The following is a 57671-nucleotide window of genomic DNA, read 5'->3' on the forward strand; positions in this document are numbered from 1 at the left end:
TTGGAAGTGTATACTTTCTGATATCTAAACAAAAACGTCGATCGACGTACACTCTCGGAAGAGAGACCGCCTTTAGGGGAAGTTTTTCTTGCGATATCGACCCTGTTTAGTTGATGTATTTCGCGCGGGCCAGGCTCGCCGCTTCCGTATGAATTTATGGTATGCTATCCAAAGATAATAACGATCGGGCTCCCCCTCGGAAGACAAAATTTCTTCCATGGTCTTGTGCACGATCCGCATGTTAGAGGAGGCGCAAGAAAGCGTGAATATTCCGCTGTCACTACCTGAAGATCAACCCGTTCTGCTGCTCGACCGGACCCACGATTTAACGCACCAGGACGTGCTATACCATTTTGCGCTGGACGAGCTCCTATGCAAGCTGACCGGAGATGGCGGGCCCGCCATCTGTCATCTGTGGCGGCATCCACGTGCTTTTGTGATGGGCGTGCGCGACAGTCGCCTCCCTTATGCGCCGCAAGGGGAAGCCATGCTTCGCTCTCTCGGCTATGACACCGCCGTCCGCCATTCGGGCGGTGCTGCCGTACCCTTGGACGCTGGGGTGGTGAACCTGTCCCTCATCCTCCCCTTTTCCTCTGCGGGACCGGCGCCTGACTTTCATCAGGACTTTGAAGTCATGGTAGAGCTGATCCGGGAAGCCCTCCGCGGCACCGGGCAGAACGTAGATACCGGCGAAATTGCCGGTGCCTTCTGTCCGGGAACATTCGATTTAAGCATAGACGGCCTTAAATTCTGCGGTATTGCCCAGCGTCGGCAACGGAAAGCGTTCATTATCCAGGCTTTTATCATCGCCGAAGGGTCGGGCAGCGAGCGCGCCCGGCTGGTTCGTTCCTTCTATGATATTGCCGCTGCGGGAGCAGACCCCAAGCAGTATCCTCTGGTAGAGGCTAACAGCACCGCCAGTCTTGAAGAACTTACGAGCATCGGCACCGATCAGAACACCGCGCACACATTTATAACCACGGTAAAAGAGGTCATCCGCAGCTGGCAGTCAGGCAAAGAGCTGACAGAAGCCGCTTCCAGGTTTACGATGCCAGGCTCTGAGGAGATTCGTAATATGGCTGAGCAAATGCGGCAGCGGTATAACCTTAATTAAACATCATAAAGAACCATATAGGCTGGTAACCAGTCTATATGGTTCTTTATAGCTTTCATTTTGCAGTACTGACGGGAGCATGCAACAGTTCTTGCAGTTCTTGCTGTTCTTGCAGATATCTAAGAGATGTATAAATTAACTAATGGACAATGGATCCGTTATTTCAAAAAAACAGCAACTTTCCCAGTACTTCCGGACTCAGAATCCGCTATCTACTATAAATACCACGAATAACAGCCATATTCTATGTAATAGCGGATCTGGTGTCCTCATTTAACCCTCAACCCACCAATTCTGGCGTAATAGCGGAATCTCTGCCCTCATATCATTGCAACTGTTGACACACTCATGCAGGGTCTGGTATTCCGCGGACCAATAAACCGCGCACTATCGATACCATCCGTTCATCAATCCATTCGCGTCCTTCGATTCATTCTATCCGTTCGACACAGCAGGTTGATCGTAACGAATCGATCGGCCGTTCGCCGATCCCCCCACAACCCATCCATCATTTTAATCCAATCTATTCACCATAGGACCCAAATAACGGAATCTGTACATTTGGCACCGTCACCTGGCAGTAAGGCCATGTTATTAAAATTAGAACCGTGTATCATACCTAGATCACTTTATTTTTACAATTCCACCATTCACCGATGATATTCCCTTAACACTTCCCCTATAAACTTGTCCTGATGGCAATTTATACATTAGGGGTGGATAAGCTTGAATAAAACGATGGACCGCAAAACGTTTCTGTCTTATCTGGGTACGGGCGCAACCGCATTGGCAGCCGCTTCCGCAGGCTTAGGTGTACTGGAAGGGAAGGCTTCAGCCATGTCCGGAACCGCAAATCATCTGTTCGGATTCAAAACGAATCGGGTCAGCGGCTACTTCGAGCCAATCGAACCAACCAAAGCAGACCAGCTCGTCCTGCCTAAAAACTTTAAATATGATGTCATTGCGGCTTTCGATGACGTGATCAATCCGGCTGGCGAAAAATTCGGCTCCGGCTGCGATTACAACGCATTTTTCCCGATTAAGGGCTCCAATGTCCGCGGCCTCCTGGTCAACAATCACGAGTACTCCACCATCTTCTCGATCGGCCCTGTGAAGGACGGTAAGATGACGGCAGATCAAATCCATAAAAACCTGTATTACCAAGGCATGTCGGTCATTGAAGTATACCGTGACGAGAAGGGTGTATGGAAGATGGACACCACCTCCACCCATGCCCGCCGCATCAACGGCTTCAGTAAATTCGATATCACCGGCCCGGCCAGAGGCATCCCTGCCCTGAAAGGCGCAACGACGGCTACCGGCACGTTTGCCAATTGCTCCGGCGGCGTGACGCTGTGGAACACGGTCTTATCCTGCGAAGAGAACTTCGAGGACACCGCGGCGGTTTCGAACCTGCCGGATACGCATTACGGCTGGGTCGTCGAAGTCGATCCATTCGATAAATCCTTCTTGAAGAAGCATACCGCCCTCGGCAGATTCAATCATGAGAATACCGCGATGGGGCTTGCCGCAGACGGCCGGGTCGTTGTCTATATGGGAGACGACAAGAAGGATGCCTGCGTCTATAAATTCATCAGCAAGAACAAATATGACAAGAGCAAAGGCCGTGCCAATTCCGCGCTTCTGGAAGACGGAACCCTGTACGTTGCCAACCTGAAGTCGGGCAAATGGATGCCGGTCACTTTGGAAGCTGTAAACAAGGCCGCCGCAGAAGATAAAGAGGCCCAAGCCAAATTCAAATCCCAAGGCGATGTGGTCACTTACTGTCAGGAAGCTGCGCGTCTTGTCGGCGGAACACCGACGGACCGTCCGGAGGACATCGAAATCTCGCCGTTTGATAACACGGTATTTGTCTGCCATACGAACAACGACAATCATGGCAACATTCACGGCCATATTACGCGCATTTTTGAAGCGGGCAACGATCTGGCCGCCATGGAGTTCGACTTTGAAATCTTTGCGGCCGGCGGACGCCAATCCGGCTTCAGCTCGCCGGACAACCTGGCGTTCGACTCGAACGGCGATCTGTGGGTCGTAACGGACATCTCCAGCAGCAGCCAGAACAAAGGTGTTCACAAATCCTTTATGAACAACGGACTGTTTGTGATTCCAACAAGCGGGCCGGATCAAGGAGTCGCGCTTCAATTCGCTTCCGGTCCGGTGGAATCCGAGCTTACCGGTCCCTTCTTCACACCCGACGAGCAGACGCTCTTCCTGTCCGTTCAGCACCCGGGGGAGAATACAGAGGACCTCAGCAAACCAACCAGCACATGGCCACACCGCTCCGGCGAAAACATGGCGCGCTGCGCTGTCGTTGCAATTAGCGGCTTCAAACTGGAATAATACCAATCGAAAGGAGCGAGGATCATGCCGTTTGGCAATATCGGAATTGGCGGTTTAATTCTTATCTTGATTATCGCACTCATCATATTCGGTCCATCCAAGCTTCCTGAGCTCGGTCGCGCATTCGGGCGGACCTTAAGCGAATTCAAGGGCGCAACCCGTGGCTTGATGAACGGAGACGACGAGAATGGAAAAAAAGACGATGCTCCGCAACCTGCTGCAGCGGTCAATAAGCAGAACAGCTAATCCGAACGACCAGAGCGCGATCGAGCATCTGGAAGAAATGCGGAAGCGCCTGATCCGCACCCTGATTGCGTTTCTCGTCGCGATGGTGGCTGCCTTCATCTACGTCGAGAAGATCTATCACTGGCTGGTTCGAGGCATGGACAAGCAGCTCGTTCTGCTCGGTCCCTCCGAAGTCATGTGGGTGTATATGATTATTGCGGGCGTTGTGGCCGTCACCGTCACACTTCCCATTGCCGCTTATCAAATATGGCGGTTCGTGCAGCCGGCGCTGCCGGATGGGACTCACCGCTCGGCCGTACTGCTCATTCCCGTAATCAGCGTATTATTCATTGCCGGCATCTGCTTTGGATACTTCGTGCTGTTCCCGATGGTGCTGCAGTTCATGCAGCGTATGGCCGAAGGGGCATTCCAAACGATGTACACCGCGCAAAAATACTTCACGTTCATGATTCATATGACCGTTCCATTCGGATTCCTGTTCGAAATGCCCGCCATCGTCGTTTTTCTGACGAAGCTCGGCATCGTGAATCCGCATCGGCTGGCCAAGATGCGCAAATCAGCCTACTTCCTGCTCTGCATCGTGGCCGTCACGATCACGCCGCCGGATATCATGTCCGATTTGATCGTGATCGTCCCGCTGTTCCTGCTGTATGAAATCAGCGTCTCGATCTCCAGATTCATCTATCGCAAGCAGTTGCAGCTCTCTCAAGCAGAGGGCAGCGCAACCTAATACACGTCCGTTTCCCCCGAAGTAGGACGGAACCTTGTAGAACCCGTGACAGACAACCTAAGCAAGCAGGTTGTTCTGGCTGCGGGTTCTCTTTTATTTTCGCCACGTTAGATAATATGACACCTCTAAAGAGGTATCTGGTAAAAATGGATTGACACCTTGGATACATTGCTTTAGTTTTACTTTATAGTAAAGAATTCATCTTAATTTATAACGATGATTATGTATTATATCTTAGGATATCTTCCATATTGAGTATATTTTGTCATATATACGTTATGAATAATTACATTCGAATCATCTGCCGAACTCCCTAGGCTCCATCCTTTGCCTCTCCTGTTCATCTGCGTCCATGGGCTCGTTACATCAAACCCTAGGCTGAGACTTTTGGCATGATTCCACTTATTTTTAGAAATGATCCATTGATTTATTAGTCGAGTTCTCCTAGTATTTTTAATAGAAACATCTAACGGTTTGGCATTTGGTCCATCACTTCGCCGTCATTTATGATAGCGCTACCAGTTTCTACAAGAAAAAAAGACTATCGACTTTCATCCTAGAGAAGACAGACCGCGTTTAGATGTTGTTATTCTTGCGATATCAGGTAGGCTATATCTCAGAGTTATGCTTCTGGTATCTTACAGAAACACGTCTACTAACGGACTTTACAAAATACAGACTGCGATTAGAGGAAGTTTTTCTTGCGATTATAGAATTTGTTCAGCTTCAAACCTTGTCATTCTATAATCTAAAAAACGGGAGGTTGCAGATATGAAATGGAATCACTTCAAGTCCAAGCTTCTGCTTAAATACACACTGTCCTACATCTCCATTTTTCTGATACCTCTTGTTATATTAACTATCATTATTTATCACAATGCCGTGAATACACTCCGTTCCGAGATCGAGCAGACCAACGTCAATCAATTGACCCAGGCTAAAACGGTTATCGATGAGCGTATGAAAGAACTGCAGGACATTGCCTTTCGAATCGCCTACGATGAGCAGTTGACCCGTTATTGGACTCACCATCCTTATTACAGCCGTGAATCTATCGGGGCCTTGGTCAAATACAAAGCCACCAGTTCCATCATTGATGAGCTGTTCCTGTTCTTCCGCGGAGATAACAGCATTTATTCGTCACAGGGCTTTGAGAATCTGAACGTCTTCACCGACCGCTACAAATTCAACAGCTGGAACGAAACGGAGATGGTCCGTGATTTAAACTCCGTCCCGATTCCGACCATGCGTCCGGCGGAGCAGGTGGTTCAGGGAACCAAAATCCAAAATTCCATGCTGGCATACCTTGTGCCGATCGCACCTAACAATACGCCCGCCCATGGAACCGTGATGTACCTGATTCATGAGTCCAATCTGACCGGATTGATCGACTCCATCCTCAGCGACTACCATGGGATGACTTATATATTCGATAATTACGGGCAAGTGCTGGCCGCCAACTACCAAGGCGAAACCATTACCGAGCAGGAAGTCAGCGCACTGTTCGCGCTTGAGCCCGGAACGCACAGCTTTTCCTTGAACCAGGAGCCGCATTCGGTTGTATCCGTCAAATCCGATGCAGGCTGGACTTATGTCACCGCGATGCCAAGCAACCAATTTTTCAGCCGCATCGTTCATATTCGTACCTTTGTAATTCTGGTATTCTCCTTCGTGGTGGTAATGGGCACCATTCTTGCTATTATGCTGGCCCGCAGACAATACCATCCGATTTCAGACTTAATGGAGTTCATCCGGTTGAAGAATGACCCGGAACCGTCCACATCCAGCAACGAACTGGAATGGATCAAGAAAACGCTGCACGACTACAGCCAGCGCGTCGATCTGCAAGAGCCCTATGCGCGGAATCATATTCTGCTCATGCTGCTGAAGCATGGCCATACCGGTGAATTCCCCTTCGAATTCACCGAGAAGCTGGGCATTCGCTTCAGTCGGTCCCATTATTTTGTGGTGACGATGGGGTGGGAGTCGCACGCCCTTCCCATTGGCGACAATCCGGAGCGGCGGCCCGTCATGCAGCTAATGAACGATGTGGACCTGCCCGCCTTCTCCGCCTATGCCTTTGGAGTGGAGCTTCCACAGCCCGATCAGCTGGCCCTCATTGTCGGATTCGATGCGGAAACCGGGCATGAAGCGAGCCTTAACGCCCGTATGGAGCCGATCGCCCTGGCCCTGCAATCGATGGCGGCAGAGCACACAGGCGTCTCTCCTGCGATCGGGGTAGGCAACCGCTACAGTTATCCGGAGCAGCTGAATCAATCCTTCATTGAAGCATCAACCGCTTTGGAGGCATCCATGCTGCACGGACAGGGCAGCAGCACCTTCTTTAACGCGCTTTCCGGTTCCGGCGCACAGGATTCATCCTTCTGGGTCCCTAAGGATGTGCTGCTGAAGCTGGTTCAGAGCTTGAAACAGGGCAGTTACGATGTGGCGGTTCAGATGGTATCTACCGCATTGAATAACCTGAAGACGGAGATGCCGTCCGTACCGCTGCTGCGCTGCATCTGCTTCGATATTCTGAACACGATGCTGAAGACGGCCTCGGAGCTTGGCATCCATCATGTGGTCAATCAGCTGCCGCGTGTCACTTCCTATGACTCGCTGGAGGATTTGGAGAAGAAGCTGGCAGGCCTTGCCGCTGAAATCTGCGCCCATGTCGAGGCGAAGAGCGAGACGGAAGAGAGTTCCCTGATGGACGAAATCGTCGCTTATATCGACGCCAATTTCACGGATTATGACCTCAGTCTGGGTACGATCTCGTCTAAATTCTCCATCTCTTCATCGTATTTCAGCCGTTCCTTCAAGGAGAAGATCGGCATGAACTTCACCCAGTACATCTGGCAGAAACGGATGGACGAGGTGATCCGGCTGCTGCTGAACACTACCGATCCGTTAAAAGATATCATCACCCGGGTCGGTTATCTGGACACGCCGAACTTCATCCGCAAATTCAAGAAAGAGACGGGATACACGCCCGGTCAATACCGCAAAATGCACAGCCCCGACAGCGCCGCCGTTTCCACGGATGACGACGACGAGGAGTACATCGGGTAACCGATTTGGATGATTGACCTGAAGGAGCACATCGGATAACGGTTTCGGATAATGGCTAAGAAGTGTACGTCCGGTAGCGGTTTCGCCGCATAAATAGAAACCTCCCCTGAGCGGTACCGTTCAGGGGAGGTTTTCATTATGTTTTTGTAAGTCCACTATCGAGCGATCCGATCCATCGCGCACCGCCAGCTTATTTCCCGGCCGGATTGTCTTGAAGTCCTTGATGCATAGCACCCAGCAGGCGATGGGTCGAATCACACCCGTATTCCCAGAACATGATCCCAGCCAAGCCTTGTTCCTTCACATAATCGCATTTGCACTGAATCGATTCCTCATCGTCATATGAAATCAGGCTGGAGCCATTAAAAAGGTACGGTGCACAGGCTTCCTCATCCCAATAACGAATGTAGCCGTTCTTGTTGATGTAATCCGCAGCCAGTTCGGCAAAGGCCGGACCATAGCCGCCTGTGCTGCCGGCCATTTGGTGAAGGCCGTGGTTCCGGTCCGGAACCTCGTTCCAGACACGGGAATAAAATGCGGCACCGATGACGATCTTCTCCTTCGGAACACCGGCGCGAACGAACAGGTTCACGGAAGCATCCGTGCTGATTCGGAACAGATCACCGGTTGGCGTGTACAGATTCGTATGATGTCCGGTCAGAACCTGAAACCCGCCGCGCATATCATAAGTCATCAGCTGGACGAAATCGAGGTACTGCTGCACCTCAGCCATCTCCGTGCCGTCTACATAGTACTGGTCAGCCCCTGCCGCTATCGTGAGCAGATAATGACGGCCATCCCGGGAGCCCTTGGCATCCAGCGCTTCCCGGATCGTCTTCAGCAGCAGGGTGAAATTCCGTTTATCATCAGGACTCGAGCCTATGCCAGCCTCACCGTAACAAGGATACTCCCAGTCCAGATCGATCCCGTCAAAAGGGTATTCCTCCAGCACCCGTACGGCGGATGCGGCCATGCGCGACCTTCCGCCTTCGGTTGAGGCGGCTTCAGAGAAACCACCGGCGCTCCAGCCGCCAACAGACAGAAGCACCGTAAGATTCGGGTGATCCCGTTTGATGTTCCGGACAACTTCGCCATTCTTCAAATGCTCGGTGGTGATCTCATCATTCTTGACATGACCGAAGGCTACGTTCAGATGCGTTAACTTCAGCAGATCCTCATGCGTCATGTCGGGAAGAACCGAATCGACGGCGTAACCCGCCACAATATACTTCGTCATTACTCTTCACTCCGATTCCTTCTAGGGTTGTAATATCGCGTTCGCAATCTGCAGCGCTTCCTTCCCGGTGCCGATCTTATATCCGGAAGCCGAATAACGGATTTGATCCTGACTGTCCAGGACGAACAGATGAGGATAACCGGCTTCATGGGCGGCTGGATTCGGGATGAAGCCCGACAAGGAAGCATAACTGGAATCCCGTGCAAAAACGGTGCGTGCCGGCAGCTTCGGATAGCTTGCCGGATCAAAGGAAGCCGTCCATTCCGCATCCCCGATCATCAGCACAATCGGCAAGCCCAGCTTATCCAGCGGCTCGGCCAGCTCGCTGAGCTCGCGGAGCAGATGCTTGGTCGGTTCCCGCTCCGGTTCGATCCAGGCAGCAAGAGCACCCTCGGATCCCAGAAGATCCTTAAGATTGGCTTCCCTTCCGTCCAATCGGGTAAGCGTACTGCCCGGAGACAGCGTGCCCAGCACCGGAATGTCGACCGCCGTCTCCCGATAGGTCAGCGCAACGTGCACGGTGTCTCCGGCACGCACGGTAAAGTACGTGAAGCGCACTCTTACCGTTCCGTCCTTCAGCCGGATGCCCGACGTTAGGCGGTACGAACCCGGTTCAACCTCATATGGCTCATCGTAAACATCGGTGCTGCCATAAGGATACACCAGCGTTTTGTACACGCCGTCTTCCAGGCGGGCGAAGGTAAAGTTCTCGGCATAGGATGCAGCCGGCGTGTCCTGCGAGCCTTTCGGGTCCCTGAGGAGCTGCAGCATCCCCCAGCTTGAGCTCTCCTGATTCCGCGGCGAGTTCAGACGGAAGATTGCGTCTTTCCAGCCTTCAGCACATAAGTACTGCGGCTTCTGCTCGCTCGGGTGCAGTCGGGCAGGAATCCCCAGACTGCGGCATACCGCCACAAACAGGATGTCCAGCGACTGCTCGTCCCCCTTCATGAGACTGTATGTGCCTGCCGGATTTCCCTTACCCTTCAGGTTAGGAAGATCGTCTGCATATGCATACCCCTTCTCCAAACGCCCGGCAAGCGCAGAAGGATCCTTCCTGTATGCCGCTGCCTCCGCAGCCGTAAAGGCATCGCCGAATACGCGTCGATACGGGACCAGCATTTCATAAGAAACCCGCGGACACAGAATGTACTTCACGAAAGTATCCTCTGCCCACTCTCCACGCTGAGCGAGCGCACCCATCAGATGATCATCCAGCGTCTGCCGGAAGGTATCAATCAAATCCTTTTCGTTCAGCGACTCCAGCAGCCGCAGCGGCCACTCGCCATAATCGCCGGTACGCTCCTCCAGGAACGCGGCGATTTCCCTGCTGTTGCCCCTAGCTTTTTGAAGAACGTTCCATACCCGCTCTGGAGGCAGTCCTGATGACTGGGCCAGTGTGAATGCCTCTTCTTCGCTCAGGAATGTACCCTCATATTCGGTCCGGACCTTCGTCCCTTCCTCCAGACGGCGGTTATGAGCCTTGATCTTCTCTTCGGGCAGCGTCGACGCGGCATCTCCTTCTCCCCCCGGCGGAGGAACCATATCGAAATCCATGATCCCTAACGGCTGTTCGGATGAATCAAGCACAAATTCGATATGTTCGCCGTCCTGGGTCTTGAACAGGACTTCACTCCATTTGCCGCCGCTGACCGCGCGAACCAAAAGGTCGCCATAACCGGTTTTAAAGGATGCCTTCCCTTCCTCATCGGTCTTGATTTCGGCAATCGGGTAAAATTCAGCCATATTATACAGCTCAAATCGAACGCTTGCCCCCGATACGGGCTCTCCCTGCTTATCCTTCACGCTGACGTAAAGGGTGCGGGCCGGCGCATAGTTCTCCAGTAAATTAATCTCTGTAAATCCCTTTTCATTGAGGGTAATATCCTCCGGTCCGGGATAATCGGCAAAAATCCGCGTATTGATCAGCATCGCCCTGCGCGCAGGCGGACTGAACCAGCCTTGATTTAAGCGGGCTTCCGGTTCGCATGCCCCGATGTAATACCACTGGCCGTCCGCCCAGGCTTCCACCCAGGCATGGTTGCTGTCGCAATGTGCCCAGCGCGGCGTATAAACCTGACGCGCGGGGATCCCAATGCTTCGAAGAGCGGCCACCGCCAGCGTGGACTCCTCGCCGCAGCGTCCACGTGCGTTCCGGATCATCGTCAGCGGCGAAATCGTCCGCAGATCGCTGCCGATATAGGTCGCCTTCTCATGACACCAATAATTAGTTTCCAATATGGCATCCGCCATCGATAACTTCGCCGTCCGTTCAGCCAGTTCGTTGTAGAGAATACCGCGGAAGTCCTCAATATTCTCCGTATTGACCCGGTAAGGAAGCACAAAATGCAGGAACAGATGATCCGGCACACGCTCGCCCCAAGGCACGCGCTTACGGATGTCCAATGCTTGACGCACATGACTCAAAAACAATTCCCCATCATAGTCGGCCATGTCGTTCACCGGCATGTAGGCAAACAAATATTTCAGGGCCCAAGTTTCTTCTTCGGTCAGCTCCTGCTCAAAAACATGAAACAGCTGATCTTTGCGGGCTTCAGCAAAGACTACCTTCTCCTGGAACTTTTGCTCGATCCGCTCTTGCGTCTGCGAATCCAGCGAGAACACCGCGGTTTGGCTGGTCATCCTTAAGCTCACTCCTTCCATAGCTTTCCGTCTTCCCGAATGCAGATTAGAGCCGTGCCGTCCGACGAGGGGGCGCTAATCTGGAACAGGCTGCGGGTCGTTTCAATCACAGGCTGGATGCTCCATGAATCCTCGCCCTTGAGCTGCTGTGCATCCTTCGTAAATTCACCATGGGCTTCATAATAATTTCGCTGACGGTAATAGAGCCTCCGCAGCTCCCACTTGATCCGTTCGTCTTCGGGGAGCGTGAACGGCTGGCGTTCCTCGCCATCGGCGAATACGACGTAACCCCACAGCTCCGGGTAATGCATATTGATGATGCCCATAGGCGACCATACCCAATTGTCCTCCGGATAAGGCTTGCCTGTCTCCGGATTCAGCACCTTGCGATATTCGCCGTTTTGTACCTCGGTCTGCCATTCCACGCGCGAGAAGTTGACGCGCCAGAACTCACCCGGCGCAGGACGGCGGCCGCCTTCGGCACATTCCTTGAGACTAGCCCAAGGAATTGCCACCTCCACGCTCCATTTCCGATTATCGGCGCCGGGTCGGTTCAGCTCCCCTTCGATAAACACCGCCGTCTTAAGACCGCTGATGTCCCAGCCGTTGACCGGAGGTCCACCATCCCGGTACGGTTTCACGAGCAGTAAGTCCCATACCGTGTTCAACGCATTGATCTCGAATTCATAATATTGATGGCTGTCTCCGTCCGGATCAATGAATATTTCAAAGTCATTATCATAGAAAATAACCGAATCGCGTTCCGTCAGCGTCGCCCATATCTGATCCTCGATCAGCTCCGCGGCAAAATAAAAATACTCGTCGTCCCACAGCATTTTGACTCGGGTCCGTTTCCCCGGCTTCGGCCTTAGATCCCCCTCGATATCAACGAAATCTTCGGTCCACTCCGCCGCATCCCAGAATGCCTTATCCACGCGGCCGTCCAGCACGAGCGGCTGCCCCGCACGATTGCATATATAATGCTTGGGAGCATACTCAATCCTTGGCTCCGGCACACCACTTCTGTTCATGTCATTCTCTCCGCTTCATAGGGGAGGCTTGGCACCTAAAGCGCGTCCCTCCCCGTGATGGTTAGTTATGCGTGACAACGGCTCCCGAGCCGCCGTACATCTCCAGCTCTTCGTCAAACTCCAGCTTAAGAACCGTCACCTGCTCATGCGCGTCTTCAGGAGTCATCTTAATCCACGTCGTTCCCGGGATATTGAACCAAGGCACGCCCCCATGGATCTCGTGGGTAAGCTCCTTGCCCGAATGCAGCACGGTAATTTTCTTGATCGGGTTGCACAGCCCCTTGATGCACACATTCTCTTTCGGATCGTCATAGACAAACAGGTACAATGTCTTTCTGTCCTCGGAAATCGTGCTTCCCCCCAGATAATAGCGGGTCATAATGCCTTCGCCCGTTCCGAATACGGCCTCCTCGTGGGTCCGGATCCACGCGCCCAGCCCAAGCAGAATGTCCTCCTGCCTTGGATCGATGGTGCCGTCCTCGCGCGGACCGATATCCAGCAGCATATTGCCGCCCATTGAGATGCAGTCGCAGAACATCCGAATGATCTGGTTCAATGACTTGTATTTATGATCGGTCGGCACATAGCCCCACGAACTGTTGATCGTTGTGCAGAATTCCCAAGGCCCCTCCGGTCTCGTGATCGGAATGCCCTGCTCCGGCGTTTTATAATCACCGTGGCCCTGCAGACGTGAGTTGATGATGATATCCGGATTGAAGGATTGCAGGTAATGCTTGAACTCCGGCAGATTCCACTGCTCGGCACTCCGTTCCCAGTCGCCATCGAACCACAGCAGATCCACCTTCCCGTAATTCGTCAGGATCTCCCGCAGCTGGTTGTTATTAAACTCCAGGAATTTCTGCCACTTCTCCTGATCCTGAACACCGTCCACGGGACTGGTGTGCGGGTTAACGCTGCTGAGATCCTCCGGTACCCGGCCTCCTTCAAACACGCTTGGATAATCCGGATGCGACCAATCGATTAGAGAGAAGTACATGCCCAGGTGAATGCCCTTCTCCCTGATCGCTTCGGCATACTCCCGCACGATATCCCGATTGGCCGGCGTCCGCTTGACCACGTTAAGATCGCTGTACTGCGTATCCCACAGCGCAACGCCATCATGGTGCTTCGTTGTCAGCACGGCATACCGGGCGCCGGATTTCTCGATCAAATCCGCCCATTTCTCCGCATTGAATTTCGATGCCGTAAAACCGTCCAGCTGCTTCATGTACTCGTCGTACGTGATCCTTCCGTTATAGAAGGACCAAGATTCCGAGACTCCGTCCACGGCATAGATGCCATAGTGAATGAAGATGCCCAGCTTGGCTTCTTCGAACCATTTCTGCATGTCTGTCCACACCTCTTCTTGAAGTCCTTTTAAGTGAAAAATACGTTTATATAACCCGCCTCTTAACGAAACCGCAATACATGCGCGATCGGCGCCAGCCCCTGACGCTCCTGATCCGGAAGTCGGACCGCGACGCCATCGTCCGTGCGGCGATAATCCAGCGCTTCCTGACCCCCGACCAGATCTATGCGGCCAAACGCCGTCTGAATCGGAATGTGCAGCTCCTCAGGAACGGCTTCTTGCTCATTTCGATACAGATAGATGGCGTAGGTCGTATCGCCTTTTTGGGTAAACTGAACCGCGCCGGAGGAATACGGCTCACAGACCCGGGTCCCATAGATGGCCTCCCCATAGACTTTCAGCCACTCTCCCATGCCCTTCATTCGTGAAATGGCCGTCTCGGGCAGTCTTCCGTCCGGCTGCGGGCCCACATTAAGCGCTAGATTTCCGCCTTTGGCCACGATCTCGGCCAGCAGGTGAATGAGCTGACGCACCGTTTTGTAACGATCCTCGTACCGGAAGGAGAAGGAAGTTCCCATCGTGATGCAGCTCTCCCAAGGTACATGAAGGGCACGCTCAGGAAGGGTCTGCTCCGGTGTGATCAGATTCTCGTAAGGCCCGCCGACCGTACGGTCCGCCGAGAGGAGCCAAGGCTGAATCTCACGCGCCTTCTCTACCACTTCACCCAATCGGATATTTTGGTCCCGGTAATCGTTCACCCAGCCTGCATCCAGCCACAGCACATCGATGCGGCCGTAACGGGTCATCAGCTCCATAATCTGCTCATGAGTAAACTGGACAAACTGTTCCCACAGCCAAGGATATTTCTTCGGATCGTAGCTAGGACCGCGAGAAGTGAAGCTCCCCGCCTCCATTCCCGGCGCCCAGTAGTACGGAGTATGCCAATCGGCCTTGGAGAAATAGGCGGAGATGCCGAGTCCCTTGGCGCGGAATGCATCGAACAGCTCCTTCGTGATATCGGCGTGTTTATGCCTATGGAACGGACATTCCGGTCCCGTAACCCGGTAATCGGTCGTATGCGTATCCCACATGCAGAATCCGTCATGATGCTTGGTGGTAAAGTTCAAATATTTGAAGCCGTTATCGGCTGCCAGATCAGCCCACAGATCAGGCTGAAAGCGAAGCGGGTTGAAGGTCTTGTTCAGATCAAAATACTGCCGTTTAAGCTCCTCCGCATCAATGTCCCAGTCAATGCCGTCACGCGACCAGTCCGCGTCTTTATCGCTCAGCGCCCACGATTCAACAAGGCCCAGCTGGGAGTACGGCCCCCAGTGCATCATCAAGCCCAGCTTCTGATCCTTGAACCATTCCAAGCGTTCCAGAAGCAGCGGATCCTCCGGCTTGACCCATTTGTCCTCACTGCTGAAATTGTGCACGCCCTGCTCCACTACCGCTTGCTCTTCCTCAACCAGCTTGTTCTCCGACATGGTGTACCTCCAATAGTCATTTGTGATAACGATATCTTTGAAGATCATTAGAACGGGCTTCGCCTGCCCCTTAAAAACAATAGCCAACCCCCGGTCATGAAGCGACCGGGATACGTTGGCTCTTTGTTTTTCATATATGCATCTGATTATTGCTCGGCATTCCAGCGATCATATGCGCCTTGGTAAAGCTCGACGAGACGGTCGCTGCCCATTTTCTTGACTTGTGCGACGTATTTATCCCAATTCTCAAGCGGCTCTTGGCCTGTTACGAATTTGGCTTCCATCTGTTTCACGTACGTTTCCAAATCGGACAACAGCGCAGTTGCCTCGCTCTGCTCTTCATTCGTCAAATAAACGTTAGGGAATGGCGATTTGCCGATCGGCACCAGCTTCTCTTGATTCTGCTGATCGATCCACTCATCGAATTCGGTGCGAAGGCCTTTCGCAACATCCGGGTCATTGACGCCAGGTGTCAAAATACCGTAGTTCGGCGTGATTTTGCCGCGATACTCCTCACGATCACCGCCGCCTGGCACTGGGAGCCATTCTTTCACGCGGTTTGCCTCATCCTTGAATTTCCACAGGGTGCCTTCCGGTCCTTGGTTAAACAGCGTGGCGCCCTCATAGCTGTACAGGTAATCGATCCAGCGCATGGTCGCTTCCGGAGCCGGGTTGCTGCTCGAAATGGCGAATGTGCCTCTTGCCGACATACCAGGGTGCATGCCGTATACCGGAGAGTCGGCAATTTCACTCTTCACCGGCGTCATGAGCGGATGCTCGCTGCTAGGCTCGCCGCCGAGCGTGAAGTACGCATGGTAGTCGTTAAACAGAGCCAGCTGATTGTTTTCTCCCTTGGCTTTTTTCTGATCGCCTGTTTGCGAGAAGGTCTCATGATCCAGCAGTTCTTCCTTCCACAGACGGTTCATGAACGTCAGATAGCCTTTGTAGCCTTCTTCCTGATAAGGGTAGTGTACTTTCCCATCCTTGTCGGAATAGATTCCTTCGTTGTACATGCCCCAGAAGCCGAAGAAGTACATACGCAGGTCATCGAGCTTGACGGAAGTCAGCGGAATCTCGTCTTTCTTTCCGTTTCCGTTAGGATCTTCTTCCTTGACGCGTTTCAAGAATGTATATAATTCCTCAGTAGTCTTAGGCTCGGACACGTTTAACGCTTTTAAGAACTTGCCGTTGTACCACATCGGGCCTCTGTACCATACGGCAGCCTTGTCAACGAACGGCAGGGCGTAGATATGTCCGTCCGGGGTCGTGAAGGATTTGCGGACATCCGGGTTCTCGTCGAAAATCTTTTTGATGTTCGGTGCATAACCTTCGTCAATGTACTTCTCCAGCGGAATGAGGATGCCTTGGCTGCCGTAAGTCACCTGTTCAGCCGGCTTCAGATCCGCCGCATAGAACATATCGGGCAAATCGCCGCTCGCAAACACCAGATTTTTCTTCGTTTCAAAGCTGTCAATCGGAGAAAGCTGATATTCCAGCTTGATGCCTGACAATTTCTCCATCTCTTGTAGTACGGGCATCGTATTCCAATCGGCTACACCGGCATCCTGTGACATGACCGTCAGCGTGATCGGCTCATCCACAATCGGGAAACCTTCCTTCTTTACCCCTTCCGTGCTGGCCGTCCCGGACGGTGCTGTAGCAGCGCCATCTCCTTTAGGCGAACCACAGGCTGCAAGCATTGTTGCTGAGAGGGTGAGGCAGAGTAAAATAGATGATGCCTTGCGAAGCTTTTTCATGACAACAACTCCCCTTTTTTGGTGTGGATTGTATGGTTTAAGATCAGCCCTTAACGGAACCAATCATAACACCCTGCACAAAATAACGTTGAAGGAACGGGTAAACAGCAATAACCGGAAGTGTCGCAACGATAATGACCGCATATTTGACCAGTGCGGCAATTTCCGCTTTGGAATTCATCGCTGCTGCGGATGAGGCGTCAATCGCCCCGCCGCCCTGTGCCGCCATCTCCTGAAGTACCAGGATTTGACGCAGGAAGAGCTGAAGCGGGTACTTCGCGGCATCATTCAGATAAATCATGGCACTGAAGTAACTGTTCCAATGTCCGACGCCGTAGAAAAGTGCCATGACGGCAATAATCGGCATCGAGAGCGGCAACACGATTTTGATGAATAACCGGAAGTTCGTACAGCCGTCGATATGGGCCGCTTCCTGAAGCTCCTTCGGAATGGTCGATTGGAAGAACGTCCTGGACACAATGATATTCCATATGGACGCAGCTCCCGGCAGAATAAGAGCCCACATGCTGTTGACCATGCCAAGGTCTTTCACGAGCAGGTAACTCGGAATCAGTCCCCCGCCGAAAAACATCGTAACCAGGAACACCGCCATAAAAAATCCTCTGCCCACAAAATCTGAGCGGCTTAGCGCATAGGCTGCTGGCAGCGTGACAATCAGGTTCACGATCGTACCTATCACTGTATAAATAATCGTGTTCTTGTAGCCAATCCAAATGTTGGCATTCTCAAACACCCGGGCATATCCATCAAAAGTTATCCCTTTCGGGAATAGCCACATTTCACCTGAACTTACGTACTTCGGATCACTGATAGAGGCGCTGACAATGTACAGCAGCGGGTACAGTACGATGATCAGTGCAATCGTCAGATAGATGTAATTGCATAGCAGGAATAATTTATCCCCTTTGCTTTCCCTTACCGTGGATGACATATGTTATTCCCCCTTCTACCACAGGCTGTTTTCGCTGGTGCGACGAGCGATTTGGTTCACCGCAATCAGCAGAATCGCATTAATGACCGAATTGAACAATCCGACGGCGGTAGAGAAGCTGTACTGTGCGTCAACCAGACCGGAGCGATAAACAAAAGTCGAGATGACATCGGAAGAGCTCATATTCAGCGGGTTCTGCAAGAGCAGGATTTTCTCGAATCCGACGCCCAAAATGCTGCCCATGTTCAGGATCAACAGAATGGTGATCGTTGGTACAATCGCCGGAATGTTAATATGCAGAATGCGTTTGAATCGGCTCGCACCGTCCACGACGGCAGCCTCATGCAGCTGCGGATCGACACCCGACAGAGCGGCCAGATAGATAATGGTACCCCAGCCCGCGCTCTGCCAGACGCCCGACAGCACGTACACAGTCTTAAACCAAGCGGGATCTGTCAGGAACTGCGGCGGCTGAAAGCCCAGCATTTCCACAAAATTTACGATCATGCCGGACGAAGGCGACAAGAACGTAATGATCATACCGGACATAACGACGACTGAAATAAAATGCGGCGCATACGTGACGGTCTGTACCGTACGCTTAAAGAATGAATCCTTCACTTCATTGAAGGCCAATGCCAGAATGATGGGCAGCGGAAACCCGATGGCCAGCTCATACAAGCTGATGCTCAAGGTATTCCATAGCAAGTCCCAGAAGTAATAAGAGTTAAAGAAGCGTTCGAAGTGGTCGAATCCGACCCACGGGCTTCCCGTTATTCCCAACGTCGGGATGAAGTTTTTGAAGGCGATTTGGATCCCGTACATCGGCCCATAATGGAAAATGACAAAATACAGAAATGCCGGAGCGATAAACAAATACAGCTCCCAGTTTCGAATCATCCTCCTCCATAATGTATTTTTCTTACGATTCGGCATCGTGTTAACCGATACGCTTTGTGTCAGGGCGGATTGACCATCTTGCTGCATAGGTTGCCCCCTCCTTTTCTAATGAAAATCCGGCCATGTTTTTTTCGGAAAAGCAGCCCTGTTCAATGTAAAAGAAAGAGCCTTCCTGACCACACATCCTTAGCGTGCGGCTTGCCCGCTTCAGAATTGTTAACGCTTACATCCCAAGTGTATGGACTGCCGCATGATCCGTAAATATGTCATTTCTATTGTCTGTTCAAAATAGCCCAATGTGCTGGTATGACGGGCTTTTCACGTCTCACCCATTCTTGTCATTGTTGTTTTCAAGCAGGAAAACATGTGGTATTTGCCCCCTTCCCCTCCGGTTAAGGGTCATCCAGGCCAATGGGATGACCCTTGACAGATGTGATATCTGACCTTAAGTTGGAAAAATAAACCGTAAAAGCAAAACTGACATATTCTAAAAAGAAATGAGGGATTACGCATGCAGCCATCATCCTGGATTTTAGCCGGCTACGCAGGGCGCAAGGTCTTATCCGAGATCACGACCGAAGATGCCAAGCGGCTCACTCACTTGAATATCGCTTTCGCCCATATCCGAGAAGACAAGATTACGTATACCGATACGAACACCATCCACGAGATCCATCGCCTGAAAGCCGTCAATCCCGCATTAATCGTCCTGCTGTCCGTTGGCGGCTGGGGCTCCGACGGATTCTCGAGAGCGGCAGCAACGTCCGCAGGGAGACAAAGCGTGTGCGAATCGGCAATCAAGCTGCTGCAAGAGTTTCCATTCGACGGCATTGATCTGGACTGGGAGTATCCATGCTACTCGATCGCAGGAACGACCGCATCGCCAAACGACAAGAAGAACTTCACGATGCTGCTGAAGGAGCTCCGGGAAACATTGGATCAGTACGGGCGGGACGAGACACACTATCTGCTCACGATCGCGGCTGGAGCCGATCAGTATTATATCGATGGCACCGAAATCAATGACATCCACTCCTACCTCGACTTCATTCAGCTGATGACGTACGACATGCGCGGCGGATTTCAGACGCTGACGGGCCATCACGCCAACCTGTACACTTCAACCGGCGATCTGTTCCGAATCAGCGTCGATGCCTCCGTCCGTCTGTTTACTCAAGCCGGTGTGCCGCGCGAGAAAATCGTGATCGGGGCCGCATTCTACTCCAGGAAGTGGAAAGATGTGCCGGATGTGAACAACGGTTACCTCCAGGTCGCTCCATCTTCCGGCGGTTACGGTCCAACCTATACCCAGCTCGCAGCCGAGTATTTTAACAATCCTTCCTATAAAAGGTACTGGGATGACGAAGCCAAAGCGCCTTATTTATTCGATGGCAGCAGCTTCATTACTTACGATGATGCTGAATCTCTGACTCATAAATGCAAATACATACAGGATCAAGGCTTGGCTGGTATTATGTTCTGGGAATACAGCTGTGATGCGACACACAGCCTGCTGGATTCCATGTATAAGGCATTCCACTCTTAAACAGAGTGGTGACCTGCTTGAGTTGTACCTGTTTCACTCCCCTTCAGGTGTCTTTATTTCGCTATTCGTTCGGACTCTTTCCTCATGTGAAGGAGTCCTTTTCATTTCATTGCCTACGCTAAACGGAGGATGTCGACAGATAGTACGTTATGTTTTCTATCATGTCGCTAACTTCGGATTGCTGCGCTGCAATGGCTTGGCTTTATTCTAGAAGTTCCTTCCGAACTCCGTAAATATGTCGTTTTTATCTTTAACTATAGAGCATGCAAAGCCTTATAAACACTGGAAATTTCATACTGTATATGTTGATCTTGCACCTGACACGAGGATTACAATTGACTGACAATCTTGGATTATGGATAGAAAAAAAAGCCATTCCTGAACACAGAAAGGCTTTTTTATCTATGAGGGTATGGATATTCCTCAAAAACTATGTTATCTATATGTGATTAAATCTAACTTATCTGGCTGTATTTCGGTCGTCATTCGTAACATCACCAAAGAAGCGGATCGAGTACAATGCACACAGACCGACAATCGTATAGATGATGCGGGAGCCGATGGAGCTCTGTCCACCAAACAATGCAGCTACCAGGTCGTATTGAAACAGACCGACCAGAAGCCAGTTAATGCCTCCAACAATCAATAACAGCAAAGCTATTGTATTAAATGTTCTCATCGTTTTACCCTCCTTACGTCCGTTTTTTTAGATTATTCGTTGCATGTATGTTCATCTATGATTTTAGTATCTATTTTTAACCAATTATGGCGTGTGTAATCATGTCCGAACAAAAAAATATCCCCTTAAGGGGGATGCTCTTGCACCGGGATCGTTCTCTTCCTTTAGACCCCCTTGGGGAAGCCGCGTTTATGATGCAAAAGCTCGAGAAACACCTCTACAGCCTTGGTATGATAAGGTGTCTTCTTTGTAATCCATGAGAACTGCCGGGCCACGGGTCTGCCATTCGGTACCAGCATATGCAGCGTTCCGAGCTGTACCTCCTTGCGCACCGCCCATCGCGACAGCAGCGTAACGCCAAGACCTGCCTCCACGGATTCCTTGATCAGTTGGGTGCTTCCGAACTCCACGATATGCTGAGGGCGAATATGATACCGTGAGAACATCCGCTCCGTTGCCTCGCGGGTGCCCGATCCCGCTTCCCTGACAATCCAGGTCTCATCCGCAAGCTCGGAGAGCGATAGCTCCTGCAGATGATCATACCGCCCGTCCCGGGGAACCATCACCAGCATCTCATCCTCGGCAAAGGCCTCGATATGCAGCTTATCATCCTGATAATCTCCCTCCACGATGCCGATATCCGCCTCATGGCCCAGTATCATCTCCGCCACCTCCTTGGTGTTCCCGATCATAATCGATGGGCGGATCAAGGGATAATGTTCCCTCATATAAGCGATCAAATGCGGCAGCATATATTCCCCGAAGGTGTAGCTGGAGCCAATGGACAGATTGCCGCTCGCCCGATGCATCAGATCGTCCACAAGCGTGTTCATGCGGGTGTACAGGCTCAGAATGTCCTTCGCATGATGGTATACGATTTCTCCCGCTTTGGTTAGCCGGACATATTTATTGGTTCGCTCCAGCAGCTTGGTGCCTACAGAGCGCTCGAGCGCTTGGATATATTGGCTTACCGCGGGCTGTGTCATCAGCAGTTCCTCCCCCGCACGGGTAAAATTCCCCTTCTCTACCACCGTAACGAATACCTCCAATGGTTGATCCACGCTTTTGGCCTCCTTCGTTCGCAATATCCACGAATGGTTATGAGTTATATTACCATAATATATTACTTATGATGATCATTATAATGATTTATTTTTCTTATCCATTGGAATGGGATATGATGGGTTCAGACCAACCGAACGAATCGGAGGTTACATCTTATGACAGAGCCAGCCTATTCCAAATCACAAGAACAGGTCCATCGTCTGGTTCGATGGACACAGCATACGCTGCCCGCCGCAGCAGGCGGCATTGCCTTTACCTTTGTCATCGCTCTCATCGGTTACGTATTAGCAAGCATGCCGGGCCTTGGCTACCTTGGCCAGCTCGCGTGGGCGATTCTCATCGCCGCAATGTATCGACAGCTGCGAGGTTACCCGGAGAGACTGCGCATAGGAATCCAATTCACGGCCAAGCGGCTGCTGCGACTAGCAATCATTCTATATGGCCTTAAGTTGAATATCGGCATCGTGTTCCAGCAAGGCCTGGGTTTAATGATGAGGGATGTGATCAGCGTCATATTTGCCATCGCGCTTACTCTGCTGATTGCCAAATGGCTGAAGGCCGATATGTCCTTGTCCCTTCTGCTTGGCATTGGAACCGGTGTATGCGGTGCGGCGGCCATTGCCGCCGTGTCCCCGATCCTCAAGGCGAAGGAGAAAGACACTGCGCTAGGTGCGGGGCTGATTGCCTTTCTTGGAACCATTGTTGCTATCGGTTATACCCTCGTCCAGCCGCTGCTTCCCTTAACAGCCACCCAATACGGCGTGTGGTCGGGTGTCAGTCTTCATGAAATCGCCCATGTGGCACTGGCAGCTGCTCCAGCAGGTGAGGATGCCCTTGCGATCAGCCTGCTTGCCAAGCTGGGACGCGTATTCTTGCTCGTACCGCTCAGTATCGCGCTTATGGTCTGGATGAAGCGCACCGGGCGTATGCAGAGTCAAACACGGATGGAGTTTCCCTGGTTTCTGCTGGGCTTCATGGCAGCGAGTGTACTGGGAAGCTGGGAATTTACCGGACAACCGATCATTCCCCTGCCGATCAAAGATTGGATTTCTCAGGCAGCTTCCTTCATTCTTGCCATGGCGATGGTGGGACTTGGCCTGAATGTCCACTTGAAGGATGTACGCGGCGCCTGGCGGCCGCTGCTGGCCATGTCCATCACCACCGTGCTGCTGATTCTGCTTACTTATGCCATGGCATAAGTAAGCGGAAGGCAGCCAAAGTGTATAAAGCGGAAAACCATCCCCTGCGACAAACTCCCGGCAGGGGATGGTTTTTTTGTGGTGAATAGCCCCATACTCCATTCCTATCCCATAATGCCGGATTGCAAGCCATGTTTGGATGGCCGCCAATACGACAACCCCCGTCTTTTTCTTTCCATTTTAGGGTAAAACTAAATGTAGCCATCCCGCCCATTTCGGGTGGAAGGTTTAGCTCCCCTGCTTTCTTGGGTATTTGAGCTTAGTATGCAGTAAACATGCAGAGCTATCATGATAGAGGAGATGGAAGTATGCAACGAAATCATACGATTATGCAATTCTTCGAATGGCATGTTGCAGCCGATGGCTCGCACTGGAACCGACTCAAGAACGCAGCCCCGGAGCTGAGCAAGGCGGGAATCGATGCGGTATGGATTCCTCCGGTGACAAAAGCTACGTCCGCAGAGGACAATGGCTACGGCGTATACGATCTCTATGATCTGGGAGAGTTCGATCAGAAAGGAACGGTTCGCACGAAATATGGAACCAAGCAGGAATTGATCGATGCCATCGCGGCCTGCCACAAGAACGGGATTGCCGTCTATGTGGATCTGGTCATGAACCATAAGGCGGGCGCAGACGAAACCGAGCGGTTTCGGGTGGTACAGGTCGACGAGATGGATCGGACCAAGGATATATCGAAGCCCTTCGAAATTGAGGGCTGGACCAAATTCACCTTCCCTGGCAGGGGGGAGCATTACTCTTCGTTCCAGTGGAATTTCACTCATTTTAACGGTACCGATTACGACGAAATCAGCAAACGTTCCGGCATTTTCCGGATCGTCGGCGAGAACAAATCATGGAGCGATAACGTTGACAATGAATTCGGCAATTACGACTACTTGATGTTTGCCAACCTTGATTACAGCCATCCGGATGTACGCAAAGAAATGCTCGCATGGGGCAAGTGGCTGGTGGATACGCTGCAGTGCAGCGGATTCCGGCTGGATGCGATCAAACATATCAACCATGATTTCATTAAAGAATTTGCCACTGCCATGAAGAAAAAGCGCGGTGATGATTTTTACATCGTGGGCGAGTTTTGGAATCCCGAGCTTCAAGACTGTCGAAACTTTCTGGATACGGTGGATTACAAGATCGATCTGTTTGACGTGTCTCTTCATTATAAACTCCAAGCGGCTTCCAAAGCCGGCCGTTCCTTCGATCTGCGGACGATCTTTGACGATACGCTCGTGCAGTCGCACCCGATGAATGCCGTCACGTTTGTGGACAATCACGACTCGCAGCCGCAAGAATCACTGGAATCCTGGGTGGAGGATTGGTTCAAGCAGAGCGCTTATGCGTTGATCCTGCTGCGAAAGGACGGCTATCCTTCCGTCTTCTATGGCGATTATTACGGAATCGGCGGCGAGAAACCCATACCTGGCAAAAAGGAAGCGATTGATCCGCTGCTGTATGCCAGAGCGAACCGGGCGTATGGCGAGCAGGATGATTATTTTGACCACCCGAATACGATAGGCTGGGTCCGCCGCGGCATCCCGGAAATCGAGTTTTCCGGCTGCGCGGTGGTCATCGCCAATGGCGAAGCCGGGGATAAGCGGATGTTTGTCGGCAAGCATCGAGCCGGAGAGGTATGGGTAGATCTGACACGCACCCGGAAGGATCGCATTACAATCGGCGAGGATGGCTTCGCTCACTTTCCGGTGAACGGCGGCAGCGTGTCCGTCTGGGCTCACCCGGATATTCCCGTAGAAGCGTAAGCAGCAACATTTTACACATCAAAAAAGACCGGAAGGATCGGTTTCGTCAAGCACTCCTAATGGACAGGAAAGCACTTGGCGCACACCCTCATCCTTCCGGTTATTCGCGTTAACGGCCACGCACCGATCAGCCTTTAACCTGAAAACGACGGCGCAGGCCTTCGCCTAACAGGTTGAAGGTGATGATTAACAGCATCATGGCAAATGCGGGATACACAACGAATTGGAACTTTCCTAACCATATATCCGCTCGATGCTTGGACAGAATGGTCGCCCAGTTATACCCGGTCTCCACGAATTCCATGACATAATAGTTAACTTCCTTCCACTCATGACCAAGAAAAATGTTTACGATCGCAAGCTGGCCGAGCAGGAGCATGACCTTTCCCATATCTAAACAGAAGTTGACGATCACCTCGGGGAACATGACCGGGATATAGTAATTTTTCGTCAATGTCCTCGTGCGAAGTCCTAACGCGGTTCCGGCCTCCATGTAAGGCTCGCTTGCCATCTTGTGGGCCTGCTGCTGAATCGTAATGGCAACCCGGCCGGCCTCAACGCAGGCCAGAATCAGAATGGCCCAGCCCATCCGCTGCTGGGAGAAGAGAAAGAATGGCAGCGCAAGCAGCAGAGCCGAAGCGAAGACCGGCGGCAAATAGGAGCACAGCTGGTTCCAGAAGGTAATGAACCGGTGGATGAAGCCCTTTTTCTTACGGGCGATCAATCCCAGGGGCACGCCTATCGCATATCGAACAGCCGTAATCCCAAGCACAAGCAGAATCGTATCCTTGGCGGTCACAACCAGCTTGCTCAGATTATCGACCCCCTTCTTATCCGATCCCAGCCAGTTCTTCGAAGAAGGCTTATAGGGCGGAAGCGTCAGCTTCTGCTTCCCGTCCTTCATCACCCATCTGGAGGTTTCCTGTTTCAAATCCTTGTCGATAAAGGGCATATACGGCCCCGCCAGCATAACAAAAACAAAGAAGGCAAGCAGCGTGCCGCCAATCCATAAAGGGACATTCTTCAAATCGACTCACCTCATTTCTGATCGGGGATCAAAGGACTTGCGTGCCGATTGACTGATCCATTGGACGATCATGAACAGCACCATGAAGGAAAATGCGATATAAATAATGACACCCGGTTCATAATTGCCGCCGGTGCCGCTGAACGTATTGAAATCCAGTGCCAGAAACAATCTCCACGCCGCCCCCGGATAGTTGCGGTAATATTCCACCACGAGCAGGTTGGACAAGATGAAGACGAGCAGGCCCGGAAGATGGGTCAGGATGGTCGCGATACCGTTGCGCAGCATATGTTTGTATACGACTTTTCGGTCACTCAGCCCTTTGGCTTTAGCCAGCAGTATGTATAACTTGCCTTCCTGCGCAAGCAGAGAAGCCGACGTGATTCGGGCAATGAAGAAAATCGGGTAAATCGACACGAGCAGCGAAGGCAGCACGAAGGCCTCCCAGCCGTCAACCGCAAAATAACGGACAGCCGGTACATGCTTAATAAGCACCCACTGGGCGATCAGCATCAGAAAAAAATCCGGAACGGATTGGAACAGCCATGTGGTCCAGTGCCCCAGCACACTGAATTTGGTCTTGGACAATTTGTAGTCGAGGACTCCCTTCAGAATGCCGAACACAAATCCAAGGATTAAAGCGGATACGATAACCAGCAGGCTTTTGCCGACGGCCTCAAAAGCGGCCGCTTCCGAGGACTGGCCGATATACCGTGTTTCTCCCAGCGTCCCGTTCTGAATAGCGGCTGCAAAATAATCCCGTATATACGTAACATACTCACCCAGGTCAAAGGAATAATTCGTCACCCACAAATTGCTGTCCAGCGATAGATTCAAATCCCTCGGAACCAGAACAATGAGGACGATGAACATAAAAGCCAGCAGGCTGGTCACCGTCGTTTTGAGCATTTGCGTTTTTAATCTCATACCGTCCTCCCACGCATGATTTCAGAAGTACCCCTTTTGGTTCACTCGATTAAGCACTTATTCTACTACTATCATAGATCTCCTAAATAAGTCCAGATGAAAATACAAAATTTTACTTTTTATATTTCCGCATCATGTATTACACTCCAGCTTTTGTCATACAAATAGCATATAATTGCCGCTGCCGTTTCTATCAAATTGCAATCCAGGGCGAAAGAATATAATCTGATTGTATATACATCTCATTGGAGGAGGTTCTACGGCGATGTCCATCTATGAATATGAAGTAAAAACGATACGCGGCGAGTCCCAAACGCTGGAGTCTTATAAAGGCGACGTCTTGCTCATTGTCAATACAGCAACCAAATGCGGCTTTGCCCCTCAATTCGACGGCCTGGAGAAGCTGCACCGAACCTACCGCGAACAAGGATTGACCGTTCTCGGCTTCCCCAGCAGTCAGTTCATGAATCAAGAGCTGGAAGAGGACTCCGCGATCGAGGAGGCCTGCAAGCTCAATCATGGCGTCACCTTCCCCCTATTCTCCAAAATTGATGTGAACGGCACGAGTGCCCATCCCCTCTACAGGCATCTGACGAGTGAAGCGCCCGGCGCACTCGGCATTAAAGCGATTAAATGGAACTTCACCAAGTTTCTTGTGGACCGCAGCGGTAAAGTGGTCAAGCGCTTTGCGCCAACGGATACTCCGGAGAAAATAGAAGAGGATATCAAGAAGCTGTTATAAAGGCAGGCCGCCGATTCGGATAAAAAAAGGGCTTGCCCGAGGTCCATCGACCTTGGGCAAGCCCTTTATGTTATGTGGTCCGGCATCGTCTATGCTATGCCATTGCATCCTTCGTGTGCTGGCTCCTCCGGCAACTCCCTATTCGGGAGAGCCGGGCTGTACGATCTTAAACCGTGTGCGGCAGCTCGCGCACCCAGACTGCCATTTCATTCTCGCCGCGGTTGCCCCATAAATAGTACGGGATGGCCTTTAATGATGCGGGAAGCCTCTTTTTCGGAGAGGAACGATACAGTTCATCGCCCCAATCATCAGACTCCTCAAGCCATCCCTCCCCTTCAATGACAACGGCTCCGCCAAGAAGATCCGGATCGAACCGGGAATGAAGCTTCGGATCGCCTGCGAGCGACAGCGAGGATACCGGCGCTCCATGATCTACGCTCTCCAAGCAGTATACCAACGGCCCGCGCTGAATTGCGGCCTTGCCGGCATTCCCCCGTATGTTGGGATTGGCTCTTACTTGATGGATCTCCATGGAGAATGCCAATTCTACGGCGTCACCCGGTGCCCACACTCTCTTGACGTAGGCATAGCCGTCTTGGGTAATATCCTCCACGGTCACCTCTTGCCCGTTCACCCGCATAACGGCTTTGCCGCGCGACCAGTCCGGAATGCGAAGAGCGATGGTCCACTCGGCTGCCTGCTCAGGCTGAATCGTAAGCGTAACATTCCCATCCCATGGCAGCGCGCTGGTCTGAGTTATCTTCACCGGCACGTTCCCGAGACGGACCTCGGCTTCGCCGCCGATGTACAGATGGGTATACAGCGTATCCTCATTCATCGTATACACGTATTCACCCAGCGACGACAGCAGTCTCGCCACATTCGGCGGGCAGCATGCGCAGGCGAACCAGCCGGGCCGAACCGGCTTCACATGGAACTTGCCCGGATTATGACGGCAGGCCGTAGGCCATACCTCAAGCGGATTCACATAGAAGAAATGACGCCCGTCCTGAGCCATGCTGCCAATGACCGTGTTGTACAGCGCGCGCTCCATCACGTCCGCATACTCCGATTTGGGTGACAGATGCAGCATGCGCTGGGCAAAAAAGATCAGCCCGATGGATGCGCAGGTCTCCGAGTATACGGTATCGTTCGGCAAGTCATAATCCGTGGTAAACGCCTCGCCGTGATGGGTGGAGCCGATCCCCCCGGTAATGTACATCTGTTTACGGACCATGTTATGCCACAGATTAACGCAAGCCTCAAGCAGAGCAGGGTCTTTCGTTCTGGCAGCTAAATCGGCCATCGCCGTATACATGTAAACCGCGCGGACCGAATGCCCGACCGCCTCCTTCTGTTCCCTCACCGGCAGATGGCTCTGATGATAAGCCAAATGCGGAGGATGCAGTACAGAGCGGTAGAATGACTTCTTCCCTCGCTGTTCCCACTCCTGAAGGAAGAAGTGGGGTTCCGTCCCGCGCTCATCTATAAAATACTGACTCAGACTCAAATATCTCGGCTCCTGGGTTACCTCGTACAATTTGACCAGTGCCAGCTCAATCTCCTGATGGCCGTCGAACCCATGGATTTTGCCATCCTCGGGTCCAAAGACGGTATCGATGTAATCCGCCAAGCGGCATACCACGTCCAGCAGTTTCCGCTTGCCCGTCGCCCGGTAATGCGCAACTCCGGCTTCAATCATATGGCCGGCGCAGTACAGCTCATGGCAATCCGTCAGATTGGTCCAGCGCTTCTCCGGCTCCTTCACCGTAAAATATGTATTCAGATAGCCATCCGGCTGCTGGGCAGCGGCCACAAGATCGATCAGCTCATCCACCTGCTCCTCCAGCTTCGAATCCGGATGAATGGCAAGCGAATAAGCTGCAGCCTCAAGCCATTTTGCGACATCGCTGTCCTGAAATACCATACCGCCAAATTCCCCCTCCTCCCTGCCGGCAGCAATTCGAAAATTGGACACGCCATAACTTGGTTCCACGCCCGGAATTCGATCATGGAGGGCTTCATATTGGTATGGGATCACCACTTCCCTCACCAGCTCTATGTAACGGGACCAGAAAGGGTCCGTCAGTTTCACTTGCTTAAGGGGGACCGCAGCTGAACGCGAAGTAAGAGTTATCATCTTGAATATACACTCCTTTGGGATTCGAATGATAAAGCCTCGACACTTCCCATTCTACGTTCTATGATAGGATGAAAACGATAACAGAAATGACCTAAATTCTTATACGATTTCACACTTCCCTGGAGGTGTTACCTTGACAGAACGGAGTGTTCTTTCCATTCCTTCGCCGCCGCTCCCCTACTTCCTTGAATCCGGAAAAACGCATTATATGGCGGGCGAGTCGCATCCCAACCGGAGAAACCTTGGCGTATACGATCTCATTCTGGTTCAGTGCGGCTGCTTGTTCCTGGGCGAGGAGGATATGCAGTGGGCGCTCGGCCCAGGGGATTGCGCTGTACTATTACCGGATGCATACCATTACGCCGTGCAGGGGTGCCAGGAGGAAACCTCCTTTTATTGGCTGCATTTTCAGAGCGCAGCATCAAGCGCAGCCGGCGACGATTCGATCTCACACAACATAAAGCTGCCGAGGCATGGCCCTATTCCTTATCCGGAGCAAGCCTATCAGCTGTTCGATTCCCTGCACCTTCTGGCAACGGAACCGAGGTCCACGGCATTTTGGCGCGAACAAACGCTGTTTATCGAGCTGCTGGAGCTGCTGGACCCATCCAGATCGGATCAGGAACAATCGCGGGTACGCAAAGTCGCGGAGCAGGTGGAGTCCTATATCAAAATGCATTATCGCGAGCCCATCAGCAACGCACGTTTATCGTCCGACTTGCATTTCCACTACAACTATCTGACGCGCTGCATGAAGGAATCGCACGGCGTAACGCCTACGGAATACCTGCTTCAATACCGATTGGACCAGGGCAAGCGGCTATTGCTGACCACCCAGTGGTCCATGGCTCGAATTGCGGAACATGTGGGGTTTCAAAATCCGCCCTATTTCTCTCGCCGCTTCTCCGCACGTTTCGGCCTATCGCCGCTGCAATTCCGAAAGCAGTACACGGAGTAAGAATCGGTATGGAGACTCGGGATGCGCGTTGCCATATTTTTCCTTCAGGATTAGCTGTTGGGATCCGCAGGGGCCTTGTTCGCGGAGCATCGAGCTGAAGATGCGTTGTCCACGCAAAAAGAGACGGCCCCCCCACGGGCCCGTCTCTAATGAATCGATTGCGTAATGTTACGCTTCATCCGGCAGATTAAGCTGCCTGATACGCCGAACTTGTCCGCGATCCAGCCGAATTTTTGGCTAAAAACCCTAGTTGTCCGGCGGCATCATCGCACCTCCGCCATCAATTCATGCCCCATACACCTTGGCATGGCGCTTCCCTCGGCTTTTTTATCCGATAACTTCATCCAGCAGCCGCTCCAGCTCGCCGTAACTCGCCACGGTATGCTGCGGTTGATGCTCCGATTCCGGCCCGACGCTCCGGTGGTTGAACCAAATCACATGCCAGCCTGCAGCCAGTGCGCCAACTACATCATTGCGCCACGAATCGCCGATGTAATAGGAGTCCTCCGGCTCCGTTCCGGTCAGGCGGTTCACATGGTGGAATATCCGCGGATCGGGCTTGTCCCAGCCCACGGCTCCCGATACGAACAGCCGCTCCTCCGGTATGAGGTCACCCAGCTGCATAGCCGCGATTTTGTTCATCTGGTGTTCTGCCGGACCATTGGTGATCAAGCCAACGACATGCCCGGCATCCGTCAATTTCTTAAGAAGCTCCCGGGCGCCTTCAAACATCGTGATGTCATACTGCCGCTCCAGGTAGGTTTGCTGTACCGCCTCTGCCTCCTTGAGAGTCAGCTGTATGCCGAATTCGGCCAACGCGAATTGGAAACGACGCCTGCGCATATCCTCAACCGCTTCCCCGTATGCCGCCGTGCCAGCCCCTCCGAGCTCCACGGACAGCTTGTCGCTGTAATAACGCATCCGGTGATAAGCGGCTTCATACGGAAACGCGCCATCAGGGCGGGCAACCTTCTGAACGGCATCGCGAAAAGGCGCCAGATGGTCATACAATGTATCATCCACATCGAAGAAGATTCCCTTCGGTGATATTGCTGTCTTCATACGCATCCCTCTTCCCCATTCGATCTCTCTATTGTACCCGCACTGGCACCGCCCGGGTCAAGCCTATCTGTTAATAAGTTCCTTTCCTATGATATGATGGAATTAGAGCGGCAGGACATATCAACTGGAACACGCATCCTGACTCGCGGCAGCCAAGACCTCCAATTGTAAGGCCCGATTTATGTACCGGACAAGGAGATGAATAATGATGAACAAGGATATGACCGAAGTGTGGAGTAAGGGTTTCGTTCCCGAGGGCAACCGTGCCAGCAACGTGGACCGTTTCACCGGCTTTGAGGATACCTATGACCAGCATCGCCCCGAAGCTCCCCAGGAAGTTGTCTCCCTGCTGACAGGATATTTGGAGCGCAAGCCCTCCCTCGTTGTCGACTTGGGATGCGGAACGGGACTATCCTCGTTTGCATGGAAAGACGCAGCGGATCAAGTCATCGGCGTTGAGCCGAATGACGATATGCGGGGCAAGGCCATGGCCAAACTGCAGTCGCTGCAGGAAGAGTCTGACGGCAGCCACGGTGTACAGCTTGCCGATATCAGGTTTGTCTCCGGCTATTCGAACCAATTGGCGCTCCCGGATCGGTCTGCGGATATCATTACCTGTTCCCAATCCTTTCACTGGATGGACCCCGCCAGCACGCTGAAGGAGGTTTCCCGCGTTCTGCGTGAGGAAGGGATATTCGCGGTATATGATTGTGATTGGCCGCCGAGCCTGACCTGGAAGGTTGAGCAATCCTACCATGAGCTGATCGAATGGGCAGAGGCCGCCATCGACCGCCATGTGGAGGCACAGGAAAAGGCCTATAAAGGGAATAAGAACGAGCATCTGAAGCATATCCGGGAGAGCGGAGTGTTCCGGTTTTCCAAGGAGATCGTATTCCATCATATAGAGCCGTTCACCGCCGAACGATATACCGGCCTTGCCGTCAGTCAAGGCGGTATCCAGACCGTGTTCAAGCTGAAACAAACGGAATTGAACGATAAAATCGCACAGTTCCATGCGCTGGTCGGGGAGCACTTCCAAGGGCGGACACTACCCGTTATGCTCAGCTACCGTATGCGGCTTGGCATTAAATAAAGCAAGAAGCGCCTTTTCCAACCTTCATCATGCTTATGTGGGAACGTCACCCCGGCTCGCGGGTACGAATCTCATCCGGGGCTACATGGGCAATGGCCTGCATCGTCTCGAATCGGCCGCTTGAGCCGACTTTGCCGGATAGCAGGGTACCGAGAATACCGCCAGCGAAACCAATCGGAATGGACACGATACCCGGATGCTTGAGCGGGAAAATCGCTTCGGCCCGAATCCAGCCGGCCCCGGGATCCATCACGTTAGGCCCCACGGCCATGAGCAGCAAGGAGGATACCAATCCGGCCGCAATGCTCGACATGGCCCCATATGTATTAAATCTCCGCCAAAATAGCGTGAACAGCAGCACCGGCAGATTAGCCGAGGCCGCAACCGCGAATGCAAACGAAACAAGAAATGCCACATTCAGCTTCTGCGCGCCGAGGGCGAGCACAATCGAAGCGGTGCCAACCCCAATGGCCGAAAGCTTGGCCACTCTCATCTGCTGCGCCTCGGTCGCACGTCCTCTGCGGAAAATGCTGCTATAGACGTCATGAGCAAATGCGGAGGAGGCCGTCAGCACAAGCCCCGAGATCACAGCCAATATGGTTGCGAAGGCAACAGCCGATACAAAGGCCATTAAGAATTCGCCACCCAATGCGCTTGCGAGGAGCGGCGCCGCCAGCTCAACCCGCTCCGACAAAACGGACCAATCGACGAAGGCAGCCGCCCCAAAACCAAGAAAAATGGTCATGGCATAAAAGATGCCGATCGTAAACGTTGCGGTTTTTACCGAAGAACGGACCGTACGCGGGTCTTTTACCGTGTAGAAGCGCGCAATAATATGCGGCAGTCCCGCTGTCCCTAGCACCAGCGCCATATTAAACGACAGCATGTCGAGCGGGTGGTCGAACATATTGCCCGCCATCAGAAACCGCTCCTGCAACGGGGTCGCCCGCTTCATGGATTCGAATAAACCAACCAGATCCCAATCGAATCTTGCCAGCACGATGAGACTCACGATAAAAGTGCTGCTGACCAGCAATATGGACTTGACGATCTGCACCCAGGAAGTCGCAAGCATGCCGCCGAACGTGACGTAAATGGTCATTAAGCCTCCGACCAGCACGATGGCGAGCGACGTTTCCAGCCCGAACAGCAAATGGACGAGCCACCCGGCACCGACCAGCTGGGCAATCATGTAGAATACCGTAATCATCATGTTGTTGACGGCAATACATCCTCGCAGCCGTTTCTCGCTGAACCGGACCGCCACCGCATCCGCCATCGTATACCTGCCCAGGTTATGAAGCGGCTCGGCTATGATGTACTGCACGATCACATAGGAGGCAAGAAAGCCGATCGAATAGAAAAAGCCGTCGAAGCCATACACCGCAATGGAGCCCGCGATGCCTAAGAAGGACGCCGCGCTCATATAGTCGCCGGAAATGGCCAAGCCATTTTGCAGCCCGCTCAGACGATTACCCGCCGCATAGAAATCATTCGTGCTCGTTGTCCGCCTTGCAGCATAATACGTAATCATTAACGTGCCGACCACAACCGCCAGAAAAAAAACGATGCCGGACATATTCATTTGCATGCCTCCTTCCACTTCAACCTAAAGTCCTGTTATATCTTTATTTTACGATAAAATGACAAAAAAAGGGCGATCCCGCGTGCTGCCAAGCAGCTGGATGCACCCTTTTTGGTCAAAGAATCGAATCCGGATTACGCGCCCGTATTGGCCTTGACCAGCACTTCGGCATACTTCGCTTCATCCTTGGAAGAGGAAAACAGCGTGCCGATATAAGCTGCCAGAAAGCCAAGCGGAATAGAGATGATGCCCGGATTGCTCATCGGGAAGATCGGATCTCCAATCAAAATTGCTTTGCCGGCCGGATCCCATATATTCGGACTAAGCGCCACAAGAATCACCGTGCTGATCAGCCCAGTCAGCATCCCGGTCACTGCGCCCGTCGTATTAAACCTCTTCCAGAACACCGTGAACAGGATGACCGGCAAATTCGCGCTGGCCGCAACAGCGAAGGCGAGCGAAACAAGGAATGCCACGTTCATCTTCTGGGCGAACAACGCGAGCAGAATGGAGACAACGGATACGCCAATCGATGCGTACCGCGCCATCTTCAGCTGCTCCTTCTCCGACGATTCGCCGCGGCGCACGATTTGGCCGTAGAAATCATGGGCGAAGGCGGATGCCGCGGACAGCACAAGGCCCGTCACCACGGCGAGGATTGTCGCGAACGCAACCGCCGAGATGAGTGCGAACAGGAAGTCGCCGCCAATCGCCTTGGCCAGGAGCGGGGCAGCCATGTTGCCCGCTTTATCGACCTCGGTAATATCCGCCGCTCCTACAAAAGCGGCTGCCCCGAAACCGAGAAAGATCGTCATGACATAGAAGATACCGATAATCCAGGTAGCGTATACCACGGAGCTGCGTGCCGTCTTGGCGTCCTTAACGGTAAAGAATCGGGTCAAAATATGCGGCAGACCTGCCGTGCCGAGTACGAGCGCAAGGTTGAGCGACAGCGTCTCCAGCGGGATTTTGTATTTATTCCCCGGGTTCAGGAATGCCTCCTGCAGCGGCGTGGCCGTCTTCATATGATGGAACATCTGGGTTAGGCTGAAATCGAATTTGGCGAATACGATCAGCGAGATGATGAACGTGCCGGCCATGAGCAGCACGGCTTTCGAAATTTGAACCCAGCTCGTGGCATGCATGCCGCCGAAGACAACATAAATCGTCATGAGCACGCCGACAATCAGAACGGACGTGACATAGTCCAGTCCCAGCAAAAGCTTTATCAGTGCGCCTGCCCCAACCAGCTGCGCGATCATATAGAAGATAGAGATGGAAATCGTATTCAGCGCTGCAACGCCGCGCACTTTCTTGTCGGAGAAACGAGCGGCAATCATATCCGCCACCGTATACTTCCCAAGGTTCCGAAGCGGCTCGGCGACAAGGTACAGCACCACCAGGTAAGCTACAAGGAAACCGATGCTATAGAAGAATCCGTCAAAACCGACTAACGCGATCGAGCCTGCGATGCCAAGGAAGGAGGCAGCAGACATATAGTCGCCGGCAATGGCTGTCCCGTTCTGCCAGCCCTTGAGCCCTCCGCCTGCCGTATAGAAATCGCTGGTGTTGGTTGTTTTCTTGGCAGCGTAATACGTTATGATCAGCGTGAGCAATACAATTCCGCAAAACAACGCGATAGCCATGGTCGATTACGCCCCCATATCCTTTTTAATATCGTCTACCATACGGTCAAACTGGGCCGCCTTGCGGGAGTACAGGATGCACAAGACCCATGTCATGACAAACTGCGCGAAGGCAAATACCCATGCCCACGTGATCGGGCCGATCGCAGGGTGGTTCAACACGTCAGTGTACGAAGTGAGAATCGGCAGCGCAAAGTAAAACAGAAGAAAAAAGACGGTCATCGGAATAATGAACCGTTTCTTGCGGGAGAGCAGCGTTTTGAATTTTTCAGAATGCCATACTTCGGAATAGCTTTTTTCTTCCATTGCCTTTCCCTCCATTAACGATCAGGATTCTATGGCGTCTCCCATGAATGAAAGCGCTTTAGAATGATTATATACAGGAGGATTGCCCGCGACCACAGCTCCTGCGCGAAACGTTCGATTGGGTGCGCGAAAGGGCGGATATGCCGCCTGAACCGGGAGACCATCACCGTCCTTCCGCGCGTCTCCCTATGCATCTCTTAACAGCCGGAACAAATCCCGGGCTGCCTCCCGCGACAAGGGAATCATTGTCCGCTGCTCATCCTTCAGCACAATATTGTAAGCGCCGTTCTGCCAAGGGGACAGCTCCGCGATCCGGTTCACGTTAACCAGGTAACTGCGATGAGGACGAAAGAACGAGTGACCCGCGAGCTTCTCCTCCAGCTCCTGCAGCGTGCTCTTGCTCGTAATCCGCTGGCCTTCCGCCGTCCAGATGCGAATGACCCGTTCCTCGCGCACCGCGTACAGTATCGCCTCGGGATCGACGAGCACATGTTTGTCCCCATCATCGAACAGCAGCTTGCCGCGCATGCTCCGGGGAGCCGCCTCAGTGGAAGGATACGAGGCTGCCTGTGGGGCGACATCATAAGCATCTCGCTTTTGCGGGGCTTGCCGTTCATGAACCCTGCTGCGTATTCGCTGCAGGGTTTCTTTTAATCGCATATGGCTGTAAGGCTTCAGCAGATAATCAATCGCGTTCAGACCAAACGCTTCGACAGCATACTCGTCATAGGCTGTCGTAAACACAATGAAGGGCGAAATCGGGGAGGCTTTCAGCATTCGCGCAGCCTGCAACCCTTCCAGCTCCGGCATATGAACGTCGAGAAAGACGACATCCGGCTGCCGTAATGAAACCAGCTCAAGCAGCTCCCGGCCGTTCGCGGCATGAGGAAGCAGCTCGATATCAGGCTCCTGTTCCAGCAGGTAAGCCAGCTCCTCCCTAGCCAATCGTTCGTCTTCCGCTATCATCGCTTTAATTCGCTTCACGGTACCGGCTCCCTTCCGATAGATTGCAGGGGATGCTGAAGGATATGCTGCATCCGCCCTCTGCAAGATTTTCTACGATGAGTCTGGCCTCCTTGCCAAACATGCTGATTAAACGCTGATTGATATTGTAAATGCCGTTTCCCGTCCCCTCGCTGCCGATGATCGGCTGTTCGCCGAGACTGTCCAGCACCTCAGGCGAGATGCCTGCCCCGTTGTCCCGCAGTTGTACAACCGCCAGATCGCCCGCCCGCTTTAGGGTCAACTGGATGATGCCCCCGCTCGCCTTATCGCGCAAGCCGTGCTTAATGCTGTTCTCCACCAGCATTTGCAGCGTTGCAGGCGGAATCATAAGCTCGCCAAGCACCGGATCCAGCTTGCATTCAAACGTGAACTGATCCTCAAACCGGATTTGAATAATGTCCAGATAGGCATTCAACAGCTCCATTTCCTCACGAATAGTCGTTCTGCGGGAGGCCATCACCTTGACGTTCAAGCGCATGAACGCCCCCAGCTGCATCGTGGCATGTCTTGCCAGCAGCGGATCGCTCCGGATCAACGAATGGATCGCGTTGAGTGTATTGAACAGAAAATGCGGATTGATCTGCGCCTGCAGAAGCTTCAGCTCCGCCTCTTTCATTAGATGGCTCATCTTCTCGTGGGCCGTGGCCCCGAGCTGATAGGAAATGAGCTGCCCAAGCCCTTGGGCCATCACCAGCTCGACGCGCCGAATATCCTGCGGCCGCTTGAAATAGAACTGAATGACGCCCACGATCTCGTGACCCTCGATCATCGGGACAAGAATGGCGGCGCCGAGCGCCGGATGACGAGGCTGAATATCTTCCGCATTCTCTATGATCCGAAGCTCGCCGGTCGCAATGACATTCTTGGTCAAGTCGGATGTGATCTCTTCTCCGGGATCAATGGTACGGCTGGCGGCACCGGCATGGGCCAGGAACCGCTCCGTATCCGTAATGGCAACGGCCGTTGTTTTCAGCTCGCGCAGCAGCAAGGTGGCCACGGCCTGTGCGGTGCGGTACGTCAAGCCCTGCTTCAGATGCGGCAGCGCCGCTTCCGCGATATGGAATGCCTTCTCCGTCTCGTACGCGGCTGCCCGCTCTTCCTCGGTGAGCGCAACGCGCAGCATCGTCGTGAAGATCGCAATCGATATGCTGTTCGTCAGCACCATCGGCAGACCGATCAGGTTGACCAGCTCCACCGCGCGGTCCGGCTCATCCGCACAGATCAAAATAACTCCCATGTGCAGGATCGGGGCGAACATGCCGACGAATAACGCTTTTGCCGGCGAGATCACCCGCTCCTGTGAGAAGAATCGGGCTACGCCCCCGGCCAGGGCGCCCGTAAGCGGTACGGCGATTGCTCCTGCCAGCCCCGTGTAGCCGCCGATATACAGGAGATGGGCTCCTGCCAGCAGCCCGCCCCCGATGCCAACGCGGGGCCCGCCGATCAGCCCGCCAATTACGACGCCGACCAGAGCGGAATGGGCCAGAGCCTGCTCCTCCGTCAACCGCATCAGCCAGAAGGAGGAGCTCGATTCGCCATTCTCCACGACAACGCCTGCGTATGTGCCGAGGATCCCGAAGAGGCCAAACAGACAGGCATAGATGAACATTCGCGTGCCGGACATCTCTTTGCGGTCCAGCAATTGGCGGAACAACGGAATTCTCGTCAGTATAAAAGTCAGGATGAGCAGCATGCCCATCCGTTCGAACAGATGCAGCGTCAACTCCTGCATGGACATCCCTCTTCTTTGATGGACTAGGAATCTTCATCTGACGGTCAGTGTACATAATCGATAGATTGGACGGAAGTGAATGCGGTTTCATTTCATGCAGTAAAGATTATATAGCACAGCGAAGATTTGGACAATTAAAAGGAATAACATGAAACTTATGTAAAAATGTCCACGCAGAGATCATGTTCCTCAAGGCATTCAAAAAAACCGTATCCCCCGCGGTTAGGCGAAGGATACGGCCAGTAAGCAGCTGCAAGCCAAATATTCGAACATGTTCCTCAACCTGATAGGTTAGGTCTCTTTGGAATCGCGAGATTTTACGACGAGCCGGTCGAATTGGGTTTTCCGGCTCTTCTCCGGGTTATCGACCATTTCCGGATAACCTGATTGGTCACCTCCGATAGCAGCAAACCAAGCGCGATGGCGCCTGAAATCATGAACGCTTGCGCCCCCAACTGGATGGCCTGATCGAATTGATTCTGAGCCACATGGCGAAGGGCATTATAGGCAACACCACCCGGTACGAGCGGAATAATCCCGGACACACTGAACACGATAATGGGAGTCTTGTATTTTTTGGCGAAAAAATGGCTGATCATCGTCACGCAAAAAGCCGCAAACACGGTAGCCGTCACCGGCTCAACCATCATGTTCTGCAGCAGGATGTAGAGCAGCCAGCCCACCATGCCCGCAAACCCGCACTGCAGCAGTGCTTTTTTGGGTACGTTAAATAGGATCCCGAAGGCCGCCGAAGCAACAAAACTCGTAATGAGCTGCTGTATATAAAAGGTTGCCACCATCTTCACCTCCACTCACTCATCTCTTAGAATGACAACGTAAACGCAATCCCTGCACCGATGGCAAAAGACGTAACAAATGCCTCCGCGCCTTTGGACATGCCGGATATCAAATGCCCCGCCATCAGATCGCGGATAGCATTCGTGATCAGCAAGCCCGGTACCAGCGGCATCACGGAGCTGATAATGATCGTATCCAGCTGATGGCCTAGTCCGTATCTGACCATCCATACCGAGGTTATGCCGATGACCAGCGCTCCAGAGAATTCGGCGAAGAATCGCACCGGTATGACCCGATGCATGAAGACAAAGCAGGAGAAGCCAAGACCGCCCGCTATGGCCGCCGGTACGAAATCCGGCCAGATGCCGCGAAACATAATGAGAAAGCAGCCGCTTGCGACCGCGGACAGGAGAATCAACAGCCATGTCGGATAAATCGCCTGTTCATGCTCGATTTTCTCAAGCGCCCTGTGCGCCTCTTCAATCGTCAGCTCACCGAGGCTGATGCTCCGAGACACGCTGTTGACCTGATGGATCTTATCGAGATTGGTTGTCCGATCCGAAATACGAATGAGACGCGTTATATGCTGAGGCTCCTCCACCGAGAAGATAATCCCGGTCGGAGTCATATAGCTGTGGCTGTTCTCCACGCCGAAAGCCGCAGCGATCCGCATCATCGTATCCTCGACCCGATAGGTTTCCGCCCCGCTTTGCAGCATGATTTTTCCTGCTAACAAGCAAACCTTGATGATGTCATGCTCCTGCTTCAACAAATCATTCAAAACGGCAATCCTCCTGCTGAACACATTCCGATTCAGAATCTTTGCCTATATTATATTATCATTACCATGATCAAGCATAGGATATGCTTTAAAGCAGCACTGCGGCAGCTGCAATCGTTCCGTACAAAGCCCTCCTCCAGCACAAAAAAGCCCCCCGAATGATCGGGAGGCTTCTCTACGTTGTATCCTCGGATTTCGGATTAATAGGCACCGCGGATGTGCGCGGCTACCTGCTCCTGATAAAAAAGCGCAAGACGCTCTTTCTCCTCCATACTGAACGAAGGCACGTCCAGCGTGCCCAGATTGTCTTCGATCTGGCGGACGTTGCGGAAGCCGGGAATCACGGCGGTGACCTCGGGACAGTCCAAAATCCATCGCATGGATGCACGGGCCATGTCACCTCGGCCCTCGGCAATCCAAGCGAGTTCTCTGGCGAGCTCAACCCCTTTTTCGAACCGCAGGCCGGCAAAGGTCTCGCCCACGTTAAACTGCTCCCCGTTCGCATTGAAATTTCGGTGATCCCCTTCGCTGAAGGTGGTGGTCTCCGTAAATTTCCCGGTTAACAGACCGCTGGCAAGCGGCAAGCGCACCAAAATGCCAACGCCCGACGCTTTGGCTTTCGGGAGCAGCTGGGCCAGCGGTTTTTGGCGGAACAGATTGAAGATAACCTGCAGCGACCTTACGCCAGGTACCCCCAGGCAAAACAAACCTTCCTCCACCGTCTCCACGCTGACGCCGTAATGCCGGATTTTCCCCTCGGCCTGCAGCTTGTCCAGCACTTCAAACACTCGCCCGTCCTTCAACACCTCGAAGGGAGGGCAGTGAACCTGATAGAGATCAATCCGTTCCCGCTGCAGCCGCTTCAGGCTGTTCTCGCAATAACGACGGATCGATGCTTCGGAATAGGTCTGAAGATCGTGAATATCACCCGCTCGGCAAAACTTGGTGGCGACATGCACGGATTCTTCCTTCCCTTTGGTTGCGCGCGCAAGCAAATCCTCGGCATGCCCATCGCCATAGACGTCGGCGGTATCGAAGAAGTTCACACCCTCGCCGATGGCGCGGTCCAATCCCTTCAAGGCTTCCTGATCATCGGTCTGCCCCCATGAGCCTCCGATCGCCCATGTGCCGAAGCTGACCTCGCTAATGTGAAGCTCCGTATTTCCCAATTGTCTGTAATTCATCGACATTATAGCCTCCTCATCCAACTGCCATACTAGTTCACACTACTAGACTAAACGTTAAATCGCTTCCATACAATCCATTTGGGACATTTACTTATTTTTCCGCCGGTTATTGACAATTCATTCCATAGACTCTATAATTACTATCAACATATATCCAACGTTGGATATCCAGTCATGAAATTCTCCTTCAAACATACACCCTAAGGAAGTGACCCAATATGACCAACCTCATCCTGCTCTCATTTCTGCGCCAGCGTCCGATGCACGGCTACGAAATTCAGCAGCTTATTCAGGCCAGCCGTATGGACATATGGACGAATATACTGTCCGGCTCGATCTATTATGCACTTAACAAGATGGAAAGCGACGGTCTGATTGCAGCCACTGCTGAAGAGCGGACCGGTGCGAGACTTCGCAAAATTTACAGTATTACGGATGATGGCGAGAAGTTATTCCAGAAGATGATCCGTGAAACCTTGACGCTTCCTCCCCACACCGTCAAATCCGACTTCTCTCTCGGTTTGGTCTGGATCGAGAGCGTTCCGAAGCAGGAAGCGGTGGAATTGCTGCAGCAGAACCTCAAGCAGGTGGAAGAATCGCTGGCACAATGGCGTTCGGGTAAAGAAATCAAAGGGCAGTACGGCTTATCCAAAATCGCCTTGGCCACCTTCGACAATGCGATCTCGATCCTGGAACAGGACATCGCCTTTCTCAACAAGATCATAACACTCGTTCAAGAATAAGCCTCAGCATCAGCTGCGGCTTTCATTTCCGGTCAATACCCAACATTGGATATATAATATTGGTTAATAAGGAGCGTGAACACGAGATGATGTTACCTACTCTCATTCAAGCGAAGGGTTTAAGAAAAACTTATGGTCAGCGAACGGCCGTACATGATGTGACTCTGGATATACGGGAAGGTGAAGTGCTTGCGATCATCGGGCCGAACGGCTCGGGGAAATCGACGACACTGGACTTGGTGCTGGGCTTGCGCCGGCCCGATATCGGCACGGTCACCTACTGGACCAAGGATCCTGCCCCGCATATCGGGCTCCAGCTGCAATCCACTCCCTTCTTTCCGGGATTTACGGCCCTTGAGAATCTGCGAATGTTCGCTGCTTTCTATGAAAAGCGGCTCAAGGATGCGGTGCTCATCGAGCACCTTAGCAGCTTCGGGCTTACGGATGCTGCCAATACCGATGCGCTTCGTCTCTCGGGGGGCCAGCAGAAACGACTCGCCATTGCCATCGCGCTAGTCCATACACCCAAGCTGCTGTTCCTTGATGAGCCCACCGCAGCATTGGATCCGCGGGCACGCCGGGATATCCGGGAGCTGATCCGTTCCCTGGCAGACAAGGGCACCTCGATCGTTTTCACTTCGCATGACATGGAGGAAGTTCATAAACTCGCTTCCCGGCTGGTGCTCATCTGTGATGGGCGGGTGAAAGCTTCCGGCACGCCGGATGAGCTCCTCAGCTATTACCGAACAGATAGCCTCGAACAACTGTATATCCAACTGACAGATGAACGGGAATAGCGGCCGATTGTAACCAAAACCTAAGGAGGAATATCTATGCGAATTATTATGACCACCATGCTGCGGAGCATGTTCCGCGACACCCATACCCTGGTCTGGAACATCGTGTTTCCCATTGCCATGCTGATCGGATTGGGACTGTATTTCAACGACGCAGCCTATTCTCACCGCCTCCTCGCAGGCGTGCTGACAACCAACATTTTGTTTGGGGCCACGATGGTTACCGCCTTTAACGTCATGGCCCAGCGCAACCGCGGCATCTATAAGCTGCTGCGGGTGACACCTTTTCGCACCGTCTCGTTCATTACCGCAATGACGGGGGCGCGAACCGTGCTGGCACTGCTCGTCAGCGTGTGTGTCATTCTCACGAGTCTATTTATGCTCGGCGTGAAGCTAAGCCTCACTGGGCTCACGCTGATGCTGCTTGTCCTTCTGATCGGCACCGTTTGTTTTACCGCACTCGGTTTTCTTGCAGCCAACCTGTCCAGGGATGAGGGCAATGTCAACATGATCTCGAACCTGATGAGTTTTCCCATGCTGCTGACAAGCGAAGCCTTCTATTCTTTAGAACATGCGCCTGCATGGGTCATCATCCTGGGGAAACTGCAGCCGTTCCACTACCTGGTCGATGCCATGTCCACTGCCGTTTCTCCGCAAGGCAGTGTCTCCGGCATCTGGATGCCCCTTCTGATCCTCGCAGGCTTCACGATCCTTATCCTCGGCGCAGCCGCATGGACCTTCCGCTGGGATGCGGAGCATCCCGCCGGATGGAAGCAGGGAAGTGCGAAGAAAACAGCCTCAATGTAACAGTACACAAAATCCGAAGAGCCTCTTGTATAAAAGACATCTCATGCGGTATACTGAACAACAATATCAACATCAGGCCGATGAAGAGCTTCCAACTCCGAGGCGTTCTCGTCAAGGGGATCCGATCCTTTAACCGATCAGCCATCCCCCTAAGTTAACCGGACCCGCCCGTTACCGCGGAATCAAAGTGGATTGAACACGGACCCGCCTGTTTTCGTGATGAGGTTACGGTTCAATCAATTTGGGTGGCACCGCGAGCGCACAAGCGTCCCTCGTCCCATATGGACTAGGACGCTTTTTTTATTTTTTTAGAAAAAGGAGCGCGGTGATCATGCTAGATATGAAATGGGTCCGGGAAAGCACAGAAAATCAGGAAGAACTGCAGCGAGTAGCTGACCAGAAAGGCATCGCCCTCTCGGTTGCTGAACTTGTCCGGCTGGATGACCAGCGTCGGACGCTGCTCCTGACCGTGGAGGGATTGCGGCAGCGGCGCAATGCCATGTCGCAGGAGATCAGCAAGCTCGTGCGGCAAGGCAAACAGGAAGAAGCCGAGCGGACGAAACAACAGGTCAAGGACATTAATATGGAGCTTGACGAGCAGGAAGCGTTGTACCGGAAGGTCGATGCGGGTTACGCCCAGCTGCTCATCCTTGTGCCCAATATCGTTTCGCCGGATACGCCGGTCGGAGCTTCGGATGAGGACAATGTAGAGATCAGACGTGTTGGCGAGCCGCCCGTGTTGGATTATGAATTCAGGGATCATGTCACGCTCGGCGAACAACACCGGATGATCGACATCCCCCGCGGCGTCAAAACCGCCGGCACGCGCAGCTACTATCTGACCGGCATCGGCGCAGTGCTGCATCGGGCCGTTCAGCAGCTTGCGGTGGATATGCTGGTCGCCAAGGGTTTCACCCTTATGGACGTACCGTTAACCGTAAGGACGGAGGCCATGGAGAATACCGCCTTCTTCCCGCTTGGCCAGGATCAGGCTTTTCAAATTACGGAGCAAGACAAGTGGCTCGTCGGTACCTCGGAAGTGCCGCTCGTATCGTTCTATAGCGGTGAAGTCGTCGATGTGACGCAGCCGATTCGCCTGGCGGCAGCTTCGCTGTGCTTCCGAAGCGAGGTCGGCTCGGGCGGCCGGGACGTCCACGGCCTGTACCGGGTGCATCAGTTCGCCAAGGTGGAACAGGTCGTTCTCTGCGAAGCCAGCGCGGAAACCTCGGAACAGCTTCTACAAGAAATCACGGCCAATGCCGAGGAACTGCTGCAGAAGCTCGAATTGCCTTACCGTGTCGTTGCCGTCTGTACCGGGGATATGTCGCAAAAAACGTACAAGCAATATGACATCGAGACGTGGATGCCAAGCCGTGGGGCTTATGGGGAGACCCACTCGTCGTCGAATCTGCTCGACTTTCAGGCGCGTCGCTCGAACATCCGCTACCGGGACGCGGAAGGCAAGCTGCGCTACTGCCACACCCTGAACAATACGGCCGTGGCTTCGCCGCGAATTCTTATCCCGCTGCTGGAGAACCACCAGCAGGCCGATGGCTCGATTCTCATACCGAAGGCGCTCAGACCTTACATGAACGGGATGGAGCGAATAGAGCCACCAGCCGATGGTGTCATGGAGTAAAGAAAGCTGCAGTACGAATAGGGTGCGATTCTATAGGCTGTCATTCGAGACCATCCATTCGTAGCGACATAGAAAGGCAGCCGGGGACCCGGCTGCCTTTCCTCTTGGTTAGGTTCTATGGTCCGTTACGCTGTCTTTGTACGATAAGAATATCCGCGAACGATGATGGCAATCTTTTTTTACTTAGATAGGCTCGGAAGGCATATATTAGACGGAGGTGTGTCTGGCCTATATGAAGGTTCTTCGATGTATATTTTTCTTTAGATTATCGATGCCCATATGTTTTCAGCGAAGCTGAACCATTCGATAATCGCAAGAAAAATTTCCTCTTGATGCGGTCCGGCTTCTCTGAAGTTATATCGATGTATATTTTTCTTATGGATTAAGTAGGTATATAATGTTCGTTATATAGGGATACCAACTATCGATAAATAGGTTTCATATTTTTCGGCATCCAATCAGACGGTTGTCTTCTCCCTATATAACAACTTACCGTGCAGCGCACGAATAAGGAGGTCATTCCATATGACAGAACCCCATCTTGATCATACAGCGTCCAAAACGCTTCGCGATATCCCTATTTCCATTCTGGATCTCGCCCCGATTACAGCGGGCAGCACCGCTGCACAGTCGCTGCGAAATACGCTCGATCTGGCCCAGCATGCCGAGAAGTGGGGGTATAACCGCTACTGGCTTGCCGAACACCACAATATGCCGGGAATCGCCAGCTCGGCCACTTCGGTCGTCATTGGCCATGTCGCCGGGGGCACGAGCAAGATCCGCGTCGGAGCCGGGGGCATTATGCTGCCGAACCACGCTCCCTTGGTCATAGCCGAGCAGTTCGGCACCCTGGAATCGCTCTATCCCGGCCGGATCGATCTCGGCTTAGGCCGTGCGCCGGGATCGGATCAGCTCACATCCCGGGCGCTTCGCCGCGGCCCCGGCAGCGACGGCCAGGATTTCCCGGACCGCCTCGGCGAGCTGCGGAATTACTTCCAGCCCATCTCGGGCTCATCCATGCGCGTCCGGGCGATTCCCGGGGAAGGACTGCATGTTCCGATCTGGCTGCTCGGCTCCAGCGGTTTCAGTGCGCAGCTGGCAGGACAGCTGGGGCTTCCGTTCTCTTTTGCGAGCCACTTTGCCCCGGATTATCTGATGGCCGCGCTCGACCTGTACCGCACCAGCTTCCGTCCTTCATCCGAGCTGAGCAAGCCTTATGCCATGATCGGCGTGAACGTAATCTGTGCCGATACCGATGAGGAAGCACAGCGCCTGGCTACCTCGCCGTACCAGCAGTTCCTGAATATCATCCGCGGCCGCACCGGCCAGCTGAGTCCGCCGGTGGACAGCATGGATGAGCTATGGAACCTGCAGGAGCAGGCCATCGTGAAGCGCCAGCTCAGCTTCTCTGCCATCGGCAGCCCCGCAACCGTCCGCGCGCAGCTGGAACAGTTCCAGCAGTCAACGAATGCGGACGAAATCATTGTCGCGGCCGCCATCTATGATCATGAGGCGCGCCTGCGTTCTTATGAGCTGCTGGCGGATGTCGTCGGCATCAAATAAATGGTAAACCAAAAAGACCAGTCAAACCCGGTATTCCGGTGCTTGACTGGTCTTTTTTATATATTACAGCGTCAATCCGCCATCAATCGTAACCAGCGAGCCTGTCATGTAGCTGGAGCCTGGGGAAGCCAGGAAAGCAACCACGTTCGCGATTTCATCCGCCTCAGCCGGGCGTCCCATCCGCATGTTGCCCACTTCCTCAGGCACGTAGCCCCCTTCCATGAAGGACTTGGCTACCGCTGCCGTAAGCGGCGTCTGAACGCCGCCCGGACAAATCGCGTTCACGCGAATGCCCTGCTTCACGTATTCCAGCGCTGCTCCCTTCGTCAAGCCCACTACCGCATGCTTGCTTGCCGAATAAGCGGCTGCACTGTGCTCGCTGCGGATACCCGCCGTGGAAGCGGTGTTGACGATATGTCCGCTGCCCTGCTCCTTCATGACTTTCAACACATACTTCATGCCAAGGAAAGCACCCTTGACGTTCACGGACATTTGACGGTCAAATTCGTCCTCGTCGATATCATCCAGCATCGAAAACTTCTGCACGATGCCTGCATTGTTGAAGAAGAAATCGATTCGGCCGTAAGCTTCAACCGCCCTGTTCACGTAGTTCTGGACATCTTCAGTTTTCGTCACGTCCGCTTGCACGAAGATGCCTTCTCCGCCCTGCTCCTTGATCAAACGCAGCGTTTCTTCGCCGGCTTCCTTGTTGAAATCAACGAGCACTACCGTTGCACCGTTCTCTGCCAGTTTCAAGCTGCTGGCTCTGCCAATCCCGCTGGCTGCGCCGGTAATGACAGCGATCTGTTTGTTATCGGACATGAAACAACACTCCCCTTGTTGAAAATATAAAATGAGTTCTAACCGAGTTTGTATCCCTATCGTTTCTGTCTTCTATAGCTTATAAATACAGGTCAATGGAAAGCATGGCTTACTTCGCGAAATATCCGCCGTCAATCGGCAGCTCAACGCCTGTAATATAGGAAGACTCATCCGAAGCAAGGAACAATACGCCACGTGCGATATCTTCCGCTTTGCCCAGGCGTGGAAGCGGAGTCTGGGATTGGAACCACTGCATCATGTGCTCATCCTTGAACAGATCCACCGTCATTGGCGTTTCGATGTAGCCAGGGTGAACCGAATTGCAGCGGATGTTATGCTTCGCAAAGTCCACGGCCGTGGCTTTGGTCAGCATGCGTACCGCGCCTTTGCTTGCCGTGTAAGGACCGGCGCCGCTGCCCCCTGTCAGGCCGGCAATGGAGGAGATGTTGACGATGGAACCGCCGCCGGCTTCGATCATGTGCGGAATGACATATTTCTGACCGAGGAATATGCTCGTAACGTTAATCGACATCGTCTTCTCCCAGCCCTCCACCGTCAAATCCATGAACGGTGTTGCATTGGAGACACCGGCATTGTTGACCAGAATGTCGATCTTGCCGAATTTTTGAACGGTCTCGTCCACGACACGAACCCAGTCTTCCTCGGAAGCTACATTGTGCTTGAATCCGATCGCTTCGCCGCCAAGGGCTTCAATCTCCGCTACGACGTCTTTGATCTTGTCTTCCTGTAGGTCCGTAATCGCAACCTTGGCTCCCTCCTGCACAAACAAAAGAGCGTCAGCTTTACCCATCCCACCTGCTGCACCTGTAATGATTGCTACTTTATTGTCTAATCTCCCCATGGGAAACCCTCCTGAATATTAGTCGTTGGTTTGGCTATCTTCTTTGGACTGCCCGATCTTAAGCTGCAAATGTTCAATCATCTTCTCATATGAAGCGATTAACACATCCATCTCCTGATCCGAGAAATCCGACCATAAGCCTTCATTCAATTCACGGTACTTCGCAATCATCCGGGCTTCAACCTCACGGCCCTGCTCCGTAATCTTAAGATAGACCTGACGCCTGTCCTCGCTTGACGCCACCCGTTCGATATAACCCTTACTGACCAGCTTGTTGCTCAAGTTGGTCACGGCCGACAGCGTAACATTCAAGGCATTGGCAAAATATGAGCTGGTCTGCTGCCCCTCATAAGCCAAAGTCTGAAGCACGTAGTACTGCGGGCCGGTCAAATCATTGTCCAGAATCTTGGCATAGTTCGCCACAAGCGTCATCATCTGACGAGCAACCATGTTAGATAATTGTTCCCTCTTATCCAGTTTCATCACCTCGATGCACAACGAAGTCCTTACAAATATATTACAAATTTAAATAGTTAAAAGCTTTTAACAATATAAATTGTATACCCTTTCACATCGATCGTCAACCACGATAAAATGCCCGATCTGGTTGTTATTCCCACTGTCCTCATCCATAAAAAAACAACATTAAAAAGCTCCCGTGTCGCAATTAGGGAAGACAAAATGCGTTCAAGAACTCGCTTGATCGATCCAAGCAAGGATCCAAGTAAGATAGCGTGTTGTAATCTATAAAAAAAGAGCACCCTCAGGTGCTCTTGAAAGTATATCCATCCTCGTTTCGGCGTATCCTATTCACCCAAAAGGTGATGCCTGTTAAGCCTTACGTTTACCCTGCCGTATCCATCCGTGCATCCAGCGTGAGTTGACGCAGCTGCTCGATCGTCATGCGATCCACGAAGCGGGAGAACTTCTCTTTCTTCTTGCCGTTCTCCTGATAGACGGCGATCAGCTTCAGGATGATCGGAGCCAGTTGATTCGGCGCTAGATCCGTGTGCAGCGGCTTCGCCAGAGCAGCCTTCAACCCTCTCGGCTCTCCACCAACATAGATATCATAGGTATTCCTCATCTTCATCACGGCAATATCTTTCAGCAGCGGTTCGCTGGTGCCAAGCGCGCATCCTGCGTAACCGATCTTTAGCGGATTGGGTACAGGATGATCGGCGATTACTTCATCCAGCATCTTTGCAACATCCAGTCCCGAATCTTCCGCCCCCCGGCAAAAGTTGCAGGTGATCAGGCTCTTGGAGACAAAGCCGGCGGGATGAACCTGAAGTCCGGCAGCCTCCAGCTTCATCTGGGCTTCTTCTACCCGCTCTGCATCCATCTCCACGTAGAGCTGCTTAAAGGTAGTCATCTCAATGCGGGCGTCCTCGCCCACAATGGAGCCCAATACGGCCAGCTGATCCGGGCGGAACAGCGTCCCGCCCACTTCAAATCCGGGTGTCACTGCAAATTTTTGCATGGCCAAATGTCTACACTCCCATCAAGTTACCCAAATATCGTTCTCTTGCTCGGTTACCAATCATACTCTATATAAAGGGTCTGCCAGCATTCGTTATACCTTCATCCGCTGCAGGCGAAGAGCATTCAGCACGACCGATACAGAGCTCAGTGCCATGGCGGCCCCGGCCACCCAAGGTGCCAGAAGCCCGATGGTGGCAATCGGAATGCCAAGCGAGTTATAGCCCAGCGCCCAGAACAGGTTCTGGCGAATGTTGCTCATCGTCTTGCGGCTCATGTAGATGGCGTCCGGAATGCTGTTCAGGTCGCCCTTCATCAGCGTAACGTCTGCGGCTTCCATGGCCACATCCGTACCTGTGCCGATGGCCATGCCGATATCGGCAACCGCAAGGGCCGGCGCATCGTTAATGCCGTCGCCGACCATGGCGACCTTCTTGCCCTGCTGCTGGAGCTTTTTCACTTCATCCGCTTTGCCTTCCGGCAGTACCTCGGCACGCACATGGTCGATGCCAACCTGCTTAGCGATAGCCTGTGCCGTGCGTTCATTGTCCCCGGTAATCATAATGACCTCGATGCCCATTTCTTTCAATCTGGCTACGGCAGCACGGGACGTCTCCTTGATCGTGTCTGCCACAGCCACAAGACCCGCATATTGGCCGTCTACAGCCGTCAGCATAGCAGTCTTGCCCTCGGTTTCAAGCTGCGACATTCTGCCAAGGATCGAATCAACCGGCACATTATGCTGTGCCATCAGCTTGCGTGTGCCTACCAGCACCTCATGTCCTTCCACGCTGGCACGGATGCCGTAGCCTGGAATGGCTTCAAAATGCTCCGCAGCCGGAAGCCGCGTTCCTTTGGCCTCAATCCCGGCAACAATCGCTTCGGCAAGCGGATGCTCGGAGCTCTTCTCAGCCGATCCGACCAGACGAAGGAACAGCTCTTGATCAAAGTTATGAACTTCCACATCGGTTAACTCAGGTTTCCCTTTTGTTACCGTTCCTGTTTTATCCAGAATAATCGTGTTAATTTTATGGGTGGACTCCAGATGCTCCCCGCCCTTGAACAGAACGCCAAGTTCTGCAGCGCGGCCCGACCCGGCCATGATCGAGGTCGGTGTAGCCAGACCCAACGCACACGGACAAGCAATAACCAGAATCGCGATGGCAATTTCTAACGATTGCGCGAAATTACCAGGCGTTACCCAGAAGTACCATACGAGGAAGGCAACAATCGCAATGCCCACCACGATCGGAACGAAGATGCCGGAGATGACATCAGCGACCCGCTGAATCGGCGCTTTGGAGCCTTGTGCTTCCTCAACCACCTTGATAATTTGGGCTAGAGCGGTCTCTTTACCCACTTTCGTCGCTTCAAGCGTCAAGCGCCCGTTCTTGTTTATGGTGGCGCCGATGACGGCGTCGCCCTCTTTTTTCTCAACCGGAATGCTTTCACCTGTCAGCATCGACTCATCTACCGCCGACGTGCCCTCCACAACTTTACCGTCCACCGGGATTTTCTCACCCGGCTTCACCAATACAAGATCACCCACCAAAACCTGTTCCACCGGGATGGTCATCTCCTGACCGTCACGAACGACCAGCGCCGTTTTGGCTTGAAGCCCCATCAGCGTTTTGATAGCCTCCGATGTACGGCCTTTGGCCAGGGATTCGAACAGTTTCCCCATAATGACCAGCGTGATCAGCACCGCACTCGTTTCATAGTACATTTCGGGCCCATGGTGTGCATTTGCTCCGGCAGCGGCCCAATCGATCGTTAAATACAGACTGTAGAAATACGCTGCCGAGGTACCGAGTGCGACCAGAACATCCATATTGGCGCTTTTGTTGCGAAGAGCCTTATAGGCTCCCACATAGAATTGTTTTCCGATAACAAACTGTACCGGCGTGGCCAGAATCAGCTGGAACCAAGGGTTCATGAACAGTTCCGGCATCCAGATCCAGGAGGTGAAGGAGAAATGGCTCACCATGGCCCAGAGCAGCGGCAGCGACAGAATCGCCGACAGGAGCAGCTTCCGCTTTTGCTTGGTGATGGCCTCCTTGCGGTGACCTTCCTGATCAAGCGTCTCCTGTTTTGAAACCGCCTGATACCCGAGCTTCTCCACACGCTGTTGAATATCGCTAAGGCTTACCTCTGCGGGATTGAATTCCACCCGGGCCGTCTCCAGCGCAAAATTGACGTTGGCCTGATTAACACCTGGCATCTTGCTTACCACTTTCTCGATTTTCGTAGCACAGGCGGCGCAGTACATGCCAATCAGCTGCAGGTCCACGGTTTCCTTGGCCGTTCCGTAACCCAGCTTTTCAATTTTCTCTTCCATCTGCTGGACGGAAACCACATTCGGATCAAATGTAACCGACGCTTTTTCCAGCGCAAAATTCACATTCGCTTCCTGGACGCCTTCCATTTTATTTAGACCCTTCTCAATCCGATTCGCACAGGCGGCACATGTCATACCCGTTAACTGCAGCGACGTTTTCTTCTGTTCCATTGTTCCTGCTCCCATCTTCTCCTCACCCCTCTGCATCCTCGTGCCGTTTGATTAAACTACGTTATATCCTTGTTCCTCGATAATTTCTTTGATTTGATCCAAGTTGATTTTGCCTGCGTCATATTTCACGGAGACCGTGCCTGCCTTCAAATCCACATGTCCCTCGATGTTCTCATTCTTTAAAGCTCCTTCAATGGAATTCACGCAATGCATGCAAGACATACCTTCCACTTTTATTGTTACCTGTTCCATGTTCAATCTCTCCTTTGGGTTATGAATTATTTTGAGCAGCCCTTCTAAAAGCGTGCCCGGAATTAGTTTTAAACGGGTTGTTCTCGTTTCTTGATGTTAGTATACCCCCCTACCCTATATTTAGTCAATGGGTTTTCTCATTTTTTTTAAAAATAGCCTCGCTATGATTTAACCGCATAACCATGCGCTGTTCTTCACCCTAAATAAACACTTACTGCCACCTTTAGAAGGTGGCAGCTCCACGGAAACTCATCATAATCAGACCGTCTCCAGCCAGGAATTCCATTATTTCATTAACTTGTTCATGGTTGTCAACAACTCGGTAATAACCTCATCGTCGCCTTCCTGCAGGCGCTCCACCACACAACTCTTCATATGATGCTCAAGCAGCAATTTGCTGACGCCGTTCAAGGCCGACTGAATCGAGGAGATCTGGTTTAATACATCGTCACAGTACGTATCCTTCTCAATTAAGCCTTTCACGCCGCGAATCTGTCCCTCAATTCGGTTCAACCGGCTGACGAGGTTGCTTTTCGTTTTATCGGAATGATGGCTCTTCCGTTCACTGGTTACTGCGCATGCATCATGTACATGTTTCTCGACTGTCATACCCATTCCCCCCCTTGATCACATTGCTTCATCTTAATCTAACCCTAATCTCAGTATATCATATAGCCCCCCACCCTATAAAGCCCAGCTTCTGGAATGAAGTTCATCTCTTTAACAGCATGCCGTTCTGTAGATCCTGGATTTTGCACACAAAGATTATCGCCCTGTCCTGAATTATTTGCCAGAGGACGCGTAATAACTATCCGTAAATAACAGGGTGTCCGCATACCCATTATGAAACATGGATGAAAAAACAAAAATATTCCGCGCCTCTTTTTCTGTTTCGGGCGAATTTTTCTCGAGGAACTTTTCCTTTTTATAGTCATAGAAGTAATACAGGATGTCATCGGGCCGTGATGGCGCATATAACTCCCCATATCGTTCCTTAAACTCGCCAATTTCCATTCCTATTTCAGCACCGCGAGTTGTTTGATAATGACCTTTCGATTCTTCCTCCATTCTGATCGCAACAACGGCATCATCTCTGTAGAACACCGCGATCCCGGACTCGTAATTAAATACACCCCTGGCATGCTCTTGTCCCGTGCCAAGCACTTCTTCAGCCTCCGCGCGATTCATGCCGTAGTATACCTTTTGGCCATTATCTAAACGCACGATCCCCATGTCCTCTTTGGTAAGCTTCTCCGTGGGTCCATCGCCGCCGCTGCAGCCTCCTAAGACCAGCATCAATACTATCAACAAGCAGAAGTATCTAATCATCTACTCCTCCTCTGGAGTTTTCCAGTATTTTACCATATAAAGTGTTGCAAAGGGCACGATTTTTTACCTGGTAAAGAGCATGTCATCAAAAGTACATGCACACCAAAAGGCTCGGCATTCGAAAAGTATCCGGCCATGAAAAAAGGGTGCCCACCAGATCCAACACCTGATGGGGCACCCCCTCATTTCTACATCCTGTTATACATGATTTTAATAAATCGTCCGTCCCTGTACATCCGGCACGCCGGATTTACGGAAGAAATACGTATTGATCACATCCCGCCAATGCTTCGCATGCTCGGCTTGATCCGTGAGCCGCTCCGTCACTTGAGCGAAGCGCTCCGGATCGACCTTTCCTTCCAATGAGGTCCATGTCTCAAGCAGTCCTGCCGCTGCTTCCGCCCCGCCAAAATGTGAGTCATAGATATGCTGAATCACCGTTTTGCCGGATTTCAGCACGTGGGAATACGGCACATGATGGAAGAACAGCAGCAGCTCGTCAGGACAATCCGTCAGCGAATCATATCGAGCCCTATTCGGCTCTAAATACTGCGCGGTATAGCCTGTGCCCGATGCCACCGTGCGATCGACGCCGATCCCGTCCCGATCGGCGAAATGGTACGTGCCCCACCTTGAATATTCATAGCCGTCCACATCCGGACCGTAATGCGTATGCGGCGTAATCATCCAGCCCACTCCGAGCGGGGCGGTATAGCTTTCATAGATCGGCCACGATTGCATCAGCATGTCGCATACCGTGTGGACCACCGTGTCGTCATTGCCGAAGGTCAGCCTCGTCCATTCTTCCGCTATCCCCTCGGAGGACAATTCCGGATCCCAGATCAGTCGTCCGAAGCCATACAGATTCGCCTGCGCCAAGGTGTGCCCCGTCCAGTTCTCATCATTTCCGATGTTGGAAACGGCGGCGATCCCGCTGTATTTCATACCGTGCAGGGAACCGTTCACGATCTTCTTCACCTCGGACCCCGACCCATTCGCACAGGTATCGAAATCCAGCACCTCCTTCCACTGCGGCACCAAATAGCATACGTGACGCTGCTGCCCCGTATACTCCTGGGCAATCTGAAACTCCAGCACTTGATTGGTCTCTTTCATGCTGCCGAACAGCGGCGACACCGGTTCCCGCACTTGAAAGTCCATGGGCCCGTTCTTAATCTGCAGCAGCACATTGTCCTTAAATCTGCCGTCCAGCGGGGTAAAATGATCATAGGCCGCCCGCGCACGGTCCGTGCTGCGGTCCCGCCAATCCTGCATGCAGTTGTAGACGAAACAGCGCCAGATAACGAGCCCGCCATGCGGCTCCAAGGCCTCAGCGAGCATATTGGCGCCATCGGAATGGTCTCTGCCATAGGCGAACGGGCCCGGACGATGCTCCGAATCCGCCTTCACCAGGAAGCCGCCGAAGTCCGGGATATAATCATAAATTTCATCCGCCGTATCCTTCCACCACTGCCGAACCTCTTCGCTCAGCGGATCGGAGGTCGATACGCCGCCGATATGCAGCGGAGCAGCAAAGTTAATGCTCAAGTACAATGAAATGCCGTATTGCCGGAAGATATCCGCGACCTTCGCAATCGTCGGCAAATATTCCGCCGTAATGAACTTCGTCTCGATCTCATGCACATTGACGTTATTAATGGAGATAGCATTCACTCCCACGGAAGCCAACAAGCGGGCATAGTCTCTTACGCGATCCAGATTTTCGGTGAACCGTCCGTTTTCGTAAAAAATCGAGGGGCCCGAGTACCCGCGTTCCACCGAGCCGTCGGCATTGTCCCATTGATTGATCATCCGCAGTCCGTTCACTGGCTGGTCGGTCACCTTCAATCCGGTTAACGGTTGGTGGGAGGCCAGCAATCTCAATAAATGAAACACCCCATATAATACGCCTTTACCGGACCCACCGGTCAGCACCAGCTTTTCCTGCTGACCTTGGATTGAGTGCTCCAGCTGGAATCCATCTGCACCTAGCTGGGCTGCCATCCGGCTCCCCTTCTCGCCTGAGCCGGGCCCATCCACTTCCCCTATGCCGGTTTCGGCTGGGGTCGAAATGCGCACCTCGAAGTAAGATGAAGCCGGGGCCTCGGACGTAATGACGGGGTCAAAACCCAGCATGGATTGGCACGCCCTCTTCAGTTCCTCAATGGCGGCGTTCGCAACCCGCGACTGCTGCAGGTCCGCTACAATCGTGCCGAGCAGCCTGCTGTATCCGGAGACAAGCTCCCGGTCCTTTATGGGCGCATACTGCAGCCACGCTTTATATAAAGTGCTGTTCATTATCAGTTCCTCCTTCTTTGGCCAAAAAGTCAGTGCCATCTCTTCGGATTGCCGTTACTTGAACCCCAGCTTACGTCAAGGCCAAAGTACAGCTGCCGGCCACAAGGACCGGCAACATGACAAGCTGATGGCAGCCTTAATCGCTTATATGCTTCTTATTTGATGAGAATGAAGGCTTGATCCGCGCCAAGACGGTTACACCTTGACCGTACGCTCCACCAAGCGATGAAACGCCGGTTTCGGCTGATGCCGCTCATCGAACAGGAAGGGCCAATTCTTCCGCCCCCGTACCGGGAAATGGTCCAGCCAAGTGTAATCGTCGGCAGCGCCCCAGAAGGTAACGGACGTAATATGATCCCGGTACTCCCTCAGAGTGCCAAACATCCCCTCATACCGCTTGGCTTGAGCCTCCAGAAGTTCTTCCGGCGCTTCGGTCAGATCCTTTCGCTTATCATCAAATCGGAACATCGACA

The 57671-nt window shown here is 52.7% G+C and carries 48 protein-coding genes (1 of these 48 running past the window's edge); 16 read left to right on the top strand and 32 right to left on the bottom strand.

The window, feature by feature from the left end:
- The first annotated feature begins 262 nt into the window (after nucleotides 1–262).
- From DP091_RS07735 to DP091_RS07755, 5 genes are all read left to right on the top strand, one after another.
- Nucleotides 263–1114: a lipoate--protein ligase family protein gene (locus tag DP091_RS07735; RefSeq protein ID WP_113057789.1), complete on the top strand. Its 852-nt coding sequence runs from the start codon at nucleotides 263–265 to the stop codon at nucleotides 1112–1114.
- Between the two features lie 738 nt (nucleotides 1115–1852).
- A complete protein-coding gene (locus tag DP091_RS07740) occupies nucleotides 1853–3478 on the top strand; it encodes a PhoX family protein (RefSeq protein WP_113057994.1) in 1626 nt (541 codons plus the stop codon).
- A 24-nt stretch (nucleotides 3479–3502) separates the two neighbouring features.
- On the top strand, nucleotides 3503–3724 hold the full coding sequence (tatA, locus tag DP091_RS07745; protein ID WP_071218765.1) for a twin-arginine translocase TatA/TatE family subunit: 222 nt from the start codon (nucleotides 3503–3505) through the stop codon (nucleotides 3722–3724).
- On the top strand, nucleotides 3681–4454 hold the full coding sequence (gene tatC / locus DP091_RS07750) for a twin-arginine translocase subunit TatC (protein ID WP_113057790.1): 774 nt from the start codon (nucleotides 3681–3683) through the stop codon (nucleotides 4452–4454). The genes tatA and tatC overlap by 44 nt, the downstream gene beginning before the upstream one ends.
- A 771-nt stretch (nucleotides 4455–5225) precedes the next feature.
- The gene (locus tag DP091_RS07755) at nucleotides 5226–7526 is read left to right on the top strand and encodes a helix-turn-helix domain-containing protein (RefSeq protein WP_113057791.1); all 2301 of its coding nucleotides are present in this window, start codon (nucleotides 5226–5228) and stop codon (nucleotides 7524–7526) included.
- 190 nt (nucleotides 7527–7716) lie between these two features.
- On the opposite strand, the gene DP091_RS07760 is transcribed toward DP091_RS07755, so the two are convergent.
- The 8 genes from DP091_RS07760 to DP091_RS07795 all read right to left on the bottom strand — a co-directional run bounded on the left by DP091_RS07760 (nucleotide 7717) and on the right by DP091_RS07795 (nucleotide 18926).
- Nucleotides 7717–8763 carry a glycoside hydrolase family 18 protein gene (locus DP091_RS07760; protein WP_113057792.1) on the bottom strand — a complete coding sequence of 349 codons (1047 nt, stop codon included), beginning with the start codon at nucleotides 8761–8763 and terminating at the stop codon, nucleotides 7717–7719.
- A 21-nt stretch (nucleotides 8764–8784) separates the two neighbouring features.
- The gene (locus tag DP091_RS07765; protein WP_113057793.1) at nucleotides 8785–11403 is read right to left on the bottom strand and encodes a transglutaminase domain-containing protein; all 2619 of its coding nucleotides are present in this window, start codon (nucleotides 11401–11403) and stop codon (nucleotides 8785–8787) included.
- An 8-nt stretch (nucleotides 11404–11411) separates the two neighbouring features.
- Nucleotides 11412–12434: a carbohydrate-binding family 9-like protein gene (locus tag DP091_RS07770; protein ID WP_113057794.1), complete on the bottom strand. Its 1023-nt coding sequence runs from the start codon at nucleotides 12432–12434 to the stop codon at nucleotides 11412–11414.
- 61 nt (nucleotides 12435–12495) lie between these two features.
- Nucleotides 12496–13782: an alpha-L-fucosidase gene (locus tag DP091_RS07775; protein ID WP_071218759.1), complete on the bottom strand. Its 1287-nt coding sequence runs from the start codon at nucleotides 13780–13782 to the stop codon at nucleotides 12496–12498.
- Between the two features lie 62 nt (nucleotides 13783–13844).
- Nucleotides 13845–15230 carry an alpha-L-fucosidase gene (locus DP091_RS07780; protein WP_113057795.1) on the bottom strand — a complete coding sequence of 462 codons (1386 nt, stop codon included), beginning with the start codon at nucleotides 15228–15230 and terminating at the stop codon, nucleotides 13845–13847.
- Between the two features lie 146 nt (nucleotides 15231–15376).
- On the bottom strand, nucleotides 15377–16987 hold the full coding sequence (locus DP091_RS07785) for an extracellular solute-binding protein (RefSeq protein ID WP_015737871.1): 1611 nt from the start codon (nucleotides 16985–16987) through the stop codon (nucleotides 15377–15379).
- A gap of 43 nt (nucleotides 16988–17030) precedes the next feature.
- On the bottom strand, nucleotides 17031–17939 hold the full coding sequence (locus DP091_RS07790; RefSeq protein ID WP_113057796.1) for a carbohydrate ABC transporter permease: 909 nt from the start codon (nucleotides 17937–17939) through the stop codon (nucleotides 17031–17033).
- 15 nt (nucleotides 17940–17954) lie between these two features.
- The gene (locus DP091_RS07795; protein WP_113057797.1) at nucleotides 17955–18926 is read right to left on the bottom strand and encodes an ABC transporter permease; all 972 of its coding nucleotides are present in this window, start codon (nucleotides 18924–18926) and stop codon (nucleotides 17955–17957) included.
- Nucleotides 18927–19350: 424 nt separating this feature from the next.
- Between DP091_RS07795 and DP091_RS07800 the strand changes: the two genes are divergently transcribed.
- Nucleotides 19351–20385 carry a glycoside hydrolase family 18 protein gene (locus DP091_RS07800; RefSeq protein WP_113057798.1) on the top strand — a complete coding sequence of 345 codons (1035 nt, stop codon included), beginning with the start codon at nucleotides 19351–19353 and terminating at the stop codon, nucleotides 20383–20385.
- 460 nt (nucleotides 20386–20845) lie between these two features.
- Here the strand turns inward: DP091_RS07800 and DP091_RS07805 are convergent, their stop codons facing one another.
- A complete protein-coding gene (locus DP091_RS07805) occupies nucleotides 20846–21064 on the bottom strand; it encodes a DUF378 domain-containing protein (protein WP_071218753.1) in 219 nt (72 codons plus the stop codon).
- Between the two features lie 164 nt (nucleotides 21065–21228).
- The gene (locus DP091_RS07810) at nucleotides 21229–22125 is read right to left on the bottom strand and encodes a LysR family transcriptional regulator (RefSeq protein WP_113057799.1); all 897 of its coding nucleotides are present in this window, start codon (nucleotides 22123–22125) and stop codon (nucleotides 21229–21231) included.
- Nucleotides 22126–22284: 159 nt separating this feature from the next.
- Here DP091_RS07810 and DP091_RS07815 point away from each other — a divergent pair, with 159 nt between their 5' ends.
- Both DP091_RS07815 and DP091_RS07820 read left to right on the top strand, forming a co-directional pair.
- On the top strand, nucleotides 22285–23328 hold the full coding sequence (locus DP091_RS07815) for a YeiH family protein (protein WP_113057800.1): 1044 nt from the start codon (nucleotides 22285–22287) through the stop codon (nucleotides 23326–23328).
- A gap of 308 nt (nucleotides 23329–23636) precedes the next feature.
- Nucleotides 23637–25106, top strand: a complete 1470-nt coding sequence (locus tag DP091_RS07820) for an alpha-amylase (RefSeq protein WP_113057801.1) — start codon at nucleotides 23637–23639, stop codon at nucleotides 25104–25106.
- A 127-nt stretch (nucleotides 25107–25233) separates the two neighbouring features.
- Here DP091_RS07820 and DP091_RS07825 read toward each other — a convergent pair whose 3' ends face one another.
- Entirely contained in the window at nucleotides 25234–26133 is a 900-nt protein-coding gene (locus DP091_RS07825) for an ABC transporter permease subunit (protein ID WP_113057802.1), read from the bottom strand.
- Between the two features lie 6 nt (nucleotides 26134–26139).
- Nucleotides 26140–27060 (bottom strand): ABC transporter permease subunit, encoded by a 921-nt coding sequence (locus tag DP091_RS07830; protein ID WP_113057803.1) that lies wholly within the window; start codon nucleotides 27058–27060, stop codon nucleotides 26140–26142.
- 265 nt (nucleotides 27061–27325) lie between these two features.
- Between DP091_RS07830 and DP091_RS07835 the strand changes: the two genes are divergently transcribed.
- Complete coding sequence (locus DP091_RS07835) at nucleotides 27326–27802, top strand: glutathione peroxidase (RefSeq protein WP_113057804.1); 477 nt, start codon at nucleotides 27326–27328, stop codon at nucleotides 27800–27802.
- 166 nt (nucleotides 27803–27968) lie between these two features.
- Here the strand turns inward: DP091_RS07835 and DP091_RS07840 are convergent, their stop codons facing one another.
- A complete protein-coding gene (locus tag DP091_RS07840) occupies nucleotides 27969–29942 on the bottom strand; it encodes a glycoside hydrolase family 127 protein (protein WP_113057805.1) in 1974 nt (657 codons plus the stop codon).
- Between the two features lie 136 nt (nucleotides 29943–30078).
- On the opposite strand from DP091_RS07840, the gene DP091_RS07845 reads away from it, so the two are divergent.
- Complete coding sequence (locus tag DP091_RS07845; protein WP_113057806.1) at nucleotides 30079–30903, top strand: helix-turn-helix transcriptional regulator; 825 nt, start codon at nucleotides 30079–30081, stop codon at nucleotides 30901–30903.
- Between the two features lie 327 nt (nucleotides 30904–31230).
- Here DP091_RS07845 and DP091_RS07855 read toward each other — a convergent pair whose 3' ends face one another.
- Nucleotides 31231–31971, bottom strand: a complete 741-nt coding sequence (locus DP091_RS07855) for an HAD family hydrolase (protein WP_113057807.1) — start codon at nucleotides 31969–31971, stop codon at nucleotides 31231–31233.
- A gap of 202 nt (nucleotides 31972–32173) precedes the next feature.
- On the opposite strand from DP091_RS07855, the gene DP091_RS07860 reads away from it, so the two are divergent.
- Nucleotides 32174–33058 (top strand): class I SAM-dependent methyltransferase, encoded by an 885-nt coding sequence (locus DP091_RS07860; RefSeq protein ID WP_113057995.1) that lies wholly within the window; start codon nucleotides 32174–32176, stop codon nucleotides 33056–33058.
- 46 nt (nucleotides 33059–33104) lie between these two features.
- On the opposite strand, the gene DP091_RS07865 is transcribed toward DP091_RS07860, so the two are convergent.
- From DP091_RS07865 to DP091_RS07900, 8 genes are all read right to left on the bottom strand, one after another.
- Nucleotides 33105–34643 carry a solute symporter family protein gene (locus tag DP091_RS07865; RefSeq protein WP_113057808.1) on the bottom strand — a complete coding sequence of 513 codons (1539 nt, stop codon included), beginning with the start codon at nucleotides 34641–34643 and terminating at the stop codon, nucleotides 33105–33107.
- A gap of 134 nt (nucleotides 34644–34777) precedes the next feature.
- The gene (locus DP091_RS07870; protein WP_113057809.1) at nucleotides 34778–36289 is read right to left on the bottom strand and encodes a solute symporter family protein; all 1512 of its coding nucleotides are present in this window, start codon (nucleotides 36287–36289) and stop codon (nucleotides 34778–34780) included.
- 6 nt (nucleotides 36290–36295) lie between these two features.
- Complete coding sequence (locus DP091_RS07875) at nucleotides 36296–36595, bottom strand: DUF485 domain-containing protein (protein ID WP_113057810.1); 300 nt, start codon at nucleotides 36593–36595, stop codon at nucleotides 36296–36298.
- 186 nt (nucleotides 36596–36781) lie between these two features.
- Complete coding sequence (locus DP091_RS07880; protein WP_113057811.1) at nucleotides 36782–37579, bottom strand: LytR/AlgR family response regulator transcription factor; 798 nt, start codon at nucleotides 37577–37579, stop codon at nucleotides 36782–36784.
- Nucleotides 37566–39332, bottom strand: a complete 1767-nt coding sequence (locus DP091_RS07885) for a LytS/YhcK type 5TM receptor domain-containing protein (RefSeq protein ID WP_113057812.1) — start codon at nucleotides 39330–39332, stop codon at nucleotides 37566–37568. The genes DP091_RS07880 and DP091_RS07885 overlap by 14 nt, the downstream gene beginning before the upstream one ends.
- A 317-nt stretch (nucleotides 39333–39649) precedes the next feature.
- Nucleotides 39650–40132 carry a threonine/serine exporter family protein gene (locus DP091_RS07890; RefSeq protein WP_113057813.1) on the bottom strand — a complete coding sequence of 161 codons (483 nt, stop codon included), beginning with the start codon at nucleotides 40130–40132 and terminating at the stop codon, nucleotides 39650–39652.
- A gap of 23 nt (nucleotides 40133–40155) precedes the next feature.
- Nucleotides 40156–40911 (bottom strand): threonine/serine exporter family protein, encoded by a 756-nt coding sequence (locus DP091_RS07895; protein ID WP_113057814.1) that lies wholly within the window; start codon nucleotides 40909–40911, stop codon nucleotides 40156–40158.
- Between the two features lie 200 nt (nucleotides 40912–41111).
- Nucleotides 41112–42095 (bottom strand): aldo/keto reductase, encoded by a 984-nt coding sequence (locus tag DP091_RS07900; RefSeq protein ID WP_113057996.1) that lies wholly within the window; start codon nucleotides 42093–42095, stop codon nucleotides 41112–41114.
- A 221-nt stretch (nucleotides 42096–42316) separates the two neighbouring features.
- On the opposite strand from DP091_RS07900, the gene DP091_RS07905 reads away from it, so the two are divergent.
- The 5 genes from DP091_RS07905 to DP091_RS07925 all read left to right on the top strand — a co-directional run bounded on the left by DP091_RS07905 (nucleotide 42317) and on the right by DP091_RS07925 (nucleotide 47647).
- Nucleotides 42317–42841: a PadR family transcriptional regulator gene (locus DP091_RS07905; RefSeq protein ID WP_113057815.1), complete on the top strand. Its 525-nt coding sequence runs from the start codon at nucleotides 42317–42319 to the stop codon at nucleotides 42839–42841.
- Nucleotides 42842–42927: 86 nt separating this feature from the next.
- Complete coding sequence (locus tag DP091_RS07910) at nucleotides 42928–43638, top strand: ABC transporter ATP-binding protein (RefSeq protein ID WP_113057816.1); 711 nt, start codon at nucleotides 42928–42930, stop codon at nucleotides 43636–43638.
- A 36-nt stretch (nucleotides 43639–43674) separates the two neighbouring features.
- The gene (locus DP091_RS07915) at nucleotides 43675–44445 is read left to right on the top strand and encodes an ABC transporter permease (RefSeq protein ID WP_113057817.1); all 771 of its coding nucleotides are present in this window, start codon (nucleotides 43675–43677) and stop codon (nucleotides 44443–44445) included.
- A gap of 331 nt (nucleotides 44446–44776) precedes the next feature.
- Nucleotides 44777–46084, top strand: coding sequence for a serine--tRNA ligase (gene serS / locus DP091_RS07920; RefSeq protein ID WP_113057818.1), 1308 nt, complete (start codon nucleotides 44777–44779; stop codon nucleotides 46082–46084).
- Between the two features lie 525 nt (nucleotides 46085–46609).
- The gene (locus DP091_RS07925) at nucleotides 46610–47647 is read left to right on the top strand and encodes an LLM class flavin-dependent oxidoreductase (RefSeq protein ID WP_113057819.1); all 1038 of its coding nucleotides are present in this window, start codon (nucleotides 46610–46612) and stop codon (nucleotides 47645–47647) included.
- A 63-nt stretch (nucleotides 47648–47710) separates the two neighbouring features.
- On the opposite strand, the gene DP091_RS07930 is transcribed toward DP091_RS07925, so the two are convergent.
- The 10 genes from DP091_RS07930 to DP091_RS07975 all read right to left on the bottom strand — a co-directional run.
- On the bottom strand, nucleotides 47711–48469 hold the full coding sequence (locus tag DP091_RS07930) for an SDR family NAD(P)-dependent oxidoreductase (RefSeq protein ID WP_113057820.1): 759 nt from the start codon (nucleotides 48467–48469) through the stop codon (nucleotides 47711–47713).
- Between the two features lie 109 nt (nucleotides 48470–48578).
- Nucleotides 48579–49331, bottom strand: coding sequence for an SDR family NAD(P)-dependent oxidoreductase (locus DP091_RS07935; RefSeq protein ID WP_113057821.1), 753 nt, complete (start codon nucleotides 49329–49331; stop codon nucleotides 48579–48581).
- Between the two features lie 18 nt (nucleotides 49332–49349).
- Entirely contained in the window at nucleotides 49350–49814 is a 465-nt protein-coding gene (locus tag DP091_RS07940; RefSeq protein ID WP_253300754.1) for a MarR family winged helix-turn-helix transcriptional regulator, read from the bottom strand.
- Nucleotides 49815–50175: 361 nt separating this feature from the next.
- A complete protein-coding gene (locus DP091_RS07945; protein WP_113057823.1) occupies nucleotides 50176–50817 on the bottom strand; it encodes an NAD(P)/FAD-dependent oxidoreductase in 642 nt (213 codons plus the stop codon).
- Between the two features lie 87 nt (nucleotides 50818–50904).
- Complete coding sequence (locus DP091_RS07950; protein ID WP_113057824.1) at nucleotides 50905–53334, bottom strand: heavy metal translocating P-type ATPase; 2430 nt, start codon at nucleotides 53332–53334, stop codon at nucleotides 50905–50907.
- 36 nt (nucleotides 53335–53370) lie between these two features.
- Nucleotides 53371–53571: a cation transporter gene (locus DP091_RS07955; protein WP_113057825.1), complete on the bottom strand. Its 201-nt coding sequence runs from the start codon at nucleotides 53569–53571 to the stop codon at nucleotides 53371–53373.
- Between the two features lie 285 nt (nucleotides 53572–53856).
- Nucleotides 53857–54180 carry a metal-sensitive transcriptional regulator gene (locus tag DP091_RS07960; RefSeq protein ID WP_071218722.1) on the bottom strand — a complete coding sequence of 108 codons (324 nt, stop codon included), beginning with the start codon at nucleotides 54178–54180 and terminating at the stop codon, nucleotides 53857–53859.
- A 174-nt stretch (nucleotides 54181–54354) separates the two neighbouring features.
- Nucleotides 54355–54900: a hypothetical protein gene (locus tag DP091_RS07965; protein ID WP_113057826.1), complete on the bottom strand. Its 546-nt coding sequence runs from the start codon at nucleotides 54898–54900 to the stop codon at nucleotides 54355–54357.
- Nucleotides 54901–55110: 210 nt separating this feature from the next.
- A complete protein-coding gene (locus DP091_RS07970; RefSeq protein WP_113057827.1) occupies nucleotides 55111–57198 on the bottom strand; it encodes an alpha-glucuronidase family glycosyl hydrolase in 2088 nt (695 codons plus the stop codon).
- Nucleotides 57199–57393: 195 nt separating this feature from the next.
- Nucleotides 57394–57671, bottom strand: the 3' portion of a protein-coding gene (locus tag DP091_RS07975) for an endo-1,4-beta-xylanase (RefSeq protein ID WP_113057828.1). 739 nt of this gene lie beyond the right edge of the window; 278 of the gene's 1017 nt are visible here — the last part of the coding sequence; the start codon falls outside the window, past its right edge; it ends in the stop codon at nucleotides 57394–57396.

This window comes from Paenibacillus sp. MDMC362, assembly GCF_003269305.1.
Taxonomy (GTDB): domain Bacteria; phylum Bacillota; class Bacilli; order Paenibacillales; family Paenibacillaceae; genus Paenibacillus_AQ.

Coding starts and splice junctions, on each gene's coding strand:
- DP091_RS07740 (WP_113057994.1), top strand. CDS start 1,853: ATGGACCGCAAAACGTTTCTGTCTTATCTGGGTACGGGCGCAACCGCA.
- tatA (WP_071218765.1), top strand. CDS start 3,503: ATGCCGTTTGGCAATATCGGAATTGGCGGTTTAATTCTTATCTTGATT.
- tatC (WP_113057790.1), top strand. CDS start 3,681: ATGCTCCGCAACCTGCTGCAGCGGTCAATAAGCAGAACAGCTAATCCG.
- DP091_RS07755 (WP_113057791.1), top strand. CDS start 5,226: ATGAAATGGAATCACTTCAAGTCCAAGCTTCTGCTTAAATACACACTG.
- DP091_RS07760 (WP_113057792.1), bottom strand. CDS start 8,763: ATGACGAAGTATATTGTGGCGGGTTACGCCGTCGATTCGGTTCTTCCC.
- DP091_RS07765 (WP_113057793.1), bottom strand. CDS start 11,403: ATGACCAGCCAAACCGCGGTGTTCTCGCTGGATTCGCAGACGCAAGAG.
- DP091_RS07770 (WP_113057794.1), bottom strand. CDS start 12,434: ATGAACAGAAGTGGTGTGCCGGAGCCAAGGATTGAGTATGCTCCCAAG.
- DP091_RS07775 (WP_071218759.1), bottom strand. CDS start 13,782: ATGCAGAAATGGTTCGAAGAAGCCAAGCTGGGCATCTTCATTCACTAT.
- DP091_RS07780 (WP_113057795.1), bottom strand. CDS start 15,230: ATGTCGGAGAACAAGCTGGTTGAGGAAGAGCAAGCGGTAGTGGAGCAG.
- DP091_RS07785 (WP_015737871.1), bottom strand. CDS start 16,987: ATGAAAAAGCTTCGCAAGGCATCATCTATTTTACTCTGCCTCACCCTC.
- DP091_RS07790 (WP_113057796.1), bottom strand. CDS start 17,939: ATGTCATCCACGGTAAGGGAAAGCAAAGGGGATAAATTATTCCTGCTA.
- DP091_RS07795 (WP_113057797.1), bottom strand. CDS start 18,926: ATGCAGCAAGATGGTCAATCCGCCCTGACACAAAGCGTATCGGTTAAC.
- DP091_RS07800 (WP_113057798.1), top strand. CDS start 19,351: ATGCAGCCATCATCCTGGATTTTAGCCGGCTACGCAGGGCGCAAGGTC.
- DP091_RS07805 (WP_071218753.1), bottom strand. CDS start 21,064: ATGAGAACATTTAATACAATAGCTTTGCTGTTATTGATTGTTGGAGGC.
- DP091_RS07815 (WP_113057800.1), top strand. CDS start 22,285: ATGACAGAGCCAGCCTATTCCAAATCACAAGAACAGGTCCATCGTCTG.
- DP091_RS07820 (WP_113057801.1), top strand. CDS start 23,637: ATGCAACGAAATCATACGATTATGCAATTCTTCGAATGGCATGTTGCA.
- DP091_RS07830 (WP_113057803.1), bottom strand. CDS start 27,060: ATGAGATTAAAAACGCAAATGCTCAAAACGACGGTGACCAGCCTGCTG.
- DP091_RS07835 (WP_113057804.1), top strand. CDS start 27,326: ATGTCCATCTATGAATATGAAGTAAAAACGATACGCGGCGAGTCCCAA.
- DP091_RS07840 (WP_113057805.1), bottom strand. CDS start 29,942: ATGATAACTCTTACTTCGCGTTCAGCTGCGGTCCCCCTTAAGCAAGTG.
- DP091_RS07855 (WP_113057807.1), bottom strand. CDS start 31,971: ATGCGTATGAAGACAGCAATATCACCGAAGGGAATCTTCTTCGATGTG.
- DP091_RS07860 (WP_113057995.1), top strand. CDS start 32,174: ATGAACAAGGATATGACCGAAGTGTGGAGTAAGGGTTTCGTTCCCGAG.
- DP091_RS07865 (WP_113057808.1), bottom strand. CDS start 34,643: ATGAATATGTCCGGCATCGTTTTTTTTCTGGCGGTTGTGGTCGGCACG.
- DP091_RS07870 (WP_113057809.1), bottom strand. CDS start 36,289: ATGGCTATCGCGTTGTTTTGCGGAATTGTATTGCTCACGCTGATCATA.
- DP091_RS07875 (WP_113057810.1), bottom strand. CDS start 36,595: ATGGAAGAAAAAAGCTATTCCGAAGTATGGCATTCTGAAAAATTCAAA.
- DP091_RS07885 (WP_113057812.1), bottom strand. CDS start 39,332: ATGCAGGAGTTGACGCTGCATCTGTTCGAACGGATGGGCATGCTGCTC.
- DP091_RS07890 (WP_113057813.1), bottom strand. CDS start 40,132: ATGGTGGCAACCTTTTATATACAGCAGCTCATTACGAGTTTTGTTGCT.
- DP091_RS07900 (WP_113057996.1), bottom strand. CDS start 42,095: ATGAATTACAGACAATTGGGAAATACGGAGCTTCACATTAGCGAGGTC.
- DP091_RS07905 (WP_113057815.1), top strand. CDS start 42,317: ATGACCAACCTCATCCTGCTCTCATTTCTGCGCCAGCGTCCGATGCAC.
- DP091_RS07910 (WP_113057816.1), top strand. CDS start 42,928: ATGATGTTACCTACTCTCATTCAAGCGAAGGGTTTAAGAAAAACTTAT.
- DP091_RS07915 (WP_113057817.1), top strand. CDS start 43,675: ATGCGAATTATTATGACCACCATGCTGCGGAGCATGTTCCGCGACACC.
- serS (WP_113057818.1), top strand. CDS start 44,777: ATGCTAGATATGAAATGGGTCCGGGAAAGCACAGAAAATCAGGAAGAA.
- DP091_RS07925 (WP_113057819.1), top strand. CDS start 46,610: ATGACAGAACCCCATCTTGATCATACAGCGTCCAAAACGCTTCGCGAT.
- DP091_RS07930 (WP_113057820.1), bottom strand. CDS start 48,469: ATGTCCGATAACAAACAGATCGCTGTCATTACCGGCGCAGCCAGCGGG.
- DP091_RS07935 (WP_113057821.1), bottom strand. CDS start 49,331: ATGGGGAGATTAGACAATAAAGTAGCAATCATTACAGGTGCAGCAGGT.
- DP091_RS07940 (WP_253300754.1), bottom strand. CDS start 49,814: ATGAAACTGGATAAGAGGGAACAATTATCTAACATGGTTGCTCGTCAG.
- DP091_RS07950 (WP_113057824.1), bottom strand. CDS start 53,334: ATGGGAGCAGGAACAATGGAACAGAAGAAAACGTCGCTGCAGTTAACG.
- DP091_RS07955 (WP_113057825.1), bottom strand. CDS start 53,571: ATGGAACAGGTAACAATAAAAGTGGAAGGTATGTCTTGCATGCATTGC.
- DP091_RS07960 (WP_071218722.1), bottom strand. CDS start 54,180: ATGACAGTCGAGAAACATGTACATGATGCATGCGCAGTAACCAGTGAA.
- DP091_RS07965 (WP_113057826.1), bottom strand. CDS start 54,900: ATGATTAGATACTTCTGCTTGTTGATAGTATTGATGCTGGTCTTAGGA.
- DP091_RS07970 (WP_113057827.1), bottom strand. CDS start 57,198: ATGAACAGCACTTTATATAAAGCGTGGCTGCAGTATGCGCCCATAAAG.